The organism is Hymenobacter guriensis, from assembly GCF_015773195.1.
Taxonomy (GTDB): Bacteria; Bacteroidota; Bacteroidia; order Cytophagales; family Hymenobacteraceae; genus Hymenobacter; species Hymenobacter guriensis.
This window is the reverse complement of the sequence record NZ_JADWYK010000016.1, coordinates 1-57671: the sequence shown is the minus strand read 5'-3', so window position 1 is coordinate 57671 and position 57671 is coordinate 1. Positions and strand designations below refer to the sequence as shown.

The following is a 57671-nucleotide window of genomic DNA, read 5'->3' as shown; positions in this document are numbered from 1 at the left end:
AAAGCCCTGGCCCGGGTCGGGATAAAGTTTGTGTCCGCGGGCAAGGAAACGCCGAAGTACCTGCTCGACGAACAGCTGCCCGCCGACCACCCGCTGCTCACGACCCTGGAAGCCAAGCTCAATTGCTCCAGTTGCCACAACGCCAAGTTTGCCCCGCACTTCGGCCTGATGGGGAAAAACTGCGCGTCCTGCCACGGCACGGCTCAGTGGACCATCCCCAAGTTTCAGCACCCCTCGGTGCTTTCCATCAGCTGCAACCAGTGCCACAAGCCCCCGCCCAGCCACCTGATGATGCACTTCGAGATGGTGGACAAGGCCGTGGTGGAGCAAGGCACCGTCGAAGACCAGGTATGCTGCGGCGGCAACGTTCTGGTCGCGCAGTGCTACAAGTGCCACCAGACCACCTCGTGGAACGACATCAAGGGCGTGGGCTTCTACAAACACCATTAGTAGCCACCGGGCACAAAAAACTTGTCACGCCTGCCCGGGCGCCTTAACCCGACGGTCATCTGCTGTCATCTGCCGCCGGCAGCGGCCTTTCTATCATCCTTCAGTCATCATGTTATGGGCCTTCAATTCCTTTTTGCCACCGGCATCGAAAACAGCAACCCGACTATTGACCACGGCAAGCAGCGCGTGGATGAGCTGGAGAAGTGCGGGCATTACAAGCACTGGCAAAAGGATTTTGACCTGGTGCAGGAGCTTGGCATCCGCTTTCTGCGCTACGGCCCGCCGCTGCACACCACGTTTGTGGGGCCGGGCAAGTACGACTGGTCGTTTGCCGATGTCACGTTTCAGGACCTGCTCCGGCGCGACATTGCGCCCATGGTTGACCTGTGCCACTTCGGGGTGCCCGACTGGCTGGGCAACTTTCAAAACCCGGACTTTCCGGTGCTGTTCGCGCAGTACGCCAAGGCGTTTGCGCAGCGGTTTCCGTGGGTGCAGCTCTACACGCCCATCAACGAGATGTACGTCTGCGCCACGTTCTCGGGCCTGTACGGGTGGTGGAACGAACAATTAAGCAGCGACCAGGGCTTCGTGACGGCCCTAAAGCACATCGTCAAGGCCAACGTGCTGGCCATGCAGGCCATCCTGGAGGTGCGCCCCGATGCCATTTTCGTGCAGAGCGAATCATCGGAGTACTACCACGCCAAAAACCCCGCCGCCATCAAGCCGGCCGAAGAGATGAACGCCAAGCGGTTTTTGTCGCTGGACCTGAACTACGGGCAGCGCGTGAATTCCGAGATGTACGAATACCTGCTCGACAATGGCATGAGCCGGGACGAGTACCACTTCTTTATGCACAACAAGTTGAAGCACCATTGCATCATGGGCAACGACTACTACAAAACCAACGAGCACCGCGTGGACGCCAACGGCAGCACCCGCGCCTCGGGCGAAATATTCGGCTACCACGCCATCACCCACCAGTACTACGACCGCTACCATTTGCCGGTGATGCACACCGAAACCAACCTGTGGCAGGGCCCTAACGGCGACGAAGCCGTGAACTGGCTGCACAAGGAGTGGGCCAACGTGCTGCGCGTGCGCAATGACGGGGTGCCCGTCGTCGGTTTCACGTGGTACTCGCTCACCGACCAGGTGGATTGGGACTCGGCCCTGCGCGAAAACAACGGCCGCCTGAATCCCGTGGGCCTCTACGACCTGGACCGCAACATCCGGCCCGTGGGCGCGGCCTACAAGCAGCTTATTTCCGATTGGAATCAAGTATTGCCCACGCAAAGCATGTGCCTGCAGGTGCCCATTGTGATGCCGAGCGAGCACAATTGCGGGTGGGCCCAAAAACAGCGGGAAGACAGGAGCGAAAAGCTGGCTGCCCCTACCTGCTGCGCGGTGCCCCCGCTAGGCAACGAAAATGCGGCCTGCGCCTGAAGCCTAAGGGCGGGAAGCGCCTGCCCGAAATCGGTCCCCGACCGGGCCGCATGACAAAAATCAATCACCGGAGCCCATAGTATCATGGCTGCGGCAAGGCGCAACCCGGAATTTTGCCTTCTCCTTTATTCTCACTGCTGGCGCCTGCGCCTCATTTAAAATCGACCATGAAAAACGCCATCTGCTTCCTCTCCTTAGCGCTTTTAACCGGCCTGAGCAGCGCCACCTACGCCCAGAACAAGCCCCAAACCACCAGCGCCGCTAACGGCATGACCATGATTCATCAGGGCATGGACATGGTAAAATCAGGCAAAAGCATGATGGACAAGGCGGAAGCCGCCCAGGATAAGCCCGCCATGGCTCGCGGCATGAAGATGATGGACAAGGGCATGGACATGATGGACATGGGCCAGGCCATGACCAAAAAAGCCAAAGGCACGATGGCCCCGGCCGACATGGCGACGATGAATCAGGGCATGACCACCATGGGCAAGGGCAAAGCCATGACCAGCAAAGCCATGGACCCGGACCCGGCCATGCCCATGGAGCCAATGGACGACGACATGATGGACAAAGGGATGGACATGATGGACAAGGGCATGGGCATGATGGACATGTGCTGCGGGGATAAAATGAAAAAAGCCCCCATGCAGAAGGCACCCATGAAAAAAGCGCCCATGAAGAAGGCAGCTCCGATGGGCGGCCACATGTAAGCCAGCCTGCTGCCCCGGCCCAGTGCCTCGCACGGTCCACACGCCGCCAGCCACGCGCATGGGCCCAAGCCTCAGCTACTCATTCTCAGATTTAAAAGCCATGAACTCTTCCTCCTTCACCGTTTCCAGCCATCTCTTTTCGCCCCGCCAATTCCGATTGGCTGGCTTCTGCATTGCCGCTTTTATGACGTCACTAGTCGGGGGCTGCACTGACAAACGAGACGTGGACAACACCGGCCGTTCGGGCGCAGCCAATCAGACCAGCGACCAGTCCAATGAGCACGAAACGGAGGGCGATGGGGAGCACGAAGGGGAGGGCATGGGCATGAACGACGGCCGTGGCCATGCTACGGAAGGCATGGATACCATGCGCCGGGGCGGGCGCACCCATTCCGGTGGCATGGGGATGATGGATAAAGAAAAGCGGCGCTAACCCAACCAGCCGCAGGGCCGGAGCCCCACCGTGCTGCTACACCTTGAATCACTTATTACCTACCTAATGGACAATCTATTACAGGGCAAGACGGCGCTCGTAACCGGGGCCGCTTCAGGTATCGGCAAGGCAGTAGCACTGCTTTATGGCCGGCACGGGGCGAACGTGATGCTCTCGGATGTGGACGAAGCCCAGGGCCGCCAGGTCATGGAACAGCTGCAAGCCGCTGGAGGCAACGCCCGTTTTTTCAAGGCCGATGTGGGAGACCCGATGCAGTGCCAGCAGCTGGTGCGGGAAACTGTCGCCGCTTTTGGGGCCCTCGACATTGCCTGCAACAACGCCGGTATTGGGGGCGAAATGAACCTGACGGCCGATTATAGCCTGGAAGGCTGGCAGCACATTATTAACGTGAACCTGAACAGCGTCTTCTTTTGCCTGAAGTACGAGCTGGAAGTGATGTTGAAACAGGGGTCAGGGGCGGTGGTCAACATGGCTTCGATTCTGGGCCGGGTTGGAACGCCTAACTCGCCGGGCTACGTCGCCGCCAAGCACGGCGTGGTGGGCCTCACCCAAACGGCCGCCTTGGAATACGCGGCCAGTGGCATTCGCATCAATTCTGTCGGGCCGGCCTACATCGACACCCCGCTGCTGGCGCAATTGTCCCAGGAAACCAAGCAGCAGCTGGTGGGTCTGCACCCCATTGGCCGCCTGGGCAAATCCGAGGAAGTGGCCGAGCTGGTACTCTGGCTCAGCTCCGATAAAGCCTCCTTCGTCACCGGGGCCTACTACCCGGTAGATGGCGGCTACCTGGCCAGGTAGCGAAGCCGGAGGGCTGGAAATAACCCACGACTCAGACGTCTGCCGGGGGCTGGAAGGCGGCACATAAACCACCGCCTTTCAACGCATTCTTTTTTTATCACTCTTCACTTTTTCCATCCATCGCCCATGAAAAACCTTGCCCGCCTCCTCTCTCTGCTGCTGCTTGCCGGTATTGGCAGTACCTCCTACGTCTCGGCCGCCCCGCAAGAACCGATGAAACCCGGGATGTCGATGAAGAAAGGGGCCCCGATGAAATCCAGTACGCCCCCCAAGAAAAGCACGGCGGCAAGGAAGGGCCCCGTGAAAAAGGCGCCCGTGAAAAAATCCATGCCACCCATGAAAAAGGGCGCTCCGATGAAAGGCGACAGGTAATCCTAGCGGTTGCTGATGAGCTCTCAGGGGCTGCGGCGGCGCAGGACCGCCCCCTGTTTATATCCCAATCCCCTTATCCACTGCATCATGGCGCACGAACACGAGCCGGCTACGGCCCATTCACCTCTCCCTACCGTCCCCACCGGCAAATCACCGGCCGGGCAGCAGGCGTTGCAACACCTTGGCCACGACGAGCCCGGGGGGCCCGCTGCCGTTCCGGCCCGGCCGGCAACGACGGACTCCGCCCCCCAGCCACTGGACCACGGCAGCATGGACCATAGCAAGATGGACCACAGTAAAATGGGTGGGCACGACCACGGGGCCATGATTGCTGACTTCCTGCGCCGGTTCTGGATATGTCTGGCCCTGTCGGTGCCCGTAGTTGCCGGGTCCATGATGTTTCAGGACCTGGTGGGGTACCGCCTCGCCCTTCCCTACGGCACTCCGGTGCTATTGGGGCTGGCGTCGGTCATTTACCTCTACGGGGGCTGGCCGTTTCTCAGCGGCACGGTGGGTGAGCTGCGCAGCTGGAAGCCGGGCATGATGACCCTGGTGGCCGTGGCCATCTCCGTGGCCTACGGCTACAGCGTGGCCGTAACCCTGGGCTGGCTGCAAGGGATGGACCTGTTTCTGGAGCTGGCCACCCTGATTGACATCATGCTGCTCGGGCACTACCTCGAGATGCGCTCCGTGGCCGGGGCTTCCAAGGCGCTGGAGCTGCTGGTGCAGTTGCTGCCCGCCGACGCCCATAAGAAAGAGGGCACTGCCATTCTTGAGGTAAAAGTCACGGCCCTGGTGGTCGGCGACGTGGTGCTGGTGCGGCCCGGCGAGCGTATTCCCACCGACGGCGAGGTCGTAGACGGCAGCAGCGCCGTGAACGAGAGCATGCTCACGGGCGAAAGTGTGCCCGTGCAGAAGGCCGCCGGCGGCAAGGTCATCGCCGGGGCCGTAAACGGCGAAGGGGCGCTCAGCGTCCGCGTCACGCACCAGGGCGCCGACAGCTACCTGAGCAAGGTGGTGAAGATGGTGAGTGAGGCCCAGAACACCAAGTCGCACACCCAGACCCTGGCCGACCGCGCCGCCGGCTGGCTCACGCTCGTGTCGCTCGCGGGCGGCCTCGGCACGCTGGCCGTATGGCTGTGGATGGGCAAGGGCGCGGCCTTTGCCATCGAGCGCATGGTCACGGTCATGGTCACGGCCTGTCCCCACGCGCTGGGTGTGGCCATTCCGCTGGTGGTGGCCATCTCTACGGCCATTTCGGCCCGCAAGGGCTTGCTCATTCGCAATCGCACGGCGTTCGAGGAAGCGCGCAAAATCACGGCCATGGTGTTCGACAAAACCGGCACCCTCACCGAAGGGGCGTTCGGCGTGACCCGCGTCAGTGTGCTGGCCCCCGGCCTCGACGAGGCCACCCTCCTGGCCCTGACGGCGGCCCTGGAACAGCAGTCGCAGCACCCCATTGCCCAGGGCATCGTGCGCGAGGCCCTCCAGCGGAAACTGGCCCTGCCTGCCATCCAGGACTTCCAATCCATTACGGGAAAAGGCGTTTCCGCCACCGTCGACGGCCGGCCCGTGGTCGTGGCCAGCCCCGGCTACCTGAACGAGCAGCACATTGTCCTGCCTGCGGAGGCCACCAGCAACGGGACCGAAACCGTGGTCTTCGTACTGCGCGATGGCCAGCTGGCGGGCTATGTGGCCCTGGCCGACCGTATCCGGGCCGACTCCAAAGAGGCCGTCCACCGTTTGCAGGCCCAGGGCATCAAGGTGTACATGGCCACCGGCGACAACCAGCAAGTGGCCGACGCCGTGGCCAAAGAGCTGGGCTTGGACGGCGTGTACGCCCAGGTGCTGCCCGACCAAAAAGTAAAAATTGTGCAGGACTTGCAGGCCCAGGGCCAGTTCGTGGCCATGACGGGCGATGGGGTGAACGACGCGCCCGCCCTGGCCCAGGCCAACGTGGGCATCGCCGTGGGCTCGGGCACCGACATCGCGGCCGAAACCGCCGATATCATTCTCGTCAACAGCAAGCCCACCGACATCACCAACCTGGTGGAGTTCGGCCAAGCTACGTACCGCAAAATGATACAGAACCTGTTCTGGGCCACGGGCTACAACATTATCGCCCTTCCGCTGGCGGCCGGGGTGCTGTACCCGCACTTCGTGCTCAGCCCGGCCATGGGCGCGGTGCTTATGAGCGCCAGCACGGTCATCGTGGCCCTGAACGCGCAGCTGCTGCGCCGCTCACTGAAGTAGAACCTGTTTTCCCAACCAAATTTCCAGAACCCCCATCATGCCCATTCAAACCATCAATCCGAACACCAACCAGACGGTCAAATCTTTCGAGGAAATGACGGACCAGGCCGTGGATGCGGCCGTGGCTCAGGCCGTCACCGCTTTTGCCAGCTGGAAAAAAACCACATACCCGGAGCGGGCTGCCCTGCTGCACCGCGTGGCGGACCTGATGCGGGCACAAAAAGCAGCGCTGGCCACCACCATCACGCTGGAAATGGGCAAGCTCATCGCGCAGGCGGAAGGCGAAATCGAGCTGAGCGCGGACATCCTGGATTACTACGCCGACCACGGGGCGCAGTTCCTGGCCGACAAGCCTTTGGAGCCCGAATACGGCGAGGCGTTCGTGCGCCACAGCCCGGTGGGCGTGTTGCTGGGAATCGAGCCCTGGAACTTCCCCTTCTACCAGGTAGCCCGGTTTGCGGCGCCCAACCTCATGGTGGGCAATACCGTGTTAATCAAGCACGCTTCCAACGTCCCGCAGTGCGCCCAGGCCCTGGAAGCATTGTTTGCGGAAGCTGGAGCGCCCGCCGGCCTCTACACCAACCTGCTGCTCTCCGGCAAACGCGCCTCGGCCCTGGTTGCGGACAAACGCATCAAAGGCGTCTCGCTGACCGGCAGCGAAGACGCCGGGGCCAGCGTGGCGGCTGAAGCCGGCAAGTACCTGAAAAAGTCGGTGCTCGAACTAGGGGGCAGCGACGCCTTTATCATCCTGGAAGATGCCGACCTGGACAAAACGGTGGAATGGGCCGTGGTGGGCCGCATGAATAACAACGGCCAGTGCTGCGTGGCCTCGAAGCGCTTCATTGCCGTCGAAAGCATTGCCGATGCGTTCCTGGCTAAGTTCAAGGACAAGCTGGCGCACCTCAAAGTAGGCGACCCCATGGACCGGACCATGGAGCTGGGCCCGCTGAGCAGCGAGGCGGCGGCCGTACAGCTGGCCGACCAGGTACAGCGCTCCGTGGTGGCCGGCGCTACCGTGGTGCTAGGCGGCCAGCGGCTCGACCGGCCGGGCGCTTTTATGGCGCCCACCATTCTCACGGACCTGAAGCCCGGCATTCCGGCCTACCACGAGGAGCTGTTTGGCCCGGTAGCGTCCTTTTACCGGGTTAAGGATGAGCAGGCGGCCATTGATTTGGCCAACGACTCCACGTTTGGCTTGGGTGGGTCGGTGTTCACGCAGGACGAGGCGCGGGGCCAGCGGGTAGCCGACCAACTGGACACGGGCATGGTGTTCATCAATCACCCCACCTGGACCCAGGCGGATTTGCCCTTTGGCGGCACCAAACGCTCGGGCTACGGCCGGGAGCTGTCGGAGCTGGGCATCAGCGAGTTTGTGAACAAGAAGCTGATTCGGGTCAGTGCGCTCACCGACCCGTTCTAGCCCCACTCCACTCAACCAGATGGACCATGATAGCAGGGCCACTCCAGTTAGTGGATTCACCCTACTGGTCCATTTAGGCATTCAATCAGCCTCTAGTTGCCTAGTATGAATTTAGTAGCAAAACGCAGGAAACGCCCCAGAAACTGGCTCCTCGCGGTATTGGTAAGCCCTTCGGCGCTTCAGGCGCAAACGCCGGCCCCGGCCGCCCCACCGGAATATTTCTTTAACGCCGGCGTGTTTTTCTCGCCCGCCATGAAAACCGGCTACTTCAATCCGGCATTGGATGTAGAAGCAGGTTTCTGGAAAATGAATCGGAAGAACTTCTTCGCCTGGGGAGCTTCCGCAGAAGTGTGGGAATTCGCCAGCGTGGAGTACATGAATGGCAACCCACTGATTAAGAATAACACGGACGGGTTTATCAACCTTAATTCCATGTTCTTTTTTCACAACCCGATTATTACCCCCTACGTGGCCCCGTCCGTTTCCTTTGCTACCGATTTTGAAAACAGTGGGGTGGCGGGTGGGGTGGCTTTTGGCTTAAACCACCAGACGAGCGACCGATTGCAAACCTTCGTGCAAGTCAAGTACGCCAAGTTTACTTCTAAGCTTGACTATTTAGACATGCGCTTTTACATGGTGGGGCTGTCTTTGAAATTAGCTGATTATACCAAGTGACCCAGTCTATGCTGGTCTGGGTAAGGGGGCCCCGCTCGTGAACTGCTGGAGCGCCAGTGCAACGGGCAAAACGGTATTAGGCCAAAGAGCTGCTGCGCGCAACGGCCTTTTGGCCTAACCCCGTTGTGGCCCTCCTGCATGGCGAATTGGTTTTAGGACAACCTTTCGCCTTAATCTCTCATGAGATAGTGGAAATTATGTAATCAGGCCACCTAATAGCAGCAAACATTAGGGGTAGCACTTGGCGTAAAGAAACGATGGGGGCTGGTTAGCCTTGTCCCATTACAGGGCGGTGCTTGTAAGGAGCATGAAAGGCCACCATCGGCCCCTAAAATCCGCCCATACTGGTCACTCTATGTTTGAAGATTTTCCCAACCTGCACCCGCTGGTGGTGCACCTACCCATCGTTCTGATTTTGCTGGCCGCCGCGCTGCAGGCAGTGCTGGTATTTAAGGATTGGCCGCAGGTGCGCTGGATTGCGCTGGTGGTGATGACCGGCGGCTTTGCCGGGGCGGTGGCCGCCAGCACCGTATTCCACGCCATGCCCATGGGCTTACCGCCCAAAGCCGCGGCCGTTTTCGCGGAGCATGAGCAGTTTGCGAGCTATACTACCTGGCTCTCGGGCATCACGCTGCTGCTGGCCGGCATCGGGTTTTACTTTAAGGTGCAGCGCCGGGCCTACGAAGTGCTGGTGCTCGTGGCGGCGGTGGCGGCGGCGGGCGCGCTGTCGGTGGCCGGGCACCGCGGGGCGCAGCTGGTGTACGTGGAAGGCGTCGGTCCCAAGGGCAACCTGCTCGACGAAAGCCACGGCCACGGCGACAGTGAGGCAATGCAGAACATGGACATGAACATGGACGCCCCCGATGCCGGCGCGCACGACGAAGCAGCAGGGCAAACCGAGCAGGGGCACGGCCAAAAGCCCGGGCACAATGACGATGGCCACGACAAGGCGGCTAAGCCGGCCGGCGGCCAAGCACCCGGCATGAAAGGTATGGACATGAGCGGTTCCGCCCCTAAAAAAGGCAATACCGCCACTCCCTCCGGCGCCATGGGCGACATGCAAATGCCAGCTTCCCAGCGAGGCAACTCCAACAAGCCGTCCGGGCAGGCAGGCACCATGCAGGACATGCCCGGTATGAACATGCCCGCCGAGAAGACCCGGCCGTCAATGCCCGCAGGAATGGACATGCGCCGGCCGGCCGGCAAAAAGCAGATGGAGGCAATGTCGGGCATGGAAGGCATGGATAATATGCCTGGTATGGACCGGCAACCAGCCAGGGCTAAAAAACCTGCAAAAGCCCCGGCTTCGATGGAGGGGATGGAAGGCATGGGCAACATGGCAGATATGCCCGGCATGAACATGAATAAGAAATCCTCGGGCGCCCGGAAGCCGGCCTCAAACAAGGCCGGGATGAATAACATGAGCGACATGCCGGGCATGAAGAAAGGTCAGGACCCATCCGGCATGGGCGATATGAAGGGCATGGATAGGAAGGGTGGCGCCGATATGAAAGGCATGGAGGGCATGAAGGGCATGAAGGGAATGGGCGACAGCAAGGCCATGCCCGGCATGGCGATGCCCAGCCCGATGGACAAGTTCCGCTTCCAGGACAACAACCCCGCCTTGAACCAACCCAAGAAGGACAACTAGCAACTGATGAGACTATCGATAATATTCCCTCTGCTGCTACTGGCGGTGCAGGCTTGGGCACAAACTCCGCAGCACTCGGCCATGCCCAAGCGCAAGGACGCCAACGGTACGGTTTCCATTCCGCCCGCCAAGGAATTGACGGGGCACGTGGTAGAGCCCCGCGCGAACTACGCGGGCAAACGCGTGGAGTACGACCTGTACGTAGACGAGCGCCAGGTCAACTACACCGGCAAAACGCGGGTCGGCATTGCCATCAACGGTCAGATTCCGGCGCCTACGCTGCGCTTTAACGAGGGCGACACGGCCGTCATTCGGGTGCACAACCAGATGCACATGGAAACCTCAATTCACTGGCACGGCCTGCTGCTGCCCAACGAGCAGGACGGCGTGCCCTACCTCAACACGGCCCCCGTTGAGCCGGGCGGTACGCACACGTTCGTGTTTCCGCTGCGGCAGAGCGGCACCTACTGGTACCACTCCCACACCATGCTGCAGGAGCAAAACGGCCTGTACGGCTCCATTGTCATTCAGCCCCGGCAGATTCAGTACCAGCTCAAGGAGTACGTGCTGGTGCTCTCCGACTGGACCGACCACAACCCCAAGGAGGTGCTGCGCTACCTCAAGCGCACCGGCGAGTGGTTTGCCGTGCAGAAAGGAGCCACCCAAAGCTACGGGGAGGCCCTGGCCGCCGGCTACTTCAAGGACAAGGTGAAGCAGGAGTGGGGCCGCATGCCGGCCATGGACCTGACGGACATCTACTATAACAAATTCCTCACCAACGGCCAAGAGAAGGGCTACTTCAAGGATGCCAAGCCCGGGGAAGTGGTGCGCCTGCGCGTCATCAACGGCAGCGCCTCCTCGTACTTTTTCCTGCAGTACGCCGGCGGCCCCATGCAAGTCATCGCCGCCGACGGCATCAACGTGGAGCCCTTTCCGATTAACAAGCTCGAAATAGCCACGGCCGAAACCTACGACCTGCTGGTCACGGTGCCCGAGATGGGCGCCGCCGAGTTCCGGGCCACGGCCAACGACATCACGGGCTATACCTCAACGTTCATCGGTGATGGCGAGGCGATGAAAGCCCCGGACCTGCCCCGCATCAACTACTTTCAGATGATGCGCGAGATGGGCAGCATGGGCAACATGAGCGGCATGGACATGGGCGGCAGCGGCATGACCAAGCAGCAAGGCGGCGGCATGGAAGGCATGGACATGAAGGGCGGTTCCGATATGAAGGGCATGGACATGAAGGGGAATTCCAACATGAAGGGAATGGATATGAAAGGCGCCCCGGCCGAAAAGGGTCAGCAGGGCGGCACGGATGGGAAGGGCATGAACATGCAAAACGGCACCGCGCCCGCCAGCACGGCCCCCTCGCCCGAGAACCGGCCCATGAACATGCAGGAAAAAGCCGGCAAAAGCATGGGCAGCATGCAGGACATGGGCGGCATGAGTGGGATGAGCGGCATGTCGGGCATGGGCGGTATGAGCGGCGACTTTAACTACAACCAGCTGCGGGCGCTGAACCCGACGACCCTGGATTCCACGAAGCAATGGCGCGAAATCAAGCTCACCCTGACGGGCAACATGCTGCGCTACGTCTGGTCGTTCGACAACAAGACCCTCTCCGAGGCCGACAAAATCCCCATCCGCAAGGGGGAAAACGTGCGCATGACCTTCGTGAACACCACCATGATGCGCCACCCGCTGCACCTGCACGGGCACTTTTTCCGACTCGTGAACGCCCAGGGTGCTTACTCCCCCATGAAGCACACCTTCGATATCCAGTCCATGGGCACCGTGACCATCGAGTTCGACGCCAACGAAGACCAGGACTGGTTTTTCCACTGCCACATCCTCTACCACATGATGGCCGGCATGGCCCGCGTCATCAGCTACGAGGCCAGCCCGCAGAACGAGTACGGCAAGACCGACTACAAAGTGCTTAAAAAGGAAGACAACGCCATCTACCCGTGGGCTGACTTGTCCGTGCACTCCCAGGGAGCTTTTCTGGAAGCCAACCTGTCTAACAATCGCAACGCGCTGGAATTTGAGGGCCGGGTGAACTACAAGGGCAACTACGAAACCGAAACCCACCTGCTGCGCTACCTCGACAATCGACAGTTCCTGTCGGTGTTCGTCGGCTACGACTTCCGCGACAACAAAACCCTGCGCGGGGAGGAGAGCACCAGCGGGAATAACCGAACGCCGCGCAACAACGTCAACTTCCGCCGGCAAGCCGAAATCGGAGCTTACTACCTGCTGCCCCTGCTGGTCCGGGCCGAATTGCGCACCGACCTGACTGGGCAGGTGCGCCTGCGCCTCGAACGCCGGGACCTGCCCCTGAGCAACAACGTGTTCATGGACATCAGTGGCAATACCGATAAGGAATTCACCATCGGCTTCCGCTACATGGTCAACAAGTACGCCTCGCTCAGCACCAATTACGACAACCAATACGGCTGGGGCGCGGGCCTCACGTTCCACTACTAGGACCCGGCGCAACTAGGAATAGCACCGCTTATCCGGCGCACCAGCCGAGGGGCAAGCACCGTTGCGGTTGAGCCGCGGGGGCCGCAAGCTTGTGTCTTTGGGCGTGGAATAGGGTCGACCACGCAAAGCCGCCGCGCCACTGGCCCGACCATTATTTCCTTCGCATGTACGTTCGCAAGCACATTCACTGGCGCGTCATCTGGGCCTATTCCTGGAAAGACGTGCTGATTTTCCTAGTTTATGATACGGCCGTAGCGGTGCTGTACGGCCCGCTGCACTGGCACTGGCTCGACGTGCCCTGGCAACTGGTCAGCATCGTGGGCGTGGCCGTGTCGTTTTACGTAGGCTTCAAAAACAGCAGCTCCTACAACCGCTTCACGGAGGCCCGGCAGCTGTGGGGCGGCATCGTTAACCGCAGCCGCAGCTGGACCATGCTGGTGCTGGGCCATACGCAACCGCCCGCGCGGGTTGCATCGACCCCGGAGCGGGTCGCGTTTCAGCGCCAGCTGGTGTACCGGCAGCTCGCCTGGACCAACGCCCTGCGCCTGCACCCGCGCCGCCAGCCGGACTTATGGGCCGCGGAGGTCGCCCCGCTGCTGGCCCCGGATGAAGCCGCCCGGCTTCAGGCCACGGCCAATCCGCCCGCGCAGCTGTTGCTGCTGCAAACCCTGGCGCTTCGCGATGCGGATGGCCTGTTCAGCGAGCTGCAACTTCGCACACTTTTCGAAGAACTGCGGGAGCTGACCAACCTGCAGGGCGGCTGCGAGCGGATAAAGAATACGCCTTTCCCCCGGCAGTATGCCTTTTCCAGCGTGGTGTTTGTGTGGCTCTTCATTGCCTTGCTGCCGCTGGGCCTGGTAGGGGAGTTTGAGAAGCTCGGCCACGGCCACTATTGGCTTACGATACCCTTTTCGGTGCTCGTCTCCTGGGTGTTTGCCACCATCGAGCTGGTGGGGCACATCAGCGAGGACCCATTTGAGCACCAGATGAACGACGTACCCATGTCGGCGCTGTGCCGCTCGATTGAAATCGACCTACGCCAGATGTTAGGCGAAACGAACCTGCCCACCAAGCTGGAGCCGGTGCGGGGCGTGCTTTACTAAGCACGGCACTACGGACGGGAGCTGAGGGCTACCGCAGAGTTGGGCTATTAACTAACGAAGCAGTGGCGCTTACACAATAGGGCGCTACCCTTGCATAGTTTCCTGACGGGCAACTGTTTGCCCCTTCTAATTCGAGTGAAATAGTAACCCTGCTTACCGTTGTTACGCGCCAAATCGCCCATGCTTGGCGGTTGACAAGGCGCGAACGTCATCATACCGCCGGAGTCATATTAATTCGCTTCCTTAATGCACAGCCACGATATTGACCGCCTCCTGCAGCAACTCGCCGAAAAATACGCCAAATCCCCCGAATTGGAGATAGAAGCGGGCTGGCAGAAGTTGGCCGCCCGCCTCGACCAAACGACCGAGCAAAGTGATACCGCAATAGCTAAACGGCACTGCGTGGACCGACCCGGCCCCCACGGCGGCCTGGCGGCTGTTCGTTCTACCCTCTCTCTGTCCGGCTCACCAACGGAAGCGGCGGTTTAAACGCACGTAAGTGCAAAATAACCTCAGCCTTACTGGCAGGCCTGCACCAGGGCTTGTACGCTCAGCGTGGCCGTGGCGTCGGTGGTATAGTTGTCGTTGTTCACGCACACGTACAGGCGGCGGATGCCGGCCGGCAAGGCAATGGGCCGGGTTTCCTGGGGCGTGTTCAGCGCCGCCCGCAGACAGGTATTCTCGTTGCTGATGGTGCCCTTGGTGTCCAAAAACTGCTGGGCCGAGGCGGCATCGGGCGTGATGTACCAGTGGCACTTCGTGCTGACCGTGGGGGGAGCGTTGTTGCCTTGCTTGTTCAGGGCTGTGGCCGCCGTGCCTAGCAGCGCCGGGGCCGCGGCGCCTCCGCTACCGGCCACCGCGGCTACGGCCAGCGCCGTTGACCAGGAGATTGGGGGCTGGCCTTCGTCGCGAACATCCAGCTTATAGACGATGCCGACCGTGCCCGCCGGAATGTCCACCGTAAACACCTTCCGGCTGGTGTGTAGGCAGTTGCTGCAGTGAAGAGTGGCGGTGCTCAAGGGCAGCGCCTCCTGCAAGAGGGACGTGCACTTGATTTCGCGGCCGTCGTCGCGCCAGCTCCGAAAGTCCGCTTGCTGCACGCCGTTTACATAGGTGCCGCGAAAGCTCACCTGGCCGTTCTCGTGCCAGCCGCAGCATAGCCCGTTGGGCTTGTCGGGAGCTTCGCTGGCCAATTTGCCCTCCCACTGCTTCTTCCACGACGGGTAAAAATAGTCCCGGACGGTGCCCACCGTTTTGCCTGCGGCATCGTGGCGGGCAACCCGTGCGTAGTTGACCTCCTCCAGCGTTTCGGTGCGCTCCCAGTCGCGGTCGAAATACACGGTGTCGGCCGGCGGGAGGCTGACGGCCGCTGGCTTTGGCCGCTGGGCCAGCGCGGGAAGGGAGGTAAGCAGCAGCAAGATATACAGCGTGTAGCGTTTGGCCATAAAAGCAGAGTGTAGGGTAGAGGGGGAATTGCGCAGGGTAAAGGTAAAGCCTTGCCAGCAGCCACCAAACCCAGCTGATTGGCTCCACGATTTGCCAAACAATTACATATAGCTTGAATGCTTATTTAGAACCCTTACAAAAAAAATTCGCCCTTATTTGGAATAATTACAAATAAGCTCAATACCTTTGGGGCATCAATCCACTGTCTCTCGTTAACCCTGTTCCCATGACGTTTAAGTACGTTCCCGCCGCGCTGCTGGCCTTGACTGTTGCCTTGAGCTCCTGCGACAAAAATGACACGGAGTCTACGCCGGCCCTGCGCACCAAGATGGATGCCAGCACGCTGACCGCTACTTCCAAGTACACGGAATCATTCAAAGATGCCAGCGGCCAGTCGACGGTGGATTTGACCACGTCGAACCAGCGCCTGGACATGTTCTCGGAGCTGAATTCTTACATGGCCTTGGTAGCCGTGGCGGCCCCCGCCACACCTGCTACGCTTGATGTAGCTAAGTTGAATGGTCTATATGCCAACACTGGTGGCTTCTTCACAGGGGCCGGATTGAACGCTTCCGGCCTATCGTTGCGCGCAACAACTGCCGTCTCGTTTAGCGGCACTAACGCCGAACTGGAGCGTCGTTACATTGACCAAAAGCTTGCTCAGTTGGCTACGGCCAGCCAGTCGGTAAACAACGTGGCTACGCCCGGCTCGGCCGGCCGCCTGGGCCGCTTCCTGGTGGATGGCAACGGCATCGAGGTGAACCAGGTCATTGCCAAAGCCCTGATTGGCGCCCTGCTGCTCGACCAGATTGACAACGTGCTGCTGACCGACAACGCCCTGAAAGCCAACAACAGCAAAGTGGTAGAAGGCAAAGCCTACTCTGAGCTGGAGCACAACTGGGATTTGGCCTACGGTTTCCTGACCAGCAACGCCATCATGACCACGGACATCAACCTGACGCCCCGCGAGCGGTTCCTGGCCAGCTACCTGAACGAGAAAAACCCCACGGCTTCGCCGGCTGTCTACATGGCCTTTCTGAAGGGCCGCGCGGCCATCGTGAACAACGACGCGGCAGGCGTGAAAACCCAGGCCGACCTCATCCGCACCGAGCTGGAGAAAACTATTGCCCTGGCTGCGGTGTCTTACCTGAGCAACTGGAAGTCGGCTTCGACGCTGGACGTGAAAGCCCACGCGTTGGGGGAAGGCCTCGGCTTCGTGTACTCGCTGCGCTTCTGCACCAAATACGGCGCCGACGCCACGTTCTCCGACAACCTGCTCACGGGCCTGACGTCGGGCACCAACGGCACCTGGAGCCTGACCAACGCCCGGGCCGACGTGGCCATCAACGCCATCAAGGCCAAGTTTAGCATTTAACCCCTTTTGGCCCGCGCCCTCCGCGGACCCCAGGCCAACGAATCAGGCAGCTCCGGCTGCGTGGTTTGTTGGCCTTCGCCACGAAAAATTGCCCCGATGAAAAAGACCGTTTTGTTTGCTTTGCTGCTGCTTTTCACGGCGGTCGGCATCTTCAGCTGCCAAAAGAACACGGGGGAGGACACGCCCGCCCCGGACACGTCGCTGGACCGCAAAGCCCTGCTCACGCAGTGGGCCGACAGTCTGGTGAAGCCCGGCTACCAGCGCTTCAACGACAAGCTGGTGGTGCTGAAAGCCAAGACCACGGCCTTCACGGCGGCGCCCACCACGGCCACGCTGCTGGACGCGCGCCAGGCCTGGCAGGCCGCCTACCTGGAGTGGCAGAAAGTGGAGCTGTTTGAATTCGGCCCGGCCGAGTCGGTGAGTTTGCGCAACCACTTCAACATCTACCCGGCCGACGTAACGGGCATCAACCGCAATATCACCACCGGCACTTATGACTTCGAGGTGGCCACGGCCATTCCCCAGCAGGGCTTCCCCACGCTGGACTACTTGCTCAACGGCGTGGCCAGCAGTGACGCGGCCATTGTGCAGCAGTACGTAACCTCGGCTGGCCATCGCCGCTACCTCACCGACGTGGTGGCCAAGATGGACCAGACCTTCGGCACAGTGTACAGTCAGTGGAACGGCTCCTACCGCGACACATTCATCAACAACGCCGGCACCGACGCCAGCTCGTCGCTCTCGCGGGTCATCAACGCTTACTCCCTCTACTTTGAGCGCTACCTGCGCGCCGGCAAGGTGGGCATCCCGGCCGGCACCATGACTGGCGTAGCCCGTCCCGAGAAGATTGAAGCCTATTACCTGAAAGGCGCGCTGCCGCTGCAGCTGGCCACCACAGCCCACGCCACGGTGCAGCAGTTCTTCAACGGCCGCCCGGGCCGGCCTTCGCTGAAAAGCTACCTGGATGCGCTGGGCGCCAAGGACAGCCGCTCGGGCCAGAGCCTGACCAGCATCGTCAACACCCAGTTCGGCGTGTCCGCCCAACAGCTCAGCTCCCTGGGCCCGGACCTGTACACGACCATCACGGCCCGCAACGCCGACGCCGTCGCATCTTACAACGAGATGCAAAAGGCCGTGCGCCTGATTAAGGTGGACATGACCTCGGCGCTGGGCATCACGGTGACCTACGTCGATAACGACGGCGACTAATGGGGCAGGGGCTCCGGCGCTACTTGCAGGCTACAACTTCTGCCGCACCATTGGCCACGTTCCGCGTGGCCTTTGGCGTTTTGGTACTGGCCAGCGTGGTGCGCTTCTGGGCCAAGGGCTGGATTGCGGAGTTGTATTTGAAGCCAAAGTTTTTCTTCTCGTATTACGGGTTTGAATGGGTGAAGCCCCTGGGGCCCTACACCTACGGGCTGTTCGTGCTGTGCGGGCTGTGCGCCTTGCTGCTGGCTTTGGGCTGGTGGTACCGCACGGCCGCCGCGGGCTTGTTTGTGAGCTTCACTTACATCGAGCTCATGGACAAAAGCACTTACCTCAACCACTACTACTTTGTGAGTCTGGCGGCTTTTCTGCTGGTGCTGCTTCCCGCCGGGCGCTATTTCTCCATAGATGCCTGGCTGAACCCGGCCCGTTGGTGCAACGAGGTGCCACGCTGGACGGTAGACGCGCTGCGCCTGCTCATGGGCATCGTGTACTGCTACGCGGGCCTGGCCAAGCTCAACTCCGACTGGCTCCTGCACGCCATGCCGCTGCGCATCTGGCTGCCGGCCAAAAACGACTTGCCCCTCATCGGCCCGCTGCTGAGCCAGGTGTGGGTGGCTTACGCCTTCAGCTGGTTCGGGGCCTTTTACGACCTGACGGTGCCTTTCTTCCTGTTGAACCACCGCACCCGGGCCTGGGCCTACGCCACCGTGGTAGTGTTTCACGTGCTGACGGCCGTACTCTTTCCCATCGGCATGTTCCCCTACGTGATGATGGTGGCCGCCCTGATTTTCTTCCCCGCAGAGGCTCATGAGCGGTTTCTTGACCGGCTGCGCGGCTGGTGGAGTACGACTCAGGCGGCCAGACCGTCACAGCCGCTGGTGTACGCCCCGCGCGCCCGACAGGCCTTGCTGCTCGTGCTGGGCGTGTTTTTCGTGGTGCAGCTGGTGCTGCCCTTTCGCTACCTGCTCTACCCGCACGAGCTGTTCTGGACCGAAGAGGGCTACCGCTTTTCCTGGCGGGTGATGCTGATGGAAAAGATGGGCCAGGTGCAGTTCAAGGTCGTGGACTCGGCTACCGGCCGGGCCCGGCTCGTGAACAACTATGAGCACCTGAGCGTGCTGCAGGAAAAGATGATGAGCACCCAGCCCGACATGCTGGTGCAGTTTGCCCATTACCTGCGCAATTACTACGCCCAGCGTGGCGTGTACAACCCGAAAGTTTACGCCGATGCCTACGTGAGCCTGAACGGGCGCCTGGGCAAAAGCTTCATTGACCCCACCGTGGATTTGGCCCGCGTTTCCGATGACCTGCGGCCCAAGGCCTGGATTTTACCCTTTGACGATGAGATTTCCGGTTTATAGCGTTGCCCTGGCAGTGAGTGTGCTGTCTTCGTTCACGGCCGTGGCCCAACAGACCCGCCTGCAGGGCCGGGTGCGCGAAACCGATACCGGCCAGCCCGTGGTGGGCTGTGAGGTGTACGTGCGCGGCTCCCGCCAGATTGCCCGCACCGACTCGGCCGGTCTGTTTACCATTGCGAAACTCCCCGCCGGACGCCAGCAGCTGCAGTTTTCCTCCATCGGGCACGAACCGCTGAAGACCGAAGTGGACGTGCCGGCGGACGGCAGCCTCGTAGACTTTACGCTGGCGCGCCGGGAGCGGCAGCTCAAGGAAGTGGTGGTGGCCGCCCCGCAGGGCCGCTTTGGGCCGCAGCGCCTGCGCGAGGTGGAAGGCACGGCCATCTTCGCGGCCAAGAAGTCCGATGTCATCGTGCCCGACAACCTGGTGGCCAACCTGGCCACCAACAACGCTCGGCAGGTGTACGCACGGGTGGCGGGGCTCAACATCTGGGAAAGCGACCAGGGCGGCCTGCAGCTGAGCATCGGCGGCCGGGGCCTCGACCCCAACCGCACCAGCAACTTCAACGTGCGGCAGAACAACTACGACATCTCGGCCGATGCGCTGGGCTACCCGGAGAGCTACTATACGCCGCCCGTGGAGGCCATCAAGCGCATTCAGCTCGTGCGCGGGGCAGCCTCACTGCAGTACGGCACGCAGTTCGGCGGTTTGCTCAACTTCGAGCTGCGCGCCCCGGAGCCCGACAAAACCGTGTCGGTGGTATCGCGGCAGACGGTGGGCTCCTACGGCTTTTTCAACTCCTTTAACAGCGTCAGCGGCACTATTAAGAAGCTCAGCTATTATGCTTTCGCCCAGTACAAGCAGGGCGACGGCTGGCGTCCCAACTCCCACTTCGATTCCAAGACGGCCTACGCCGACGTACGCTACCAGTTCACGGAGAATTTCAAAGTCGGCGCCCAGGTCACCCACATGGACTACCTGGCCCAGCAGCCCGGCGGCCTCAGCGACGCGCAGTTTGCCCAGAATGCCCGTCAGAGCAACCGCGAACGGAACTGGTTTGCCGTGGACTGGAACCTGTTCAACGTCTCGGCCGACTGGAAGCTCAGCCCCCAATCCAACCTCAACGTGCTGGCCTTCGGGCTGCGGGCCACCCGCAAGTCTCTGGGCTTTCGGCCCAACCAAGTGGAGCTGCCCGACAAAGACTTCTACCTGCGCGACCTCATCACCGGGGAGTTTCGCAACTATGGCGTGGAGGCCCGCTACTTGAACCGCTACCAGCTGGGCCGCAAAAGCGGCGTGCTGCTGCTGGGCACTCGCTACTACAACGGCTACAACCACAGCGTGCAGGGCTTTGGCCCCACGGGCCGGGGGGCCGACTTCCGCTTCGTGGGCCCGGAAGGGGTGACATTTGCCGACGGCTTCTCGGACTTTAAGTTTCCCAACCAAAACATGGCGGTGTTCGCCGAAAACATCTTCTACCTGAGCGATAAGGTGTCGGTAACGCCCGGCCTGCGCTACGAGTACATCCGCACCACCTCGCAGGGCACCTACGGCACCGTGATTCGTGATAATGCTGGCAATATTGACGCCATCACGCAGTCTAGTGAGCAGCGCCTGAGCCCGCGCGGCTTTGTGATTGGCGGCCTTGGCGTGAGCTATAAGCCAGTGGAAACGCGGGAGCTCTACGGCAACATCTCGCAGAACTACCGCTCCATCACGTTCTCGGACATGCGCATTGCCAACCCCTCGGCCGTCATCGACCCCAATTTGCAGGACGAGCGCGGCTACTCGGCTGACCTGGGCCTGCGCGGCGAGCAGGGGCAGTGGCTGACCTACGACGTGAGCTTGTTTGCCCTGCAGTACGGCAACCGCATCGGCGAAGTGCAGACCTACAACGCCGCCGACCGGGTGCTGCGCCGCCGCAGCAACGTGGGCCGGGCCCTGATTCTGGGCGTGGAGTCCTACGCCGAAGTGGACCTGCTGCGGGCCCTGCACCCCACGGCCGAGCCCGGCCGCTGGTCGCTGGCCACCTTCGGCAACCTGGCCCTGATTCGGGGGCGCTACACGCAAAGCGACATTGCGGGCGTAAAAGGCAACCCGGTCGAGTTCGTGCCCGATGTCAACCTCAAGGCTGGCACCCGCGTGGGTTTTGGCCCGTTCAAAGGGTCGGTGCAGGCCACCTACCTGTCGAAGCAGTATACCGACGCCACCAAAGCCGAGCTGGGCGGCGTATCGGCGGTTGTGGGCCGCATTCCCGCCTATACGGTGCTTGATGCCTCGGTTTCCTGGGAGCGGCGCTGGCTCAAGCTCGAAGGCAGCGTCAACAACCTCGCCAACGCCGTCTACTTCACCCGCCGCGCCACCGGCTACCCCGGCCCCGGCATCCTGCCCTCCGACGGCCGCAGCTTCTTTCTGACCGTGGCCGTGAAGTGGTAAACGGTATCTTCGAGGGGGCAATCAGCCCCAACGCGCATGAAACCAGCAACCACCCAGCTAGACCGGGTGCTGCGGGCGTGGCCCCAGCTGCGCGGCCACTTCCGCAGCCGTCAGCAAATTTCCGAAGCGGAGTTGCTGGCCTTTTTTCAGGCGTCGGTGCCCGAAGTAACGGCCGATGCCTGGCCGATGGTCCGGCAGGGACTGCTGCGCAGCCAGCTGCTGCACGAGGTAGCACCCGGCCTGCTCTCGTTTGAGCCGCCCCGCACCGGAAGCTCCCTAAAACCAGTTTTGCAGCCCGAATGGCTGGCCGTGTGGCAGCAGCTGCAGGCCGCGCTGGCCTTGCCCCTGGGTTGCCTGTGGTCCACCCGGTGGCTGCAGCCTTTCCTGCCGGACCTGCCATCCCTACTGGTCGTGGAAGTGCGCTGGGCGGAGCTTAATCAAGCCGGACGCGTGTTGGCTGTTTCCTCCCCGCCCTCGGGCCCGGTGGTGGTGCGGGCCTGGCAGGCGCTATCCCCCGTCCGGCAGGTGCGGGGAGTGCCCACGGCGCGCCTGGAAAAAATGCTCGTCGACGCCGCCCTGATGCCGGAACTAGCCCCGGCTATTTCGGATGCCGCCCTGGCGGCAGCATTATCGGTACTGCTCACCCGGCAAGGCCTCAGTAAGCCGGTGCTACTTCAGTACGCGGCCCGCTGCGGTGCCGAAGCCCGCTGGGCCGCGTTGCTACACGCGGCCACTGCTCCTGACTAACGGAGCCGCTGGCTCATCGCGGCGTAGCGGAAAGTCGCAGCGCCCGCTGGAAGGCCCGTTCACTCGGCCACCTCCCGGCCCAGTAGCTTGCGCACCCAGTTGCGCAAGGCATAAATACGGGAACGGAGGTAGCACTCGTGGCAGTGACTGAAGTTCCAAAAGCAGTCCACCGTATCCGTGAACAGGTGAAAAAGCAGGCCCACGGCGACCGGTTGCATTGCCGGCACCAGGAGCAGCAGCGCATACACCGGGATGGCATAAAAAGAGTGCAGCGGGTGGTACCCGATACTACAGCGCAGCGGGTCGAAGAGGGGTTTAGCCAGCAGGTGGTCCACGTCCATGAGCATCGTGGCCAGCATCAGCAGGTAGGCAGCTGGCCACATCCCGGGGAAAAACACCAGCGCCAGCACGGCCGGGAACAGAAAGTGCAGGCTGTAATGCACCAGCGTTTGGGCGCTGAACAGCTTGGTCGGGAATTGCCGGCGTAGCCCGCGCGGAGGCGTCGGCTGGGTAGCACTGCGTACGGTATCCCCGGGCACTGCGTGGGCATATTTCCCGCTTGGCTCGCCCGTTGGCTCGTTTATCTCCCGGGGCGCGTGGTCCGACGCACCTACGACGGGAGGCGGCACATCCGCTTTAATGCGCTGCGGCGGGGTGGTGGGGTGCTCGGGGGCGGTGACGGCCGTCGCCGTGTCTGCGCGCGGGGCCCGCAGCGGGTGGTGGTACCCGGCAGAAGTAGGAAAAGCAGGGACAATAGCGGAGGACCGGCAACCGGCCAGTACCAATACCACGCCGGCGGCGAGGGCTAGGATGAGGCGGAAAACGGGCAATGGGAGCATGGGGGTTCTTATTGCAACGGGGCGAAAAGCCAAGCCTCGGCAGGTAAATATTATTATCTCTATCGCTAGAAGAACGACTAATTTTCCGTCGAAACCAGCTTTTTCAGAAATGCAAATCTATACGGGCATATCAAGCGCTCAAACAAAAAAGGCAGCTCGTTGGGAGCTGCCTTTTGTCATAAGCGAGACACGTATTACTTGTTGCGCGTCAGCCAATTTTGCAGCGCCGCAATCTCCTGACGCTGGTCGGTGATGATGGCTTGGGCTAGGGCGCGGGTGGTGGCGTTGCGGCCGGCCTGTAACAGAGCCTCGGAGTTGTCGATGGCCGCCTGGTGGTGGTCGACCATGAGCTGGGCGAAGTCATAGTCGGGCCGAGCCGTGATGGTGCGTGCATCCATGGCCGTCATCATCTTGTCCATGTTAGTCTTCTGCACGGTGTTGAACTGCGGCACCAAGGGCTGCATGGGCTGGTGGCCACTGGTGAAAGCGTTGAACTGCCCGATTTCGGCCCGCTGCTTGGTAATGATGTCCTGAGCGGTGGTCTTCATCTCCTGGTTGCTGCCGGTGCGCAACTCTTCTTCGGCCATCTTAATGGCGGCATCATGGTGCATGACCATCTGGGTAGCGTAGTCATGGTCGGGGTCCTGGGTCTTGGCCTGCATGTCCATTTCCATCATCATGGCGTCCATGATTTTCATGTAAGGACTTTCGTGCTTCATATCGTCCATGTCATGGTCCATTTTACAGGCCGTGAATAGCAGGCTGACTAAGAAAAGCGAGAGCAGCGGCAAACGAAATAAACGGTTCATGAGTCGTGGTTTGGGAAGATGAGATACTAGTGTCTGATAAACGCCCAGGGGTAGCCAGCGGTTTTAACACGTTTCAGCCTATTTGCTTGCATAATTTCCCGTCTTGCAAGCAGATAAGTGGTTGTAAGTAGCAGATAGGCAGGAATGAAAGGTTCAATCCGGAACCTCGTAGAACCTCTCATCACCTCTTCAGGCCTAAACCAAGTCCGTCCCTCCGCACTGAGCTAGGGCTCAGGCAGGTTAGCAGCAGGGCGTGGGAGGCGCGCAAGTGCTGGTTCTTGACCATTTCTGAAGCCACAGCACCTTCCCACACCCAATTAGCCCGCGCACTTAGTTGAGCACGAACTCCTTTTGCAGGTTGACAAAGAAGTTGTTCTCGCCCGCGCTGTTGCGGGACAGGTTCAGGCGCACGGTGGTGTTGAGCAAGGTCACCACGTCCAGGCCCACCCCCGCGCTGGCCAGCGCCTGGTTGGCCAGGGAACTGCCGATTTCCCGGCCCGAGTACGGGTTGCGAACGTAGCCGGCATCGGCAAAGACCGTCGGATAGATAGACAGGGGCAGAGTATTGAACTGCTTGACCGGGATAAATCGCAGCGGCACGATGCCCTTCCACAGCTGGAAGCGCAGGGTTGATTTGGCCAGCCCGAAGGCGGTGCCGTTGATGACGTACAGGTCGAAGCCCCGCAGGAACTCCTCCTCGTAGCCCAGCCCCCGCAGCTGGTTGAACGACTGCTGCCGGGCCATGCTCACCCGCAGGCTGCTGACTAGGCCCAGCGACCAGCGCGGCGCCAGGGGGCAGTAGTATCCGCCGCCGGCCCGCAGCTCCAGAATGCGCACGTCGTCAGTGGGCAGCACGCCCCGTTGGCGCACGCCCCCGGTTAGGACCAGGCCCTGCCACGGGTAGTTCACGTTGTCGCGCGTGTCGTGGCTGAACTGGTAGGCGAGCTCGACGTAGCGCTGCAGCCGGGTCCCGCCCTGGTAGTACTCGGCGTTCAGCTGAACCAGGGTATCGGCAATGCGGCCGTGGGTGTAACCGAGTTCCAGCCGGTGCACATCGTAGAAGCCGCGCCGGCGGCGCACCTGCACCAAGCCTTGCCACTCCCGTTTCAGGGCTATTTCCTGCGTGCCGGTATACAGCAACTTGTCAGTGGCGGTGTTGAAAGCCAGGTCCTTGTAGACGAGGTAGCGGGCCAGTACGTTGATGCCCGTCTGCCGTTGCTGGTCGATATAGGGCACTTCGTAGCTAACCTGGAACCGGTCCGAAAAGCCGGTTTGAATTCCTACCCGCAGCTTTTCTTTGCGGCCACGGAAATTGGCGTGGTACAGAAAGCCGCCGTAGGTGGTGCGGCGCAGGTCCCCGTCGCGCTCGTTCCACCACTCGTTGAAATTGCGGTCGGCGAGCTTGAACACGGGCCCGGCCCAAATGTACCAGTTCTCCTTGACCTCAATCAGGATGTTGACCTGGCCGGCGGTCCGCACCGGGGTTAGCTTGACGGTCACAAACAGTGTGGTGTTAAAGACCCGCTGCCGGTTGCGCTCCAGCCGGGCCGCCAAGTTGCGGCTGTGCAGCGTGTCGCCCGCCTGCAGGTCCAGTTCCCGGGTGATGATGAAGGGCTGGGTGCGGCGGTTGCCCGTTATTTCGACGGTGCCGATGCGGTAGACGCTGTCGGGAGCCTGGGCAAGGGCTGGTAAGTTAAGCCCCCCAGCTAGCAGCAATACCGCACCTAAACTCCTCCGGGGTGTTGTCATGGCTACACGTACGAAAGCGCACCGCCTTTGGTAAAAGCCGTATGCTGGGCCTGCTCTCGTCACCCGCCCTTTGCCAGTCCGGCTAGGCGCTTCTTTCGATAGGCTGAAAAGCCCAGGAGCTGGATGACCAGCACGGGCAGGACAAGAGCGGCCAGTAGCAGCGGATACGGCAGCTTGCGGCTTTCGAGGACCTGGTAGGAAACCCCGTGCACGACTACGAGTCCATAGAACAGGTAGTTCCAGCGCTGCCAGTACTTCCAGCGCGGGGCTTTAAGCTTGCGCAGGGAAAGGTCGTTGGACAAAGCCAGCAGCATCACTAGAATCAGCCCGCCAGCCAGCCCTGCGTAGTTGGCAAAGCCAAACAGGTCGGCCCGTAGCGACAGGGCCTTGGTGAGCTTGTCCTCCTCGAAGAAGTAGAGCAACATGTTGCCCATGTGCACCTGCCAGCCAATGGCCACGTGCGCCAGGCCCACAAGGCCGCTCCAGATGCCAATGTCACGGCGCAGGTCGGTGGAGAAGGGGTTGCGCTGCCGGCGCAGCACGTTGAGCGGACCGGTCAGCAAAGTGCCGCCGAGCAACAAGAGCGAAACGTAAGCCGTGCTCATGCTCCACTTGTACTTGACGTCGGGCGATTCCACGGCGTAGTACAGCCCCACGAGCAGAATGGCGCTGAGCAGCCCCAGCGCTAGGTGGTGATAGAGTCGGCGCGAAGAACGAAAGTCTAGCATTGGCTGAGGTCTGACTTTACCCAAGGTAAGTACAGGTGGAAGTGCTTAAGGATGGAAGGTACTTGGTTCTGCGAGTTGCTGACTCCTGCATTTAATAGATAGGGCTCTTTCCGCTCTTACTTGGTCGCCGATTTTTCTGGCATAATAGGTATCGATTGGCAAGTCTTAACACTACCTATGTTTTTCAAATAAGGTATGATAAGTCTTCATTATCATACCTTATTTACTACTTTTGGGAAACGCTCCGTTTTCGTGTTTTCACACCTTATATATAGGCTGCCGTGAGCTCCGTCCCCGTCATTCCCTCATTGCCCGCTTCCGCCGGTCTGGCGCACCTGACCGAACACACGACTCGGTATGTCGAAGCCGGCCTGCAAGGAGCACCAAACACGGCCCGGGCTTATGCTGGTGACTGGCGCCGCTTCACCGAGTGGTGCACCGCCCATGGGCAGGTGGCGCTGCCGGCGTCGGTGGATACGCTCGCGGGTTTTGTGACCCACTTGGCCGAAGCCGGCAAAAAGGTGTCGACCATTCAGCGCAGCTGCGCGGCCATCAGCAAAGCCCACGCACTGCGCGACCTGGCCTCGCCCACGGACGACAAGAAATTCAAGGTGCTCATGGACGGCATCAGCCGGGTGAAAGGCGTTCGGCAAAAGCAAGCCCCCGCGTTTTCGCTGGCCAGCTTCAAGCGCACCCTCAAGCACCTCGATGCCACAACGCCGGCGGGGCTGCGCGACAAGGTGATTCTGCTCTTGGGCTTTACTGGGGCGTTTCGGCGGTCAGAGCTGTCGTCGCTGGACCTAGACGACTTGACGTTCTCCGAAGACGGGCTCACCATCAACCTGAAGCGTAGCAAGACCAACCAGTTGGGCGAAGCGGAGGAAAAAGCCATTTTCTACTCGCCGGACCCTGCCCTCTGCCCCATTCGCACCCTGCAGGCGTGGTTACGGCTTTTGGAACGAACTTCAGGGCCAATTCTGGTATCCTTCCGTAAAGGAGGACGACTCACGGACCGCCGACTCACCGACGTCCATCTTAACAAAATCGTGCAGCGGCACCTGGGCCCGAAGTTTACGGCGCACTCACTGCGGGCCTCGTTCGTAACGGTAGCCAAGCTTAACGGGGCTGATGATAGTGAGGTCATGAACCAGACCAAGCACAAGACTTCGGAGATGATTAGGCGCTACACCCGACTTGATAATGTGCGCCAGCATAATGCGGCCCAGAAGCTTGGACTATAAACCGTTGATTTATAGCCATCTATTTCGCCATTATGAGAAAGCTAACCTTGTACACTACAGAACATGGTTACAGATGGCGTCAATGGAACATGTCCAACATCAGCACTGGGGCGGACCATAAGCTGCTTTTTGCAATTTACAGCGCTGAGACTACCGTTTCAGCTTTTAAGCCATAGAAGAGTTACAGACACGCATTGATTGCAAATTGTTATGGTGGCCTTTCTGTACGCCCCCCTAGGGATTTGACTAGGAAGTAGATTTTTCTGGTTAAGATTGCACAAAATGTGGTTGTCTTTCAAGTTACTCGATGTCAATAAAAGACGAGGTGTTCTCAATTCTGCCTAGGGAAAAGGGAGGTTCCACTGCTTCCAATAGATTTGACTATCAGAAGAACTGGGCTATATGCAAGATTTTGGAACTGCATGCCAAGCCAGATGATTATCTGGTGAGCTTTGAGTACCATGACGATATAATCATATTCGATTCCAGTTTAGACCCCCAGAAAATTTCATTTTTTCAGGTTAAGACCCAGACTGAGAAAGTCACGCACTGGAAAATCGGTGACCTGCTTAAGCGCAGCAAAAATAAAGCTGGTCAACTGAAAAATTCCTATTTAGGAAAAATGTATGATAATATTATAAAATACAAGGGGCAAGTTGAGTCACTATGTTTTGTAACCAATGCAAAAATAAAAGGAAGTCTTTCCAATAATGTTAATTGTGATGACGTGCTTGGTTTTAAATGCGGGGAGTTGTGTGATGTGGATTTAAATAAAATTCTCGATGGGCTAAAAATTGAATATTCACTATCAGACTTAGGCAACTTTAAGGACATTATGTTTTTCAAAGTTGGACAGTTGAGTATTGCAAAACACGACCAGCTAGCTAAAGCAGAACTCGCAGATTTTATAGAAGCCAAGTTTCCTGGGAAAAAATATCAAGTTGTTACTCTTTACAAGAACATATTTGAAGAGGTTAGGCGAAAAAGCAACGTTGAAGAAACCATTACAGACTTTCAAACCCTGAAAGAGAAGAAGTCTATAAGTCGGGATGACTTTGAAAAGTACCTCGCGATGGTTACAAGTGACGACAAACTTGAGTTAACTATCTCTCGTGTAGAGGGCCGTCTTAATGCTGAGCAGATTGATTTTGACTTTGTCAGAACCTTCAAACGTTATGCAAAGCTCTACGATGTTGAGAGAAGTAATCACTCAAATCAAATGCTTAAAACATTGATTGCAAAATCAAAAAATATTGTTGATAAAAGCTCTTGCCGTGGGGCAACATTGTGGGTTACTCTTGATTGTTTATTTGTAGAGGCAAAACAAAACATCACAACTGCAAGCTTCATTGACGACGATTACCTAAGGACAATTTTACTTTTTCACCTGTATGAATAATGGAAAAAGGCAATTTTAACCAACTCGTCCGCACGCTTAGAAATTGGTCACATGAAGGAGTTTTACTTAAAAGAGATTCTGTTACTATCCCAAAAGGAAAAAGGCGCCCTAAGCCTAACCTTCGACAAAAGAAGGACAGTGATAGCGGGGATGAATAGTACAGGCAAATCTTGCCTAATGAAGTCTATTTATTACACGTTTGGTGCTCAGCCTCATCAACTGCACCCAACTTGGCAGGCGGCAGAGGTTATCTCTATCGTTCGTTTTACGGTTGACCGGGTTCCGTACTCCATGATGAAACAGGGTGGCTTTTACACCTTATTTAATCACAATGGGGAAATTGAATTTCAATCTACCAAAGTATCCGAGCTAAGTACTATCCTAGCTGTGCTGTTTGATTTCAAACTTAAACTGGTCAATCAAAAAACAGAAATAATCACACCACCGCCTGCGTATCTATTCTTACCATATTATATTGACCAAGACCTTGGTTGGGCTAAAAACTGGGCCTCATTCGACCGCTTGTATTTGCCAAATGCCAAGGGTGATTTGATAAGCTATCACACCGGCTTAAAGCCAAATGAATACTTTGAAGCTAAAGGCGAGATAAAGTTGATTGATGACAAGGTTAAGACGCTATCTACTGAAGAGAAGATAGTAAAGGGACTTCTTGCTAACCTAAAAGAGAAAATCGCTAAAAACGAATTCATAGTCAATATTGAAGAGTTCCAGAAAGAAATTTCAGAACTTTTACTTGTTTGTGAACAGGTAAATTCAGACCAAAACAAGATAAAACACAAATTAGCACACGATTATAACACGAAGGCTAGTATTGAATCACAGCTTCAAATCACTAGACGGGCACTTGAAGAAACACAAGATGATTATAATTATGCCACAGATGTGTTAGAAGATTTTGTAGAATGCCCAAGTTGTGGTGCTGAATACAAAAATTCATTTGCTGAGCGCTTTGAGATGGCCCAGGACGAAAAGAAGTGTATAGACTTAATAACGGAGCTTAAAGAGGAATTAGAAACGGTTGATGCTAGCATTAAGGAAACGTCCACACTATTTTCCTCTAACAATTTTCTTATTGTAGATATTGAGAAACGACTTGGTGCTAAAAAAGAGGAGGTAAAGCTTAGAGACCTTATTGCTAGCGAGGGTAAGCGTGAAATTAAGAATATGCTTATAGAAGAGGTTGAGCAGTATACTAAGCGTCTCAAAAACGTACTGGTTGAAAAGAAGCGCTATGAGGATACAATAAAGGAATTGGATGACAAGGAACGCAAGGAGGCGATTAATGAAAAGTACCTCCGGTATATGTCCACCTTCCTAAAAGGTTTGAACGTGCGCTCGCTTCAAGAAAAATTCTACAAATCAATGTCTTCTACTATTAAGGAATCCGGCAGTGCTAAGCCAAGGGCGCTAATGGCTTACTACTACAGCATTCTTCATTTAGTCCGCGAGTATGGCTCATCAGCATTTTGCCCAATTGTCATTGACGCCCCTAACCAACAAGGCCAAGACAAAGAAAACCTGCCACTAATGTTGAAATTCATTATCGACAATCAGCCTAAAAATACTCAACTCATTTTAGCTATTGAAGAAACACATGATATTGATTTTGGGGCTCAAATGGTTACTCTTACTCATAAGAGTCGCTTACTTGACCCTGAACAGTTTGACACAGTATCCGAAAGGATGCATCCTTTTCTTATAAGGGCAGCTCAGTATTCTCAAGCGCAATAAGTCACTTGCATACTAATAGACAAACTAATATTCTTTTTGGAATATCATGCCGCAGGCCGTTCTATTAGAAGACGAAGAACAATTACTTTACTGGTACAACACCCCCTATCGAGCTTCTGCTACTATCGCTGGTTCCTAGTACCCACGCTTACTTAAGCCTTCGGTACTGTGAGGAAATGGAGCTGCGCCTGAAAGGAAGCCAGTGCCTCGGCATCCGGCAACACAAACCATGTGGTCTGACCTGTAAGGGGAAAGTGCAGCTGCTGCGCGGATAAGCCCAAGCTACTGAGCACGCGCTGCACGAGGCGCGGCTCCTCGCGCTTTAGCTTGCCATTTTTCAGGTTGACAATGTTGGTGTAGGTGAGTTGGTGCGTCTCACAAAAAGGCTTCAATTCCCCACTGCCCAGCATTTTTAACCTTCCCTGGGCATAGAGCAGCGCATCGGCGTAGGAAACGGTCAAATTCAAGTCTGGGAATGGCAGAGGGGTAACGTCGGTCTGGCCGGTTACTTCTTCAATCATATGTGGTGTATCTTTTTCCTGGCTACGCCATGCTGGGCTCAGGAGTGATTATTAAGATTAGCCAGGACAGTAACAGAATGGGGCTTTAGGCGCGAAGGAAACAAGTCAAAGCGTTTTCACCTACGTCCCAATGCCCGTCAGGGGTACATAGAAGCCATTTTATAAGTCCTGAGGAGCTTACCGTCGCTCCGTTACAGACAAGGAAACAGGTCAATGTCTCGCTGAGCTCTCCTGTGGCATTACATAACCTGATACCTGATGCCGCTACCATGCATTTTGGCTTATAAAACCTATTAGTTCACTTACCTGCTCAGCTGAACTGTAGCCCCCAAGCCTGCTAAAAAATAGGTTTTATAAGCCCAGAGGCCGCTATTTGCACTGCAACCATGCTTAGGTGCTCCTCTCTGCCCTGTTTCGGGTGTTGCTGGAGAAGCTACAGAGAGCTTCATACCAGACTTATAAAATCTATTAATGAGCCATCTGTGAGCTATCAGCGTAGTTTTTAAGTTACCTTTGAAGCATACAGGGATGTTCTAAATGGTAGAAAAAGGTAAAAAAATCTTTAAAAAGTGCAATCCCATTTTGTGCTTGTTTAGACTCCTCTTTTTGTTGTTTTCGTTCGGGTATCGGCCTAAACCACCACTTTATAAGCTTTTGTACTCCAGCTTCAACAAGCTTGTGAGTATTTTAAGTATTTAAGGTATTTGCAGGGCTCGCAACTTTTTGTACCTCAGCGTCTTAAGCGGCTTTAGTAATAGGTTTTATAAGTCAACTAATAGGTTTGATAAGCGAGGTAATAGCTTTCATAAGCTGACTAATAGGTTTCATAAGCCAAACTAATAGGTTTGATAAGCTAACTAATAGAGCCAAATTTTCGGGCTATCATAAGGCCTGCTCCCCGCGAACTAATAGATTTTATAAGTCACGCGTAGTTAGTGGTTTTCGAGACTCCCTGCTGGCGGGCTTCCAACTAATAGCTTTTATAAGTCTAACTAATAGCTTTTATAAGCCTCGGCAAAAACTCGCGGCGGGCTAACTAATAGGTTTCATAAGTCTAACTAATAGCTTTTATAAGCCAGTGAAGCTACCAGCTTTCCGCTTACTCATAGATTCAGGATTTGGCTCTATTAGTTTCCGATTTAAGCCGTATGTTTGCTTTGTTTCACCACAGTAGCTGCGTATGGCCGCGCCCGAATCCACCGTCCCGATAGAAATTCGGCAGCATAACGCGCTGACGACGGCCCGCTACGAGATGAGTGCCTGCGAGATGGACATCGTCTTCTCGCTGCTCTCCAAGCTCACCAAGCAGGACAAGGCCGGCACCATCTACGAAATCCGGGTGCAGGAGCTGATGGAGATGACAGGCCGGACCTGGAACTACAAGCAGCTGCTCGAATCCACCGAGAACCTCAACAGCCGGGTCTACCACATCGAGACGGGCAAAACCCTGCTGCAGGTAAGCCTGCTGGCTTCGGCCCTGTACCGCAAGGGTGAGGGCACCATTGAGCTGGAGATATCCGAGCGCATGCGCCCCTTCCTCATAGACTTGAAGAGCAACTTCACGTCCTACCGCTTGCAGGCCGCTTTTAGCCTCAGCAGCAAGTACGCCAAGCGCATCTACCAGCTGGCTTCGCAGTGGAAGGACATCGGGGAAACCAAGACCTACTCCCTAGATGAGTTCAAGGGCATGCTCAAGCTCAAGGACCCCGCGGGCAAGGAGCCCGAGCAGTACGCTCAAATTTCTTCGCTGCAGAAGTACGTGCTCGACGTGGCCACGACGCAGATAAACGAGCACACCGACCTGCGCATCAAGTACGAGCTGCTCAAGAAAGGACGCTCCTTCCAGAGCATCAAATTTTACGTCAACACCCAGGTGCCCCAGCAGCTGCCCATCCCCTTCGAGCTGGAGGCCGATGATGCCAAGGTGCAGCTGGCCCGCAAGCACCTCGAAACCCTGGGCGTGCAAGAGCCCAAGCTGGTGCAGGACATTCTGCAGTCTCCCAAGCACGTGGATGCCTTGTTTGCCTTCATTTACAAGCTGAAGACCGATAAAATCAAGGCTACCAAAAACCCGGGCGGTCTGTTCCTGAAAATGCAAGGGTTACGCTAAGAGCTCAACTGCAAGCTTAGAAGGAATGGCTAGAGAAACTAACAGCTACTTGCTGGTAAACAAGGCCTTTACACTTTCGGGGGAGTTAAAATGTAGCGTGTGGCTTTAGCTGGCTGGCTAGCGTACTTGTGGTATACCCACACTCTATGGCACTACTCATTATTCTCTTGCTGATGAAGTCCAACGGCGTGTTTTCCATGTCGGAAATTGCCCTCATTTCTTCGCGCAAGTCCAAGCCCGAAGCCTAGGCCAAACAGGGCAGCGGCACGGCCCAGGCGGCCACCGACCTGGCCGGCGGCTCGCGCTACGGCTACACGCTGCTGTCCGTGATTTTGATTTCCAACCTGTTCGCCATGCTGCTGCAGCACTTGGCGGCCAAGCTGGGCATCGTGACGGGTCGCGACCTGGCCCAGGCCTGCCGCGACCACTACTCCAAGCCGGTGGCCATGGTACTGTGGGTACTATGCGAAGTGGCCATTGCCGCCTGCGACCTGGCCGAAGTCATCGGCTCGGCCATTGCCCTGAACCTGCTCTTCGGCCTGCCCCTGAGCTGGGGCGTGGTGCTCACGGTGCTCGACGTGCTGGTGGTGCTCTACTTCCAGAACAAAGGCTTCCGCGTGATTGAGAGCATCGTGGCCGGCCTCATCGTCATCATCTTCGGCTGCTTCGTGTACGAAATCATCGTCTCGAACCCGGACTACTACGCTATGCTCGGCGGCCTCGTGCCCCGGCCCGAAGTGGTAACCAACCCCCAGATGCTCTACATCGCCATCGGCATTCTGGGCGCCACCGTGATGCCGCACAACCTGTACCTGCACTCCAGCATCGTGCAGACCCGCCAGATTGAGCAGACCGAGCCCGGCAAGCGCATGGCCATCAAGTTCGCCACCATCGACTCCACAGTGGCCTTGTTTCTGGCCTTTTTCGTGAACGCGGCCATCCTGGTCACGGCCGCCGCGACCTTCCACAAAACGGGCATGTACAACGTGGCCGACATCAACGACGCCCACCAGCTGCTCACGCCGGTGCTGGGCGCGGGCGCGGCCAGCATGCTCTTCGCCGTGGCCCTGCTGGCCGCCGGCCAGAACTCCACGCTCACCGGCACGCTGGCCGGGCAGATTGTGATGGAAGGCTTTCTCAACATCCGGCTAAAGCCCTGGCTGCGCCGCTTGGTCACCCGCAGCATTGCCGTGGTACCGGCCCTGATTGTAACCCTCATCTACGGCGAGAAGGGCACTGGCCAGCTGCTGGTGCTCAGCCAGGTCATTCTCTCGCTGCAGCTCAGCTTCGCGGTGGTGCCGCTGGTGCTCTTTACCAGCAGCCGCGCCAAGATGGGCGTGTTTACCAACGGCCCCGTGGTGCAGATTTTGGCCTGGACGGTATCGGGCATCATCATCGCGCTGAACGCCTACCTGCTGTTTCAGACCTTTTTCAGCTAAGCAAACGGCTCCTCCCAAATTGAATTTCCCCAGCCTCATGGCCTGGATTGCCCCCGCCTTGCTTCTTAATTCCTCTCGTTCTATGCGCGCACACTGCCTCCTCTCCGTCCTCATTGCCTTGGGCAGTGCCGCGCCCGCGCTGTCCCAGGTGCCTACCGGCTTGCCGGCTCCCGCCCCCGGGGGAGTGGATACCCTACGGGCTCGCAAGCACGTCTACACCCTATTCAAGCCGGTACCCACCGCGCTGATGCGGCCCCTGAGCACCGACCGTCCTGACGCTACGGAAAGCGCCTATTCCGTCGACGCGGGTCACTTCCAAATCGAAACCGACCTGCTGCGCCTGGGCCGCTCGCGCCTGGACGAGCAGACCGCCGCGGAAGAATTGGGCCTCAATCACGCCAACCTGAAAATGGGCCTCACCCATAATGTGGACCTGCAGGTGGTGGTGGAATCCTACACCATTCAGACCGAGGGGGTCGGCGAGACGAGCACGCGGCGCGCAGGCTTTGGCGACGTCACCGTGCGCCTTAAGCGCAACCTGTGGGGCAACGACGGCGGGCCTACGGGCTTTGCCCTGATGCCCTTTGTGAAGCTGCCTACGGGCCGCAGCTGCGGCAACGGGGCCTGGGAGGGCGGCATTGTTACGCCTTTCTCCGTCCAATTGCCCCACGACTTTACCTTGGGCACCCAGCTGCAGGCCACGCTCAACCGCGACAGCGAAGTCAAAGAGCATTACCTGGAGCTGGCCCCCACCCTCACCGTGGGCCACGACCTGTATAAAACCCTGGGCGGCTTTGTGGAGCTTGCCACCGCCTGGGACACCCGGAATCCGGGCTGGACGGCCACGCTCAACGGCGGCCCCACCCTGCGGCTGGGCGACAACCTGCAACTGGATACGGGCATCAACCTGGCCCTGACCAAGGACACCCAAACCACTTATTTTCTGGGTTTGAGCTTCCGGCGCTAGCAACTTCAAAACAGCCTCTGTTAAGCTCCCTGCCATGGAATTTTACCACCCCCGCGTGAGTGAGGCCCAACAGATACTGGCAGCGCTGGCGCTGCCGGGGCCGCTAACCACCAAACTGGCCGGGCTGACCCTGCTGGCCCTGGCTGGGGTAGGGCCAGATACGCCCTGGGTCCAGGCCACCAATGAGCGCAAGGGCATGGCGCGGGGCATCCGCAGTTTCATGCGCTCCGTCTACGGCTGGGCTGACGCGTCGACGGAGCGCACGTTTCTGCTTATGCGGGACCAGGTGCTGCTGCCGCTGGTAGCAGCGGGCCTGGTGCTGCGCAACCCCGACAACCCCGCGCTCTGCCCAACCAGTCCCCTGCTGCATTTTGCCCTGACGGCCGACCTGCTGCCCGTGCTGCGGGCCCACGGCACCCCGGACTGGGCCACGGCCGTGAGTGCCTTTCGGCAAGGGTGGGAAGCTTCGCATAAGCGAAAGGCTCAGGAGGCACTACCTGCCGGCTTGTCCAGCAGTGCCTCAATCAGGCGCAGCAGGATGTGAATGACTTTCACGTGCATTTCCTGGATGCGGTCGGCATAACCGGAGTGGGGCACCCGGATTTCCACGTGGGCCAGCGCCGCCAAGGGTCCGCCGTCTTTGCCCGTCAGGGCCACGACCTGCATTCCGGCTTCGCGGGCGGCCTCGGCCGCGCGCAGCACGTTGGGTGAGTGGCCGCTGGTGCTGATGGCCAGTAGCACGTCGCCGGGGCGGCCCAGGGCCTGCACGTAGCGGCTGAACACCTGCTCGTAGCCGTAGTCGTTGGCCACGCAGCTCAGGTGGGCGGCTTCGGTGAGGGCAATGGCCGCCAGGGCGGGGCGGTCCTGGCGGTAGCGACCAGTGAGTTCCTCGGCAAAATGCTGGGCATCGCACAGGGAGCCGCCGTTGCCGCAGCTCAGGATTTTCCCCCGGCCTGCCAGGCAAGTGCTCATCAGGCGGGCAGCCTGCTCGATGCGGACAAGATTTTCGGCGTCGGCCAGAAACCGGTCAAGCACGGCACGGGCTTCCGTAAGTTCAGCGTGGATGAGGGCAGCAAGCATGGCAAATAGGTATAGCGTCGGGTTTGGCCCAGCTAACGGGATGCTCCTCCCATGGTTGCTGGACCGCTGTTTACCTCCCCTTACGTCAACCCAATGACCTTTTCGACGTGTAAGGAAAATATCTACCTGCATTTTCGATGCGTCCACTCTCACTTGCTGGGTACTTGCTCCTGGCATCCTCGCTGCTGTCGTTTACTTCCGCCGGGTTGCCCGGCGGGGTAGGGCACGCCGCCGGTCTCAGCCGGCGCGATGCCCCCACGGAAGCGGCAATTTTACTGACCATGCGCACGTTTCGCCACGCCGTTGCCGTCGGAGATTCCGCCGCCGCCGTGGCGCTCTTTACCCGTGCGGCCTGGCTCCTGGACCAAACGGAGCCTTTACCGAAGCACCGTTTCGTTCACCTGGCCGGCTGCCGCGGCTGGTGCCGCCCCGCTTCCCCGCTAAGGCAGTACCGGGTGAGCCTCCTGCCGGGGCCTGACACGGCAGTCGTCGTGGAAACTTATTACCGGGATACTCCTGTTTCCACCCGTAGGCGCCGTTTGCCTGGTCAGGGCTACACGGCTATTTCGGTCGTTGTTCGCCAGCACGACCAGTGGCTTATCAGCAGCCATACCCTGTGTCGGGCGCCGGCAGAATAGGCCCACTTTGCCCAAGGGTGTATCCTTATCGGCGCGAAATCCGTAGGTTTGCACCATCCTACCCCCTGGAATGCGTTTATTCTCCGTCTTCTTTGCTTGTTACCTGGCCCTGCTCGCCTGTCTGCCCTGCGTAGACCGGGAGCCGGTGCGCGCGAACAGCACGCAGACGTTTGTCAGCGCAACTTCCCACGAGGCGGCTTCCCATCTGGCGGGTGATTGGTGCACGCCGCTATGCCAGTGCCACTGCTGCGCCGGCACGTCGCTGCCCACGGCGCTGCGCTTGGCGTTGACGGCGCCCCCCAAGGTATTTTACGCCTCGGGCCGGTACTCGCGCCTGCAGCCCCCGGCCGCCCGGCAGATGCCGGGCAGCATCTGGCAGCCCCCCCAAGCCTAGTTTCCTGTTTTTCGGGTCCCCTACGGGACCGGGCCCCGGTGCGGGGTCCGGTCCCGTTGACGCATGCGCACGTTCCGTGGCCTCGCCCGGACCCCGCCGCCGTCGAGCCCCGCTGGGCTCCGGCCGCCCCCTTCCCAGGATTTCTAGTCTTACCCCCCAGTCATCATGCTGAATAAGCTGATCTATTTTTCCATACACAACAAGCTCATCATCGGGCTGCTGACCCTGGCGCTCATTGCCTGGGGCGGCTACTCGCTCTACCGCCTCCCCATCGACGCGGTGCCCGATATCACCAACAACCAGGTCGTAGTGTACACCGTGGCCCCTTCGCTGGCCGCCAACGACATCGAGCGGCTGGTGTCCTTTCCCATCGAGCAGAGCGTGGCCACCATTCCGGGCGAGGAAGAGGTGCGCTCGTTTTCGCGCTTCGGCCTCTCGGTGGTCACCATCATTTTCGAGGACGGCATCGACATTTACTGGGCCCGCCAGCAGGTAGCCGAGCGGCTCCGCGAAGCCGAAAGCCAGATACCAGACGGCGTGGGCCGGCCGGAAATGTCGCCGGTGTCCACCGGACTGGGCGAAATCTACCAGTACCTGGTGCGCGCCAAGCCCGGCTACGAGAAGAAGTACGATGCCCGCGAGCTGCGCACGATTCAGGACTGGATAGTACGCCGGCAGCTGCTGGGCACGCCCGGCGTGGCCGACGTTTCATCCTTCGGTGGCCTGCTCAAGCAATACGAAGTGTCGCTGGACCCCGAGCGGCTGCGCTCCCTCAACATCACCGTGGACGAGGTCTACCAGGCCGTCTCGCGCAATAACCAGAACACCGGCGGGGCCTACCTCGATAAAAACCCCACGGCCTACGCCATCCGTACCGAGGGCCTGGTGACCAACCCGCAGGACATCGGCAACATCGTAGTGCGCAGCACCGAAAGCGGCCTGCCCATCCTGGTGCGCGACGTGGCCAACATCCGCCTGGGCTCGGCCGTGCGCTACGGGGCCATGACCCGCAACAACGAGGGCGAAGTGACCGGCGGCATCGTGCTCATGCTCAAAGGGGCCAACGCCAACGAAGTCATCAAGGCCGTGAAGGAGCGCATGAAGACGGTGGAAAAATCCCTGCCCGAAGGCGTGGCCGTGGACGTGTACCTGGACCGCTCCGACCTCGTGGGCCGGGCCATTCACACCGTTACCAAGAACCTGATTGAGGGCGCGCTGATTGTGATTTTCGTGCTGGTGCTGTTTTTGGGCAACCTGCGCGCGGGCCTCGTGGTGGCCTCGGTCATTCCGCTGGCCATGCTCTTCGCCATTGCCATGATGCAGCTCTTTGGCGTGTCGGGCAACCTGCTCTCGCTCGGGGCCATTGACTTCGGCCTGGTCGTGGACGGGGCCGTGATTATCGTCGAGGGCATCATTCACCGCATCCATTCCGGCCACACCAAGGCCCACGGCAAGAACGGCCTGCTCACGCAGCGGCAGATGGACGACGAAACTTACCACGCCGCCGCCGGCATCCGCGACTCGGCCGGCTTCCCCGAAGTCATCATCCTGATTGTGTACCTGCCGCTGCTGGCCCTGGCCGGCATTGAGGGCAAGATGTTCAAGCCCATGGCCCAGACCGTGGCCTTCGCCATCATCGGGGCCCTGATACTGTCGCTGACTTACGTGCCGATGATGGCCGCCCTGGGGCTGAGCCGCAACACCACCCCCAAGCGCACCTTCTCCGATAAGATGATGAGCTGGCTCGAAGCCCGCTACCGGCCCATGATTAGCTGGGCGCTGCGCCGCAAGGCCGTGGTGCTAACCACCTCGGTGGCCCTGCTGGTGGGTACGGTGCTTTTGTTCCGCACCCTGGGCGGGGAGTTCATCCCGCAGTTGTCGGAAGGCGACTTTGCCATTGAGATGCGCACGCTGACGGGCTCGTCGCTGAGCTACACCATCGAAAAAACCGGGCAGGTGGGTGAAATTCTCAAAAAGCAATTCCCCGAAGTAAAGGAAGTGGTGGCCAAGATTGGCTCGGCCGAGATTCCCACCGACCCCATGCCCGTGGAAGCGGCCGACGTGATGGTGACCCTGAAAGACCCCAAGGAGTGGACGTCGGCCAAGACGCAGCCGGAGCTGGCCGAGAAGATGGCCGAAGCCCTGAGCGTGATTCCCGGCGTCACGTTCGGTTTTCAGCAGCCCATTCAGATGCGCTTCAACGAGCTCATCTCCGGGGCCAAACAAGATGTGGTGCTCAAGATTTACGGCGAAGACCTCGACCAGCTGGCCGACTACGCCGCCCGCACCGCTGCGCTCGTGCGGCAGGTGCAGGGCGCTGAGGACATCTACGTGGAGCAGGTGACCGGCCTGCCGCAGATTGTGGTCAAGATTGACCGCAACAAACTGGCCCAGTTTGGCCTGAACGTGGAGGACGTGAACCGCACCGTGCAAACGGCCTTTGCCGGCCAGGCCGCCGGACAGGTGTTCGAGCAGGAGCGCCGCTTCGACCTCGTGCTGCGCCTGCCCCCGGCCCTGCGCAAGGACATCACCAGCGTGCGCCAACTCTTCATTGCCACCCCGCGCGGCGAGCAGATTCCCCTGGAGCAGCTCGCGGATGTGAGCCTCGTGGAAGGCCCTAACCAGATTCAGCGCGACGACGCCAAGCGCCGCATCACCGTGGCCTTTAACGTGCGCGGCCGCGACGTGGAAAGCGTAGTAGAGGAATTGCAGGGCAAAGTGGACCAGCAGCTTAAGCTGGCTCCCGGCTACTACACCACCTACGGCGGGCAGTTCGAGAACCTGCGCGAGGCCTCGCAGCGCCTGAGCATCGCCGTGCCGGTGGCCCTGCTGCTGATTTTCGCCCTGCTTTTCTTCACTTTCCGCTCCCTGCTGCAGGCCACGATGATTTTCACGGCCATCCCGCTCTCGGCCATCGGCGGGGTGCTCTCGCTCTGGCTGCGCGACATGCCCTTCAGCATCTCGGCCGGGGTGGGCTTCATTGCCCTGTTTGGCGTGGCCGTGCTCAACGGCGTGGTGCTCATCGGCTATTTCAACCAACTCAAAAAAGAAGGCGTGACGGACTTAACAGAACGGATTCTGCAGGGCACGGCCACCCGGCTACGCCCCGTGCTGATGACGGCCACGGTGGCCTCGCTCGGCTTTTTGCCCATGGCCCTGGCCACCTCGGCGGGCGCCGAAGTGCAGCGCCCCCTGGCCACCGTCGTCATCGGCGGCCTGGTGACGGCCACGCTGCTGACCCTGCTGGTGCTGCCCATCCTCTACGCCCTGGTGGAAAGCCGGGCGAAGAAGCCGGCCGATGACGAGGAGGAAATGCACGATGACGTCCCCACGGGCGTACCGGGCACGACGCCAACTTCCCCCGTGGTTGCGGGAGCCCTTGCCCTGTTGCTGCTAGCCCTACCTTTCACGGGCCGGGCCCAGCAGCCGCAGCTTTCCGTGGGCGGGGCGCCGTTCACGGCCCAGCAGGCCGTCACGCAGGCGCTGCAAGCCAACGGCACGGTGCAGGTGGCCCAACGCTCGCTCGAAGCCCAGCAGGCACTGCGCCGCACGGCCACCGACGTGGGCCGCACCACCATTGGCGTGACTTACGGGCAGTACAACACCTACCGCAAGGACAACCAGTTCAACATCAGCCAGACCTTCTCGCTGCCGGGCGTGTACCGCAGCCAGGCCCGGCTGCTGGATGCGCAGATAGGCGGCCAGCAGTTCCAGCTGGCCCAGGTGCAGGCCGACCTGCGCCGGCAGGTGCGCCTGAACTACGAGCAGGCCGTGTACGCCCGGCACCGCCTCAAGGTGCTGCGCGGGCAGGACAGCCTCTACACCGAGTTTCTGCGGGCCGCCAACCTGCGCTTTAAAACCGGGGAAGTGGCCCGGCTCGAACCGGCCACGGCCCTGGTGCAGCAGGGCGAAACCCAGGCCCTGATTCGGCAGGCCCGCACGGGCTACCAGGTGGCCCAGCGCCAGCTACAGGCCCTGCTGCAACAGGCGCAGGTAGTGGACGTGGCCGACAGTCTGCTGCGTCCCCTGGAGCCCGTGGTGCTACCCGCCCTGGGCGACACGGCCCGCCTGGCGCAAAACCCGGATGCCCAGGTCCTGCGCCAGCTCATTGCCCAGCGCCAGGCCGCTACCCGCGCCGAACAGGCCCAGGGTTTGCCTAACGTTACGCTCGGCTATTTCAACCAGTCGCTGATTGGCCCGCAGACCATCGGCGGGGTGGGCGGCGATGACCGCTACTACTCGGGCAGCGACCGGTTCCAGGGCGTGCAGGGCTCGGTGGGCATTCCCATCCTGCGCGGCCCGCAGAAAAGCCGGGTGCAGGCTGCCCGCCTCCAGGAGCAGGTGGCCACGGCCTCGTACCGGCGGCAGCTGGCCGAGCTGGCCGGCCGGCAGGACGAGTTGGTGGCCCGCCACGCCGAGCAGCAGCAGCGGCTCACCTTCTACCAGCAAACGGCCCTGCCGCAGGCCGACGTGATTGTGCGCCTGAGCACCCGGGCCTTCAAGGCCGGCGAAACCGGCTACAGCGAGTACCTGCTCAACCTGGAGCGGGCCCTGAACCTGCGCACGGCTTACCTGGAAGTACTACTGGACCATAACCAGACCGTCATCGAGCTGGACTACCTGCTCAACAGCACGGCCCAGTAACTCTCTTATTTTCTTGATTTCCTGAATTTTCTCCATGAAGAATATTGCAATTTTGGCGCTGTTTGGCCTGGCCCTAGCCGGCTGCGGCACCGATAAAAAAGAAGGCGCTTCCGCCGAGGCCACCACCGGAACGCCTGCCGTTGCCACCGCGGCCGGTCAGCCCGCGGCCGAAGGGGCAAAAGAGGCCGCCGAAGCGGAACCCACCGAAACCACCCTTTCGCCCGAGGAGCAGCGCACGGCCGGCATTCGCCTGGGCAAGGTGCAGGACCGGGTGCTCAGCGGGGGCCTCAAGGTGAACGGCACGCTGGACGCGCCGCCCGAAAACGCGGTGACCGTCAGCGCCCTGCTCGGCGGCATCGTGGAGCGCACCACCCTGCTGCAGGGCTCGCAGGTGCGGGCCGGTCAGGTGCTGGCCACCATCCGCAACCCCGAGTTCCTTGACTTGCAGCAGAAGTACCTGGAAACGAGCAGCCAGCTCGAATACGCCCGCTCCGAGTACGCCCGGCAGGAAGAGCTCTACCGGCAGGAAGTAGCTCCGCAGAAAAACTTCCAGCGGGCCCGGGCCGAGTACCGGGCCCTGCAGGCCCAGGTGGCGGCCCAGGCCGCCCGCCTGCGCCTGGCCGGCCTGCCGGTGGGCGGCAAGCTCACGACCACGGCCCCGGTGAAGGCCCCGCGCGGCGGCTTCCTGAAAACGGTGAACGCCAGCGCCGGCCAGAGCGTGACGGCAACCGACGTGCTGTTTGAAATCATCGACCCCGGCCACCTGGACGTGGTGTTGAACGTGTTCGAGAAGGACGCGCCGCAGCTGCGCAACGGCCAGACCGTGCGCTACACCCTGGCCAATGACTCGGCCGGGGCCGACCACCAGGCTAAAATATACCTCATCGGCCGCACGGTGGGCGAAGACCGCACCGTGCGCGTGTACGCCCACCTGCGCCACGAGGACGCCAGCCGCCTGCCCGGCACCTACGTGCGGGCCGTTATCGAAACCAACTCGGCCACCGTGCCGGCCCTGCCCGACAAGGCCCTGGTGCAGTTTGGGGGCAAGGACTACATTTTTGTGGCCGACGACAAGGCCACGGCCAAGGGCGAAAGCAGCTACCGCATGGTGGCCGTGGAAACCGGCGTGAGCGAAAACGGCTACACCCAGGTTACGCTGCCGGCAGGGCTGACAGCGGCAAATGCCGCCATTGTTACCGAAGGCGCGTATTCCCTGCTGGCGAAGCTCAAAAACGCCGAAGAGGAAGAATAGCCACCGTATGGGCTTCTGCCACGTTAACCCCATCCATATGCCTTTGATTAAACCGCTTGCCGTATTTTTTCTGGCCGGCCTCTGCGAAATCGGAGGCGGCTACCTGATGTGGCAGTGGCTCAAGTCCGGGCGACCGGCGTGGACGGGACTGATTGGAGCGCTGCTGCTGGTTCTCTACGGCTGGGTGGCCACCTGGCAGCCCACTTCGTTTGGCAAAACCTACGCCGTGTACGGGGCCGTTTTCATTGTCATGTCCATTGCCTGGGCCGCCTACTTTGACGGCTTCCGGCCCGACCGGTTTGACATGTTCGGTGGGGCCATTATCCTGTTGGGCATTGCCGTGGTTCTTTTCTGGCCCCGCCCGTAATCTCTGCCCATGCTTCAGTTACTCACCGGTGCCCTGCTGCTCAGTCTGCTCCACGCCGCGATTCCCAACCACTGGGCGCCGGTGCTGGCCGTGGCCCGGGCCGAGCGCTGGCCCTTGCGGCGGGCGGTGGGCGTAACGCTGGTGGCCGGCCTGGCCCACGTGCTGAGCACGGTGCTGCTGGGCCTGGGGCTGGGGCTGCTGGGCTGGCGCCTGTCGGCGGCCTTCTCGCAGTTTGCCGGCGTCGCGGCCCCGGCCCTACTGGTAGTCATCGGCCTGCTCTACGCCTTTTCCGGGCCGGGCCATACCCACCCCGACCCGGAGCCCGTGCCCGTGCGGCCGCGGGGCCGGGTGGTGCTGGGCCTGGCGGCGACGATGTTTCTGGCCCCCTGCCTGGAAATTCAAACGTTTTTTCTGTCCGCCGGCACGCGCGGTCCGCTGGCACTGGCCCTGGTCATGGCCACCTACCTGGTGGTGTCGGTGGGGGCCATGAGCGTGCTGGTCGCCGGGGCGTACACCGGCCTGCGCCGCCTGAACCTGACGGGCCTGGCCCGCTACGAGCGCCGCTTTACCGGGGCGGTGCTCGTACTGGTGGGCGTGGCCGGCTTTTTCGTAGACTGGTAGCCCTGAGTTGCCCCTGCTTTCTTCATTCACCGCTGCTATTTTTTTCCTATGCCTGACCCAACCTCCCCCAACACCGACGAAGAGCTCAACACGGCCAAGCAGGTCAAGCTCGAAAACGTGGGTGCGCTCAGCCGCGACCAGCTCACGCCCGAAGCCGCCGCCGCGCCAGAAGGCCACGACGTGCCCGGCCACGACCACGCCGAACACGACCACACGGGCCACAACCACCCGGCGGGCAAAAAGGTGGTAAACCTGGGCCAGAAGGCGAAAGACGAGCACGCCGGCCACGACCACGGCTCCGGCGACGACCACGACCACGGACCGGCCGGTGCCAACCCCTACCTCTGGCCCGGCGTCAGCTTCGTGCTACTACTGGTCGGCATCGCGCTGGACTACTATAACGTGGCCTGGTTCACCGGCTACGTTCGCCTGGGCTGGTACAGCGTCGCCTACCTGCTGGTGGGCTGGAAGGTGGTGAAAGCGGCCGTGCTCAGCATTCCCAGCGGCAACATATTCAACGAGTTTCTGCTCATGAGCATCGCCACCATCGGCGCGTTTGCCATTGAGCAATACCCGGAGGGCGTGGCCGTGATGCTGTTCTACACCGTGGGCGAGCTGTTTCAGGACGCGGCCGTGAACCGGGCCAAGCGCAGCATCCGGGCCCTGCTCGAAATTCAGGCCACCGAAGTCACCGTTATCCGCAACGGGCAGACCGTGGTGCTGGACCCTAAGGAAGTCGTCGTGGGCGACACCATCGAGGTGAAGCCCGGCGAGAAGGTGGCCCTTGACGGCACCCTGACCAAGGGTCCGGCCTCCTTCAACACGGCCGCCCTTACCGGCGAGTCGGTGCCCCAGACCAAGCAATCCGGCGAGGTCGTGCTGGCCGGCATGGTCAACCTGGAATCGCTGATTCAGGTGGCCGTGACGGCGAACTACAAGGACACCAAGCTGGCCAAAATCCTGACCATGGTGCAGGACGCGGTGGGCCGCAAGGCCAAGACCCAGCAGTTCATCACCAAGTTCGCCAAAATCTACACGCCGATTGTGGTATTGCTGGCCGTGCTGCTCGTGGTGGTGCCCTACTTTGTGGTGGATGACTACGTGTTTCGCACCTGGCTCTACCGGGCGCTGGTGTTCCTGGTCATCTCCTGCCCCTGCGCGCTGGTCATCAGCATCCCGCTGGGCTACTTCGGCGGCATCGGGGCGGCGTCCAAGGCCGGCATCCTGTTTAAGGGCTCCAACTTCCTGGATTTGATGCGCGAGCTCGACACGGTGGTCATGGACAAAACCGGCACGCTCACCCAGGGCATCTTCGCCGTGCAGCAGGTGCAGCCCGCCGCGGGTTTCGATGCCCCACAGCTGCTGCGGCTGGTGGGCGCGCTGGAAACCAAGTCCACCCACCCCATCGCCAAGGCCGTCGTGCTGCACGCAGACGCAGCCGCGCAGGGCGTTTCGGTGGATAATGTGGAAGAAATCAGCGGCCACGGCCTGCGCGGCAAAGTAGACGGCCGCGACGTGCTGGCCGGCAACACCAAGCTGCTCACCAAGTTCAACGTGGCCTACCCCGCCGAAGTCGACCAGGTGTTCGACAGCATCGTCGTAGCCGCCGTGGACGGTAAATACGCCGGCTACCTAACCGTGGCCGACTCGCCCAAGGAGGACGCGGCCCGCACCGTGCAGGAGCTGCGCGCCGACGGCATCACCAAAATCGTGATGCTCTCCGGCGACAAGGACAGCATCGTCCAGCGGGTAGCGAAGGAGCTGGGCCTTGACGAGGCCTACGGCGGGCTGCTGCCCGAAGACAAGGTGCGCCACGTGCAGGAGTACAAGGACGCGGGCCGCAAGCTGGCCTTCGTGGGCGATGGGGTGAACGACGCCCCGGTAGTGGCCCTGGCCGACGTAGGCATCGCCATGGGCGGGCTGGGCTCGGACGCCACCATCGAAACCGCCGACGTGGTGATTCAGACCGACCACCCCAGCAAGATTGCCACCGCCCGGCGCATTGCCCGCGCCACCCACCGCGTGGTGTGGCAGAACATCTGGCTGGCCTTCGTGGTGAAGGGCGTCGTGCTGGCCCTCGGCGCCGGCGGCCTGGCCACCATGTGGGAGGCCGTGTTTGCCGACGTGGGCGTGGCCCTGCTGGCCATCCTCAACGCCGTGCGCATTCAGCGCATGGACTACGCCACGCCCGGCACGGGCGGCACGCCGCCCCCCGCTCCCATTGTACCGCCGAAAGCAGAAAACCTGTCGGTTGTCGAGCCCATGCCCCGCGAACTGCGCGAAGGCCCCCACCACCACAACGGTCAATCAGCATGAGCGGCGCCCACGGCATGAGCGGCAGCGCCGCCTCGCGCAACAAGCGCGCCCTGACCATCGTCTTTTTCACGACGCTTACTTACCTGGTGGCCGAGGTTATCGGCGGCTGGTGGACCGGCAGCCTGGCCCTGCTGGCCGACGCGGGCCATATGCTCACCGACGTAGCCGGCGTCGGGCTGGCGCTGCTGGCCATCCGCTTCGGCGAGAAGCCCGCCACGCCCGAGCGCACCTTCGGCTACTACCGCTTCGAGATTCTGGCCGCCCTCACCAACGCGGTGGTGCTGATTCTGATTTCGATTTACATCCTCTACGAGGCGTATTTCCGCTTTCTCAACCCGCCCAAGGTGGAGAGCACCACCATGATGTGGGTGGCCGGCGTGGGCATGCTGGTCAACTTATACGGCGTGTACCTGCTGCGCAAAAGCTCGGGCGAGAGCCTGAACATGAAGGGCGCCTATTTCGAGGTCTTGTCTGACCTTCTCACATCGGTGGGCGTGCTCATTGCCGGGGCTATCATGCTCACCACGAAGTGGTACTACGCCGACCCGCTGCTCTCGGCCGGCATTGGGCTGTTCATCCTGCCCCGCACCTGGGCCCTGCTCAAGGAGTCGGTGAACGTGCTGCTGGAGGGCACCCCGGCCGACGTGAACCTGGAAGCCATGCGCCAGGGGCTGCTGCAGGTGCCCGGCGTGGCGGCCGTGCACGACCTGCACGCCTGGGTGCTCACCTCGGGCGTCAACGCGCTGAGCCTCCACGTGGTGCTGACCGACGAAGCCCGCCACGAGGACGTGCTCACCCGCACCCACGACTACCTCACGACCAAGCACCCCATTCAGCACGCCACCATCCAGGTGGAACGCGGCGACTTCGCCCAGCACGAAACGCACCTGTAAGCGCACGACACGCAACCCCCGCAAATTGCTAAGGCTTGATACTCTTACCATCGTTCATGGAGTCAGTTAACTCCCCTACGAATCGCCAGCGGGCCGAGCGTGGCCAGGCCTCTACCCTGTGGGGCATCGGGGCCAACGTGGCCTTGGTGCTGGGCAAGGGCACGGCCGGGGTGCTGGGCAACTCCTACGCCCTGATTGCCGATGCCATTGAGTCGGCCACCGACATCGTCAGTTCTGGCATTGTGTGGCTGGGGCTGCGCACCGCCGCCCGGGAACCGGACGATAATCACCCATACGGCCACGGCAAGGCCGAACCGCTGGCGGCCATGCTGGTGGCGGGGGCGCTGCTGGCGGCTGCGGCCTACATCGCCTACGAGAGCATCCTGCGTATCCAGACGCCCCACCAGCTGCCCGCCCGTTTCACGCTGGCGGTGCTGGCTGTCATTATTGCCATCAAGGAAACGCTCTACCGCCGGGTGCTGCGCGTGGGCCAGGAAGTGGAAAGCGCGGCGGTGAAAGCCGATGCCTGGCACCACCGCGCCGACGCCATTACTTCGGCTACGGCGTTTGTGGGCATCGGCATTGCCCTGCTGGGGGGCCCCGGCTACGAAAGTGCCGACGACTGGGCAGCGCTCGTGGCCTGCGCCTTTATCGTGTACAACGCGTACCACATTTTCCGGCCGGCCTTCGGCGAAATCATGGACGAGGCCCCGGCGGGCACCTGGGTAGCGGATGTGCGCGCCCTGGCCGAAGCCGTGCCCGGCGTGGTAGCCACCGAGAAATGCTTTGTGCGCAAGATGGGCCTGGAATTTTTTGTCGACCTGCACGTGCTGGTCGATGGAGGCATTAGCGTGCGCGAGGGCCATGCCATTGCCGGCGCCGTGAAAGCGGCCATCAAGCGCGCCCGGCCGGCGGTGTACAACGTGCTGGTGCACGTCGAGCCCAACCTCGCATAGCTTGGCCTTTTACTATCCTGCCTCACCTCACCCTTTCATTTTCTTCTCCGTCTTTCATGAATAAATACGATGTTATCATTATCGGCTCCGGCCCCGGCGGCTACATCGCCGCCGTGCGCTGCGGGCAGCTGGGCCTGAAAACGGCCATCATCGAAAAGTACCCCACCCTGGGCGGCACCTGCCTCAACGTGGGCTGCATCCCCAGCAAGGCCGTACTTGAATCCACCGAGCTCTACCAAAAAGCCACCCACCAGTTTGCCGAGCACGGCATCGCGGCCGACAACCTGCGCGCCGACCTGCCCCGCATGATGGACCGCAAAGACCAGGTGGTGAAAAAGGTGTGCGACGGGGTGGTGTTCCTGATGAAGAAAAACAAGGTGGACGTTCTCCACGGCGTGGCTTCTTTCGTGGATGCCACCACCGTGCGGGTGCAGCCCGGCGACGGGGGCAGTGGGGAAGAGCAGCAGCTGACGGCCAAAAACATCATCATCGCCACCGGCTCCAAGCCCAGCACCCTGCCCTTCATCACCCTGGACAAGGAGCGCGTCATCACCAGCACCGAGGCGCTGGCCCTCCGCGAGCGGCCCAAGCACCTCATTATTGTGGGCGGCGGCGTCATCGGCCTGGAGCTGGGCTCGGTGTACGCCCGTCTGGGCAGCAAGGTGTCGGTGGTGGAATACACCGACGCCATCATCCCGACCATGGACCGTACCCTGGGCAAGGAGCTGCTGCGCTCGCTCAAGAAGCAGGGCCTGGAGTTCTACCTCTCCCACAAAGTGACGGCCGTGGAGCGCACCGGCGACACGGTCAAGCTCACTGCCCAGGGCGGGCCGTCGGCCGAGCTGCAGCTGGAGGGCGACTACTGCCTGGTGTCGGTGGGCCGCCGGCCCTATATCGATGGGCTGAACCTGGCCGCGGCCGGCGTGGAGCTCGACGAAAAGGGGCGGGTGAAGGTGAACGAGGACCTGCAAACCACCGCGCCGGGCATCTGGGCCCTGGGCGACGTGGTGCGCGGGGCCATGCTGGCCCACAAGGCCTCCGACGAGGGCGTGTACGTGGCCGAGCTCATTGCCGGCAAGCACCCGGAAGTCAATTACCTGCTCATTCCCAATGTGGTATACACCTGGCCCGAAGTAGCGGGCGTGGGCTACACCGAAGAGCAACTCAAAGAGCAGGGCAAGGCCTACAAGGTGGGCTCCTTTCCCTACTCCGCCTCCGGCCGGGCCCTGGCCGGCGCCGACACCGAAGGGCTGGTAAAGGTGCTCACCGACGCGCAAACCGACGAGATTCTGGGCGTGCACATGATTGGCGCGCGCATTGCCGACATCATCGCCGAAGCCGTGGGCATCATGCACTTCCGCGGTGCGGCCGAAGACGTGGGCCTGATGTCGCACGCCCACCCTACCTACGCCGAAGCCTTCAAGGAAGCTTGCCTGAACGCGGCCGGCATCGGGGCGCTGAACATGTAATGAGTATGCTACCAGCCCTATTACTAGCCGTTACGCCGGACGTAACCCCCTCTTGGACGCAAGTGCTGCTGTATTCCCTGGTGCCCGCTGCCATCATGGTGGTGGGAGCCGTAATAGCCGTGCTACGCCCGCCGGGCGCCGCCATTCGCAGCGCCATTCTGCACTTCGCGGCCGGCGTGGTGTTTTCCGTGGTGGCCGTCGAGCTGCTGCCCGATATCGTGGCCCGGCACCGGCCCCTGGAAGTAGGACTGGGCTTTGCCTTCGGCGTAGGGGTCATGCTGGCCCTGCGCTCGCTGACCCGCAAGGCCGCGGACAAGGAGAAGGCCAACCCGATTCCCTACTTCGCCTCGGACGTTATGTGGACGTCGGAATCCGAGAAAGCTGCCGACCAGCGCCGGGCTCCCCTGCCCATGGGCCTGCTCACGGGCGTGGCCATTGACATTCTCATCGACGGACTGCTGCTGGGCATCGGCTTCGCGGCGGGTGCCGAGGAAGGGATGCTGCTGGCCATTGCCCTTACCATCGAGGTGCTGTCGCTGGGCCTGGCCACGGCCGTCGAGCTGCAGCAGGAAGGCCAGACCAAGGCCCGGACCGTGGGCGTGGTGGTAGCACTATCGGCTTTGCTGGTAGTGGGAGCCGGCGTCGGCATCACGGTGCTGCAGGGCGCTTCCGATAACGTCATGGAGCTGGTGCTTTCCTTCGGGCTGGCAGCCCTGCTCTTTCTGGTGACCGAGGAATTGCTCACCGAGGCCCACGAGGAGCCGGAATCGCCCTGGCTGACCTCGACGTTCTTCCTGGGCTTCTTGGTATTTCTTATCCTGGGCATGCTCGTGTAGAGCGGCTTTACTTCATCGTTTACTATGAATTCCCACAAACTCCTGATTGAACTCACGCTGGTGCCGGCGGGCCGGCACATTGCCTTTTCCAAGGAAATGCTGGAAAAGGTGCACGTCTACCGCCGGGTAGGGACGGAAGGGGACACCTGGCAGCAGGTGGCGACCAACGCCCGCTCCCCTTTCATCGATACGGAAGCCTTTCCGGCCGGCACCACGCTCGAATACCAGGTGCAGCACTTCACCCAGCAAGACGATTTGGAAGGGCACAGCAACATCGTGCGCACCACCCTGATTGACCCCGCTAATGCTCACTAGCAACGCCATGCGCTTCACCGATAAAATATGTCTGGTGACCGGGGGCGGCTCCGGCATCGGGCGGGCCGCCTGCCAGCAGCTTGCCGCCGAGGGCGGCACCGTGGCGGTCCTGGACCGGGACGCCGCCACGGCCGCCGAGACCGTGGCCCTGATTGAACAAGCCGGTGGGCGGGCCCTGGCCGTGCGGGCCGATTTGGGCTTGGTGGCCGAGATTGAGGCCGCGGTGCAAACGGTGGTGGCCGCCTACGGGCGGGTGGACGTGCTGGTAAACAACGCGGCCGTGATGACTTTTAAGCCCATCACCGAGCTGACGGTGGCGGAATGGGACCTGGTGCTGGCCGTCAACCTGCGGGCCGTGTTTCTGCTCAGCCGGCTCTGCCTGGCGCACATGCAGGGCGGGGCCATTGTAAACATCAGCTCCGTGCACGGCCAGCAAACTACCGCCAACGTGATTCCCTACGCGGCCAGCAAAGGGGCCCTGGAAGCCTTCACGCGCGGCATGAGCCAGGAGTACCCCGCCACCTTGGTGCGCACCAACTGCGTGGCCCCCGGCGCCGTGGACACGCCCATGCTCTGGAACAACCCGAACGTGAAGAGCGGCAAGGAGAAGATTGAGGGCGAGGTGGGCCACCCCGAAGACATTGCCGGCGCCATCTGCTACCTGGCCTCGGCCGACGCGCACTACATCAACGGCACCACGCTGGTCGTGGACGGCGGACGGCTCAGCATCCTGTAGCGGGCCGCGCTTTCTTCTTGATTTTCTCCTTAATCCTTCGCGTATGAGTGCGTTCATGTTTGCCACCGGCATCGAAAACAGCTACCCGACCATCAAACTGCCCGACGGCACTACCCACCGGGTGGACGAGCTGGCCAAGACCGGGCACTACGAGCGCTGGCGCGAAGATTTCGCCCTGGTCAAGGAGATGGGCATCGAGTTTCTGCGCTACGGCCCGCAGTACTACCGCGTACACCTGGGACCGAATCAGTACGACTGGGCCTTTACCGACGAGACGTTTGCCCATCTGAAAGAGCTGGGCATCACGCCGCTCGTGGATTTGCTGCACTTCGGCCTGCCCGACTGGCTGGGCAATTTTCAGAACCCCGCGTTTCCCGAGCACTTCGCCGCCTACGCCGGGGCCTTCGCCGCGCGCTTCCCGGACCTGCAGTTCTACACCCCCATCAACGAAATCTTCGTCACGGTCATGTTTTCGGCCCAGTACGGCTGGTGGAACGAGTGCCTGACCAGCGACCTGGCGTTCGTCACGGCCCTCAAGCACGTGTGCCGGGCGGGCGTACTGGCCATGCAGGCCATCCTGGCCGTGCAGCCGGGTGCCATTTTCATTCAGAGCGAGTCGGCCGAGTACTTCCACCCCGAAACGCCGGCCGCGCGGCCCCTGGCCAACTTCCTCAACCAAAAGCGCTTTTTGAGCCTGGACCTGACCTACGGCTACCCGGTAAGCGTGGTCATGCACGAGTACCTGCTCAAAAACGGCATGACCGACGAAGAATACCACTGGTTCGATGACCAGAACATCAAGGCCAAGTGCATCATGGGCACGGACTACTACCGCACCAACGAGCGCATGGTACGCGCCGACGGCAGCACCTACCCGGCCGGCGACGTGTTCGGCTACTACGTCATCGCCAAGCAGTACTACGACCGCTACCGCATGCCGCTGATGCACACGGAAACCAACATGTGGGAGCCCGACTCGGTGGGCTGGCTCTGGCGGCAGTGGGCCAACGCCTACCGCCTCAAGCAAGACGGCATTCCCCTGGTGGGCTTTACCTGGTACTCCCTGCTCGACCAGGTGGACTGGGACACCGCCCTGCGCGAAAACAACGGCCGCGTTAACCCGCTGGGCCTCTACGACCTCGACCGTAAGATGCGCCCCGTGGGCCGGGCCTACCAGCGCCTGATTGCCCAGTGGAAGGACGTGCTGGTGGACGAGAGCTACGGCGTGCACATCAACTACTAAGTTTTCTTTTCAAGTGCCCGGCTTCCCGGTCGGCAATTCCCTGGCTTATGCCGCTTGCCCATCTCCTGTCGCACCGCCACCTGCTGCTGCACCTGCTCAACCTCTCGGCCCGCCAACGCCTGCTGGCGGCGGCGGCCGTCGCCGGGGCGGGGTGGGCGCTGCTGCCCGGCAGCCTGCTGCCGGCCACGCGGCTGGTAGCGGCCTGGGACCTGTTCTGCTTGGGTATCCTGGCCCTGCTATGGGCCGGCACCCACCGGGCCGACGCGGCCCACATCCGCCGGATGGCCAACCGCCAGGACCCGGGCCGGACGTGGGCCTTCGTGGCCGTGCTGGTGGGCAGCGCCGCTTCACTGGGGGCCGTGGTGCTGCTGCTGAGCAACCTGCCCAACCTGAGCCGGCGTGAGGTGGCCGTCCACGTGCTGCTCGCGGCCGGGGCCGTGGTGGGGGCCTGGCTGCTGGTGCACACGGTGTTTGCCCTACGCTACGCCCACGTGTACTTCAGCGAGGACACCACTACCGAACCACCCGATAACCTGGGTGGGCTGGACTTTCCGGGCGCGCCCCCGGCCTCGTACTGGGACTTTGCCTACTTCGCCTTCGTGGTGGGCTCCACCGCCCAGACCGCCGACGTGGCCGTGTCCTCCACCCGCATGCGGCGCTTGGTGATGCTGCACGGCCTGCTGGCTTTTGCCTTCAACACCAGCATCGTGGCCCTGACCATCAACCTGCTGGCTGGGCTCTTGTAGCGCGCCGGTTTCTTCATCCCTAACCTGTTTGCATGTACGTTCAAAAACACATTCACTGGCGCGTCATCTGGGACTACTCCTGGAAAGACCTGCTGATTTTTATCGTGTACGATTTGACGCTGGCGATTCTGCACGGCCCGCTGGGCATGACCTGGCTGGACATCCCCTGGCAGCTGGTGAGTATCCTGGGCGTGGCCGTCTCGTTTTACGTGGGCTTCAAAAACAGCAGCTCCTACAACCGCTTCAACGAGGCCCGCCAGCTGTGGGGCGGCATCGTCAACCGCAGCCGCAACTGGACCATGCTGGTGCTGGCCAACACGCAGCCCGCGCGCACGGACCTCACGCCCGAGCAAGTGAGCTACCAGCGCCAGCTGGTGTACCGGCAGCTGGCCTGGGTCAACGCCCTGTGCCTGCACCTGCGCCGCCAAACCAAGGAGCAGTGGAACCAGGCCGTGGCCCCGTTTCTGGACCCGGCCGAATCCGACTACCTGCGCATCACGGTGAACCCGCCCGCCCAGCTGCTGCTGCGCCAAAGCCAAGCCCTGCAGGAAGCCGACGGCCTGTTCGACGACCTGCAGCGCCACGCCCTGGTCGAGGACCTGCGCGAGCTGACCAACCTGCAGGGCGGCAGCGAGCGCATCAAAAACACGCCCTTTCCGCGGCAGTACGCCTTTTCCAGCGTGGTGTTCGTCTGGATTTTTATCGCCCTACTGCCCCTGGGCCTGCTAGCCGAGTTTGAGAAAATGGGGCACGGACACTACTGGTTCACGGTGCCTTTTTCGGTGCTCGTCTCCTGGGTGTTCGTCACCATCGAGCTGGTGGGTCACATCAGCGAAGACCCGTTTGAAAACCGGATGAACGACGTGCCCATGACGACGCTCTGCCGCAGCATCGAAATCGACCTGCGCCAGATGCTGGGCGAAACCGCCCTGCCCCAGCCCATCCAGCCCGTCAACGGGGTGCTGTACTAACGGCCCGGCGAACGGCAGGTAACGGCCGCCGTTTATCCTGGTCGGCTTTATTACCTTCAGTTCTGTCCCTTTCTCTAGCTGGTTCCGCTTAGTATGCTTGCAGCAGCCCGTATTGTTAAGCGGCAAGGTCGCAAAATTCTTCTGCCCTGAGTTTTATGAAAAATCGCTGCTTATTTTCCGCGCTGCTGATTGCTGTCGTGCAGTGCCTAACCGGCTGTAATTCCGAGTCCCCCGATTCGGCGGCCCACGAAGCCGATATCCACGACCAGCCCAAGGCCGCGCCAGCGCCGGCCGCCGCGCCCCCGAACCCGGCCGACTCCCTGCAGCTCCTGGTGCGTGAGCTGGACGCGGTGCGCCGCATCGGCTGCTGGGACGATGACTTTGCCAGCCTGATGGCCGTGCACCACGCCGGGGCCCAGCGCCTGGCGGCCGTGCAACTCTCGCAGGGCAAGGACTCCACCCTGCGTGCCATGGCCCAGCACGTGGTCAAGAGCCACGAAAAGGACACCCACGTGCTCACCCTGGCGCTGCGGCGCGAGCCGCCCGCCGGGCAGGAGTACCGGCCGGGCAACGCCCGGGACCCGTTTGTGCGCCGCATTGCGGCGGCCCTGGCGCCCCTGCGGCAGGTGCCGGCCCTGCCCGGCAGCCCCGACGCCGACTTTGCCACCCTCATGGAGCTACACCACCGCAGCGGCGTGGCCCTGGCCCAGGCCGAGCTGGCGTTTGGCCGCAACGCCGAGCTGCGGGATGCGGCCCGGCGCATCGTGCGCGACCAGCAGCAGGAAATCAAGCAGTTCCAGCGCTGGCTGAAAGCCAACTCCACCGGGGCGGCCAACTAAACCCGTCCCCAACCGCCCTTCCCTTATTTCGGGCCGCTGCCCAACTTATCTTCCGGCCATGGTTGCCCCCGCTTTGTCTGTTTTCAAATTCGCCGCGGCCCTATTGTTCCTCGGTCTGCTGCTGAGTGGCTGCGGCCGTAAAACCGATGACGGGCAGGACGCGCACATGGCGCAGGTCCCTTCTACCATGATGCAGGCCCTGCACACCATGGATGCGCACTCCCAGGCCCTGCCGCGCACCGACAACCTGGACGTGTACTTTGCCCGGCTCATGCGGGAAAACCACCAGGCCGCGGTGTCCATGTCGGCCCTGGAACTGCAGCACGGGCGGGATGCCACGCTGCGCGCCCTGGCCCGCGACATTCACCAAGCGCACCAGCGGCTGATTCCCGGCCTGGACTCGGCCATTGAGCGCATGCTCAGCCAGCCGCCCACCTACCCCGAGCATACCTCCCAGTCCCACCAGCTGGCCGAACTGCTCGAAGCCGCCACCAAGGGCCTGCACCCGGCCGCGCACCGCTCCATTGCCGGCGATACCGCCCGTGCGCCTGCCCAAGTCGAGGAGCAGCGCCAGGACGCCGGCACAGGCGACATCGACCGGGACTACGCGAGCTTGCTGATTCCGCACCACGAAAACTCCATCACCCTGGCCCGGGCGGAGCTGGAACTGGGCCGCGACGAGGCGCTCAGAAAAGTGGCTTACCTCATCCTGCTTGACCAGCAGCGGGAGATAAACCAGGTTCGGGCCTGGCTCAGGCAGCATCCGGGCAAGGCCCGGTAAGCTTCGGTTAGGGGATTAATAATCGGGAGGGGCTCAGGCATGCAACGGAATCCTGCGGCGCGGTGTTGAGCCGGCATGTGTGACCACCATAAGCCCGCCCTAAAGCTGCAACGCCTGGGCATTTACCTCTTTGTCGGCGTTCTGGTCCTGCTGGGCCAGTTCTACGGGCAATAGCCCGGGGCCAGTACAGTTATGCCGTAACCTGCCGCGCGGGTTACCCCCGGGTCAGGACGATGAATTTTTGTTTGGGCAGCAGCCCTAAGAAGCGGGCCATGACGGTTTTCGCGCCCGCGCCGGGCGAGGTGACCACCAAACGCGGCCACCACCCCAGCCACTTATTCTGCCAGCGGCTCGCGTAAGCGGGGCTGGCGGGCAGGGCCTGGGCGTGCTGCTTCATCTGGGCATAGGCCGCCGGCGTCAGGCGAGCCGTCACCTGGTAGAGCCGGAACGACGGCTTTTCAAACGTGGCCGTCAGCTGGCCACAAGGTCCCTGCATGATGTAGTAGGTGCGGCCCAGCTGTTCGGGAACCAGGCGCGCCGCCGTGAGAAAGGCTTGAAGCCGCCGGGCGACCACGGGCTGCGGCATGTCTTCGGTCAGCAGTAGTTCCAACAGCACATCAAAGAGC

General features: G+C 60.9%; 50 protein-coding genes and 1 pseudogene (1 of these 51 running past the window's edge). 43 read left to right on the top strand and 8 right to left on the bottom strand.

Annotation, left to right across the window (positions count from 1 at the left end; translation table 11 throughout):
- The 13 genes from I5L79_RS19655 to I5L79_RS19595 all read left to right on the top strand — a co-directional run.
- Positions 1 to 450 carry the 3' portion of a cytochrome c3 family protein gene (locus tag I5L79_RS19655; RefSeq protein ID WP_196956785.1) on the top strand. It extends 357 nt beyond the left edge of the window, so only the last 450 of its 807 coding nucleotides appear in the window; the start codon falls outside the window, past its left edge; it ends in the stop codon at positions 448 to 450.
- 114 nt (positions 451 to 564) lie between these two features.
- Complete coding sequence (locus tag I5L79_RS19650) at positions 565 to 1893, top strand: family 1 glycosylhydrolase (protein ID WP_196956784.1); 1329 nt, start codon at positions 565 to 567, stop codon at positions 1891 to 1893.
- Between the two features lie 167 nt (positions 1894 to 2060).
- Entirely contained in the window at positions 2061 to 2606 is a 546-nt protein-coding gene (locus tag I5L79_RS19645) for a hypothetical protein (RefSeq protein WP_196956783.1), read from the top strand.
- A 184-nt stretch (positions 2607 to 2790) separates the two neighbouring features.
- Complete coding sequence (locus I5L79_RS19640) at positions 2791 to 3039, top strand: hypothetical protein (protein WP_196956782.1); 249 nt, start codon at positions 2791 to 2793, stop codon at positions 3037 to 3039.
- Between the two features lie 66 nt (positions 3040 to 3105).
- Entirely contained in the window at positions 3106 to 3858 is a 753-nt protein-coding gene (locus I5L79_RS19635; RefSeq protein WP_196956781.1) for an SDR family NAD(P)-dependent oxidoreductase, read from the top strand.
- A 126-nt stretch (positions 3859 to 3984) separates the two neighbouring features.
- Positions 3985 to 4230, top strand: a complete 246-nt coding sequence (locus tag I5L79_RS19630; protein ID WP_196956780.1) for a hypothetical protein — start codon at positions 3985 to 3987, stop codon at positions 4228 to 4230.
- Between the two features lie 87 nt (positions 4231 to 4317).
- The gene (locus tag I5L79_RS19625; protein ID WP_196956779.1) at positions 4318 to 6483 is read left to right on the top strand and encodes a heavy metal translocating P-type ATPase; all 2166 of its coding nucleotides are present in this window, start codon (positions 4318 to 4320) and stop codon (positions 6481 to 6483) included.
- A gap of 37 nt (positions 6484 to 6520) precedes the next feature.
- A complete protein-coding gene (locus tag I5L79_RS19620; RefSeq protein ID WP_196956778.1) occupies positions 6521 to 7903 on the top strand; it encodes an NAD-dependent succinate-semialdehyde dehydrogenase in 1383 nt (460 codons plus the stop codon).
- 105 nt (positions 7904 to 8008) lie between these two features.
- Complete coding sequence (locus I5L79_RS19615) at positions 8009 to 8578, top strand: hypothetical protein (protein ID WP_196956777.1); 570 nt, start codon at positions 8009 to 8011, stop codon at positions 8576 to 8578.
- Between the two features lie 355 nt (positions 8579 to 8933).
- Positions 8934 to 10229 carry a DUF2231 domain-containing protein gene (locus I5L79_RS19610; protein WP_196956776.1) on the top strand — a complete coding sequence of 432 codons (1296 nt, stop codon included), beginning with the start codon at positions 8934 to 8936 and terminating at the stop codon, positions 10227 to 10229.
- A 6-nt stretch (positions 10230 to 10235) separates the two neighbouring features.
- Positions 10236 to 12722, top strand: a complete 2487-nt coding sequence (locus I5L79_RS19605) for a multicopper oxidase domain-containing protein (RefSeq protein ID WP_196956775.1) — start codon at positions 10236 to 10238, stop codon at positions 12720 to 12722.
- 164 nt (positions 12723 to 12886) lie between these two features.
- A complete protein-coding gene (locus I5L79_RS19600; protein ID WP_196956774.1) occupies positions 12887 to 13825 on the top strand; it encodes a bestrophin family protein in 939 nt (312 codons plus the stop codon).
- Between the two features lie 246 nt (positions 13826 to 14071).
- Positions 14072 to 14314, top strand: coding sequence for a hypothetical protein (locus tag I5L79_RS19595; protein WP_196956773.1), 243 nt, complete (start codon positions 14072 to 14074; stop codon positions 14312 to 14314).
- Positions 14315 to 14343: 29 nt separating this feature from the next.
- Here I5L79_RS19595 and I5L79_RS19590 read toward each other — a convergent pair whose 3' ends face one another.
- On the bottom strand, positions 14344 to 15270 hold the full coding sequence (locus tag I5L79_RS19590) for a toxin-antitoxin system YwqK family antitoxin (protein WP_196956772.1): 927 nt from the start codon (positions 15268 to 15270) through the stop codon (positions 14344 to 14346).
- 227 nt (positions 15271 to 15497) lie between these two features.
- Here I5L79_RS19590 and I5L79_RS19585 point away from each other — a divergent pair, with 227 nt between their 5' ends.
- The 5 genes from I5L79_RS19585 (at position 15498) to I5L79_RS19565 (ending at position 22394) form a co-directional block, all read left to right on the top strand.
- A complete protein-coding gene (locus I5L79_RS19585) occupies positions 15498 to 16646 on the top strand; it encodes a DUF4856 domain-containing protein (protein WP_196956771.1) in 1149 nt (382 codons plus the stop codon).
- A gap of 96 nt (positions 16647 to 16742) precedes the next feature.
- The gene (locus I5L79_RS19580; protein WP_196956770.1) at positions 16743 to 17855 is read left to right on the top strand and encodes an imelysin family protein; all 1113 of its coding nucleotides are present in this window, start codon (positions 16743 to 16745) and stop codon (positions 17853 to 17855) included.
- The gene (locus I5L79_RS19575; protein ID WP_196956769.1) at positions 17855 to 19216 is read left to right on the top strand and encodes an HTTM domain-containing protein; all 1362 of its coding nucleotides are present in this window, start codon (positions 17855 to 17857) and stop codon (positions 19214 to 19216) included. Before I5L79_RS19580 ends, I5L79_RS19575 begins: the two co-directional genes overlap by 1 nt.
- The gene (locus tag I5L79_RS19570) at positions 19197 to 21647 is read left to right on the top strand and encodes a TonB-dependent receptor (RefSeq protein WP_196956768.1); all 2451 of its coding nucleotides are present in this window, start codon (positions 19197 to 19199) and stop codon (positions 21645 to 21647) included. The genes I5L79_RS19575 and I5L79_RS19570 overlap by 20 nt, the downstream gene beginning before the upstream one ends.
- A 36-nt stretch (positions 21648 to 21683) precedes the next feature.
- Complete coding sequence (locus I5L79_RS19565; RefSeq protein WP_196956767.1) at positions 21684 to 22394, top strand: DUF6577 family protein; 711 nt, start codon at positions 21684 to 21686, stop codon at positions 22392 to 22394.
- 59 nt (positions 22395 to 22453) lie between these two features.
- Here I5L79_RS19565 and I5L79_RS19560 read toward each other — a convergent pair whose 3' ends face one another.
- The 4 genes from I5L79_RS19560 to I5L79_RS19545 all read right to left on the bottom strand — a co-directional run bounded on the left by I5L79_RS19560 (position 22454) and on the right by I5L79_RS19545 (position 26519).
- Positions 22454 to 23233, bottom strand: coding sequence for a DUF6122 family protein (locus tag I5L79_RS19560; protein ID WP_196956766.1), 780 nt, complete (start codon positions 23231 to 23233; stop codon positions 22454 to 22456).
- 194 nt (positions 23234 to 23427) lie between these two features.
- A complete protein-coding gene (locus tag I5L79_RS19555; protein ID WP_196956765.1) occupies positions 23428 to 24042 on the bottom strand; it encodes a DUF305 domain-containing protein in 615 nt (204 codons plus the stop codon).
- Between the two features lie 330 nt (positions 24043 to 24372).
- Positions 24373 to 25791: a BamA/TamA family outer membrane protein gene (locus I5L79_RS19550; protein WP_196956764.1), complete on the bottom strand. Its 1419-nt coding sequence runs from the start codon at positions 25789 to 25791 to the stop codon at positions 24373 to 24375.
- 59 nt (positions 25792 to 25850) lie between these two features.
- Complete coding sequence (locus I5L79_RS19545) at positions 25851 to 26519, bottom strand: ferric reductase-like transmembrane domain-containing protein (RefSeq protein WP_196956763.1); 669 nt, start codon at positions 26517 to 26519, stop codon at positions 25851 to 25853.
- Between the two features lie 281 nt (positions 26520 to 26800).
- On the opposite strand from I5L79_RS19545, the gene I5L79_RS19540 reads away from it, so the two are divergent.
- From I5L79_RS19540 to I5L79_RS19530, 3 genes are all read left to right on the top strand, one after another.
- Positions 26801 to 27760, top strand: coding sequence for a site-specific integrase (locus tag I5L79_RS19540; protein ID WP_317191399.1), 960 nt, complete (start codon positions 26801 to 26803; stop codon positions 27758 to 27760).
- A 307-nt stretch (positions 27761 to 28067) separates the two neighbouring features.
- The gene (locus I5L79_RS19535; RefSeq protein ID WP_196956762.1) at positions 28068 to 29159 is read left to right on the top strand and encodes a dsDNA nuclease domain-containing protein; all 1092 of its coding nucleotides are present in this window, start codon (positions 28068 to 28070) and stop codon (positions 29157 to 29159) included.
- Positions 29160 to 29210: 51 nt separating this feature from the next.
- A complete protein-coding gene (locus I5L79_RS19530) occupies positions 29211 to 30911 on the top strand; it encodes a coiled-coil domain-containing protein (protein ID WP_196956761.1) in 1701 nt (566 codons plus the stop codon).
- A 152-nt stretch (positions 30912 to 31063) separates the two neighbouring features.
- Here the strand turns inward: I5L79_RS19530 and I5L79_RS19525 are convergent, their stop codons facing one another.
- A complete protein-coding gene (locus I5L79_RS19525) occupies positions 31064 to 31378 on the bottom strand; it encodes a hypothetical protein (protein ID WP_196956760.1) in 315 nt (104 codons plus the stop codon).
- Between the two features lie 1234 nt (positions 31379 to 32612).
- Here I5L79_RS19525 and I5L79_RS19520 point away from each other — a divergent pair.
- The 4 genes and pseudogenes from I5L79_RS19520 (at position 32613) to I5L79_RS19505 (ending at position 36492) form a co-directional block, all read left to right on the top strand.
- A complete protein-coding gene (locus I5L79_RS19520) occupies positions 32613 to 33542 on the top strand; it encodes a replication initiation protein (protein ID WP_196956759.1) in 930 nt (309 codons plus the stop codon).
- A gap of 278 nt (positions 33543 to 33820) precedes the next feature.
- A pseudogene (locus I5L79_RS19515) lies at positions 33821 to 34981 on the top strand (Nramp family divalent metal transporter); the annotation flags it as partial.
- A gap of 82 nt (positions 34982 to 35063) precedes the next feature.
- Positions 35064 to 35948 carry a transporter gene (locus tag I5L79_RS19510; RefSeq protein WP_196956758.1) on the top strand — a complete coding sequence of 295 codons (885 nt, stop codon included), beginning with the start codon at positions 35064 to 35066 and terminating at the stop codon, positions 35946 to 35948.
- Positions 35949 to 35982: 34 nt separating this feature from the next.
- On the top strand, positions 35983 to 36492 hold the full coding sequence (locus I5L79_RS19505) for a hypothetical protein (protein ID WP_196956757.1): 510 nt from the start codon (positions 35983 to 35985) through the stop codon (positions 36490 to 36492).
- Here the strand turns inward: I5L79_RS19505 and lpcA are convergent.
- Positions 36432 to 37028, bottom strand: a complete 597-nt coding sequence (gene lpcA / locus I5L79_RS19500; protein WP_196956756.1) for a D-sedoheptulose 7-phosphate isomerase — start codon at positions 37026 to 37028, stop codon at positions 36432 to 36434. The genes I5L79_RS19505 and lpcA overlap by 61 nt on opposite strands.
- 137 nt (positions 37029 to 37165) lie before the next feature.
- On the opposite strand from lpcA, the gene I5L79_RS19495 reads away from it, so the two are divergent.
- The 18 genes from I5L79_RS19495 (at position 37166) to I5L79_RS19410 (ending at position 57045) form a co-directional block, all read left to right on the top strand.
- A complete protein-coding gene (locus I5L79_RS19495) occupies positions 37166 to 37666 on the top strand; it encodes a hypothetical protein (protein WP_196956755.1) in 501 nt (166 codons plus the stop codon).
- Positions 37667 to 37736: 70 nt separating this feature from the next.
- Positions 37737 to 38060, top strand: coding sequence for a DUF6660 family protein (locus tag I5L79_RS19490; RefSeq protein WP_196956754.1), 324 nt, complete (start codon positions 37737 to 37739; stop codon positions 38058 to 38060).
- A gap of 165 nt (positions 38061 to 38225) precedes the next feature.
- Entirely contained in the window at positions 38226 to 42704 is a 4479-nt protein-coding gene (locus I5L79_RS19485) for a CusA/CzcA family heavy metal efflux RND transporter (protein WP_196956753.1), read from the top strand.
- 34 nt (positions 42705 to 42738) lie between these two features.
- Positions 42739 to 43956: an efflux RND transporter periplasmic adaptor subunit gene (locus I5L79_RS19480; RefSeq protein ID WP_196956752.1), complete on the top strand. Its 1218-nt coding sequence runs from the start codon at positions 42739 to 42741 to the stop codon at positions 43954 to 43956.
- Between the two features lie 37 nt (positions 43957 to 43993).
- Positions 43994 to 44323: a YnfA family protein gene (locus tag I5L79_RS19475; protein WP_196956751.1), complete on the top strand. Its 330-nt coding sequence runs from the start codon at positions 43994 to 43996 to the stop codon at positions 44321 to 44323.
- Between the two features lie 9 nt (positions 44324 to 44332).
- Complete coding sequence (locus tag I5L79_RS19470) at positions 44333 to 44944, top strand: hypothetical protein (RefSeq protein ID WP_196956750.1); 612 nt, start codon at positions 44333 to 44335, stop codon at positions 44942 to 44944.
- 48 nt (positions 44945 to 44992) lie between these two features.
- Positions 44993 to 47260 (top strand): heavy metal translocating P-type ATPase, encoded by a 2268-nt coding sequence (locus I5L79_RS19465; RefSeq protein ID WP_196956749.1) that lies wholly within the window; start codon positions 44993 to 44995, stop codon positions 47258 to 47260.
- Positions 47257 to 48153: a cation diffusion facilitator family transporter gene (locus I5L79_RS19460; RefSeq protein ID WP_196956748.1), complete on the top strand. Its 897-nt coding sequence runs from the start codon at positions 47257 to 47259 to the stop codon at positions 48151 to 48153. Before I5L79_RS19465 ends, I5L79_RS19460 begins: the two co-directional genes overlap by 4 nt.
- Before the next feature lie 56 nt (positions 48154 to 48209).
- Positions 48210 to 49109, top strand: coding sequence for a cation diffusion facilitator family transporter (locus I5L79_RS19455; RefSeq protein ID WP_196956747.1), 900 nt, complete (start codon positions 48210 to 48212; stop codon positions 49107 to 49109).
- A 56-nt stretch (positions 49110 to 49165) separates the two neighbouring features.
- Complete coding sequence (lpdA, locus tag I5L79_RS19450; protein ID WP_196956746.1) at positions 49166 to 50578, top strand: dihydrolipoyl dehydrogenase; 1413 nt, start codon at positions 49166 to 49168, stop codon at positions 50576 to 50578.
- Between the two features lie 5 nt (positions 50579 to 50583).
- Entirely contained in the window at positions 50584 to 51414 is an 831-nt protein-coding gene (locus I5L79_RS19445; RefSeq protein ID WP_231403225.1) for a ZIP family metal transporter, read from the top strand.
- A 24-nt stretch (positions 51415 to 51438) separates the two neighbouring features.
- The gene (locus I5L79_RS19440) at positions 51439 to 51729 is read left to right on the top strand and encodes a hypothetical protein (protein ID WP_196956745.1); all 291 of its coding nucleotides are present in this window, start codon (positions 51439 to 51441) and stop codon (positions 51727 to 51729) included.
- Positions 51719 to 52465, top strand: coding sequence for an SDR family NAD(P)-dependent oxidoreductase (locus tag I5L79_RS19435; protein ID WP_231403224.1), 747 nt, complete (start codon positions 51719 to 51721; stop codon positions 52463 to 52465). The genes I5L79_RS19440 and I5L79_RS19435 overlap by 11 nt, the downstream gene beginning before the upstream one ends.
- A 43-nt stretch (positions 52466 to 52508) precedes the next feature.
- Positions 52509 to 53708, top strand: a complete 1200-nt coding sequence (locus I5L79_RS19430; protein ID WP_196956744.1) for a family 1 glycosylhydrolase — start codon at positions 52509 to 52511, stop codon at positions 53706 to 53708.
- Positions 53709 to 53755: 47 nt separating this feature from the next.
- Positions 53756 to 54454: a DUF1345 domain-containing protein gene (locus I5L79_RS19425; protein ID WP_196956743.1), complete on the top strand. Its 699-nt coding sequence runs from the start codon at positions 53756 to 53758 to the stop codon at positions 54452 to 54454.
- 32 nt (positions 54455 to 54486) lie between these two features.
- Positions 54487 to 55425: a bestrophin family protein gene (locus tag I5L79_RS19420; RefSeq protein ID WP_196956742.1), complete on the top strand. Its 939-nt coding sequence runs from the start codon at positions 54487 to 54489 to the stop codon at positions 55423 to 55425.
- 155 nt (positions 55426 to 55580) lie between these two features.
- Positions 55581 to 56264: a DUF305 domain-containing protein gene (locus I5L79_RS19415; RefSeq protein ID WP_135398292.1), complete on the top strand. Its 684-nt coding sequence runs from the start codon at positions 55581 to 55583 to the stop codon at positions 56262 to 56264.
- A gap of 73 nt (positions 56265 to 56337) precedes the next feature.
- Positions 56338 to 57045: a DUF305 domain-containing protein gene (locus I5L79_RS19410; protein ID WP_196956741.1), complete on the top strand. Its 708-nt coding sequence runs from the start codon at positions 56338 to 56340 to the stop codon at positions 57043 to 57045.
- Positions 57046 to 57259: 214 nt separating this feature from the next.
- On the opposite strand, the gene I5L79_RS19405 is transcribed toward I5L79_RS19410, so the two are convergent.
- A partial coding sequence (locus tag I5L79_RS19405; protein WP_196956740.1) for a hypothetical protein occupies positions 57260 to 57671 on the bottom strand: 412 nt, incomplete at its 5' end.

What these genes read in the sequence shown, in the direction of transcription:
- I5L79_RS19550 (WP_196956764.1), bottom strand. Translation starts at nt 25,791, where the DNA reads ATGACAACACCCCGGAGGAGTTTAGGTGCGGTATTGCTGCTAGCTGGG.
- I5L79_RS19620 (WP_196956778.1), top strand. Translation starts at nt 6,521, where the DNA reads ATGCCCATTCAAACCATCAATCCGAACACCAACCAGACGGTCAAATCT.
- I5L79_RS19630 (WP_196956780.1), top strand. Translation starts at nt 3,985, where the DNA reads ATGAAAAACCTTGCCCGCCTCCTCTCTCTGCTGCTGCTTGCCGGTATT.
- I5L79_RS19480 (WP_196956752.1), top strand. Translation starts at nt 42,739, where the DNA reads ATGAAGAATATTGCAATTTTGGCGCTGTTTGGCCTGGCCCTAGCCGGC.
- I5L79_RS19595 (WP_196956773.1), top strand. Translation starts at nt 14,072, where the DNA reads ATGCACAGCCACGATATTGACCGCCTCCTGCAGCAACTCGCCGAAAAA.
- I5L79_RS19435 (WP_231403224.1), top strand. Translation starts at nt 51,719, where the DNA reads ATGCTCACTAGCAACGCCATGCGCTTCACCGATAAAATATGTCTGGTG.
- I5L79_RS19415 (WP_135398292.1), top strand. Translation starts at nt 55,581, where the DNA reads ATGAAAAATCGCTGCTTATTTTCCGCGCTGCTGATTGCTGTCGTGCAG.
- I5L79_RS19645 (WP_196956783.1), top strand. Translation starts at nt 2,061, where the DNA reads ATGAAAAACGCCATCTGCTTCCTCTCCTTAGCGCTTTTAACCGGCCTG.
- I5L79_RS19565 (WP_196956767.1), top strand. Translation starts at nt 21,684, where the DNA reads ATGAAACCAGCAACCACCCAGCTAGACCGGGTGCTGCGGGCGTGGCCC.
- I5L79_RS19625 (WP_196956779.1), top strand. Translation starts at nt 4,318, where the DNA reads ATGGCGCACGAACACGAGCCGGCTACGGCCCATTCACCTCTCCCTACC.
- I5L79_RS19465 (WP_196956749.1), top strand. Translation starts at nt 44,993, where the DNA reads ATGCCTGACCCAACCTCCCCCAACACCGACGAAGAGCTCAACACGGCC.
- I5L79_RS19520 (WP_196956759.1), top strand. Translation starts at nt 32,613, where the DNA reads ATGGCCGCGCCCGAATCCACCGTCCCGATAGAAATTCGGCAGCATAAC.
- I5L79_RS19650 (WP_196956784.1), top strand. Translation starts at nt 565, where the DNA reads ATGGGCCTTCAATTCCTTTTTGCCACCGGCATCGAAAACAGCAACCCG.
- I5L79_RS19505 (WP_196956757.1), top strand. Translation starts at nt 35,983, where the DNA reads ATGGAATTTTACCACCCCCGCGTGAGTGAGGCCCAACAGATACTGGCA.
- I5L79_RS19580 (WP_196956770.1), top strand. Translation starts at nt 16,743, where the DNA reads ATGAAAAAGACCGTTTTGTTTGCTTTGCTGCTGCTTTTCACGGCGGTC.
- I5L79_RS19545 (WP_196956763.1), bottom strand. Translation starts at nt 26,519, where the DNA reads ATGCTAGACTTTCGTTCTTCGCGCCGACTCTATCACCACCTAGCGCTG.
- I5L79_RS19460 (WP_196956748.1), top strand. Translation starts at nt 47,257, where the DNA reads ATGAGCGGCGCCCACGGCATGAGCGGCAGCGCCGCCTCGCGCAACAAG.
- I5L79_RS19455 (WP_196956747.1), top strand. Translation starts at nt 48,210, where the DNA reads ATGGAGTCAGTTAACTCCCCTACGAATCGCCAGCGGGCCGAGCGTGGC.
- lpcA (WP_196956756.1), bottom strand. Translation starts at nt 37,028, where the DNA reads ATGCTTGCTGCCCTCATCCACGCTGAACTTACGGAAGCCCGTGCCGTG.
- I5L79_RS19430 (WP_196956744.1), top strand. Translation starts at nt 52,509, where the DNA reads ATGAGTGCGTTCATGTTTGCCACCGGCATCGAAAACAGCTACCCGACC.
- I5L79_RS19425 (WP_196956743.1), top strand. Translation starts at nt 53,756, where the DNA reads ATGCCGCTTGCCCATCTCCTGTCGCACCGCCACCTGCTGCTGCACCTG.
- I5L79_RS19560 (WP_196956766.1), bottom strand. Translation starts at nt 23,233, where the DNA reads ATGCTCCCATTGCCCGTTTTCCGCCTCATCCTAGCCCTCGCCGCCGGC.
- I5L79_RS19605 (WP_196956775.1), top strand. Translation starts at nt 10,236, where the DNA reads ATGAGACTATCGATAATATTCCCTCTGCTGCTACTGGCGGTGCAGGCT.
- I5L79_RS19570 (WP_196956768.1), top strand. Translation starts at nt 19,197, where the DNA reads ATGAGATTTCCGGTTTATAGCGTTGCCCTGGCAGTGAGTGTGCTGTCT.
- I5L79_RS19530 (WP_196956761.1), top strand. Translation starts at nt 29,211, where the DNA reads ATGAAGGAGTTTTACTTAAAAGAGATTCTGTTACTATCCCAAAAGGAA.
- I5L79_RS19445 (WP_231403225.1), top strand. Translation starts at nt 50,584, where the DNA reads ATGCTACCAGCCCTATTACTAGCCGTTACGCCGGACGTAACCCCCTCT.
- I5L79_RS19475 (WP_196956751.1), top strand. Translation starts at nt 43,994, where the DNA reads ATGCCTTTGATTAAACCGCTTGCCGTATTTTTTCTGGCCGGCCTCTGC.
- I5L79_RS19485 (WP_196956753.1), top strand. Translation starts at nt 38,226, where the DNA reads ATGCTGAATAAGCTGATCTATTTTTCCATACACAACAAGCTCATCATC.
- I5L79_RS19640 (WP_196956782.1), top strand. Translation starts at nt 2,791, where the DNA reads ATGACGTCACTAGTCGGGGGCTGCACTGACAAACGAGACGTGGACAAC.
- I5L79_RS19470 (WP_196956750.1), top strand. Translation starts at nt 44,333, where the DNA reads ATGCTTCAGTTACTCACCGGTGCCCTGCTGCTCAGTCTGCTCCACGCC.
- I5L79_RS19615 (WP_196956777.1), top strand. Translation starts at nt 8,009, where the DNA reads ATGAATTTAGTAGCAAAACGCAGGAAACGCCCCAGAAACTGGCTCCTC.
- I5L79_RS19420 (WP_196956742.1), top strand. Translation starts at nt 54,487, where the DNA reads ATGTACGTTCAAAAACACATTCACTGGCGCGTCATCTGGGACTACTCC.
- I5L79_RS19590 (WP_196956772.1), bottom strand. Translation starts at nt 15,270, where the DNA reads ATGGCCAAACGCTACACGCTGTATATCTTGCTGCTGCTTACCTCCCTT.
- I5L79_RS19495 (WP_196956755.1), top strand. Translation starts at nt 37,166, where the DNA reads ATGCGTCCACTCTCACTTGCTGGGTACTTGCTCCTGGCATCCTCGCTG.
- I5L79_RS19600 (WP_196956774.1), top strand. Translation starts at nt 12,887, where the DNA reads ATGTACGTTCGCAAGCACATTCACTGGCGCGTCATCTGGGCCTATTCC.
- I5L79_RS19610 (WP_196956776.1), top strand. Translation starts at nt 8,934, where the DNA reads ATGTTTGAAGATTTTCCCAACCTGCACCCGCTGGTGGTGCACCTACCC.
- lpdA (WP_196956746.1), top strand. Translation starts at nt 49,166, where the DNA reads ATGAATAAATACGATGTTATCATTATCGGCTCCGGCCCCGGCGGCTAC.
- I5L79_RS19440 (WP_196956745.1), top strand. Translation starts at nt 51,439, where the DNA reads ATGAATTCCCACAAACTCCTGATTGAACTCACGCTGGTGCCGGCGGGC.
- I5L79_RS19635 (WP_196956781.1), top strand. Translation starts at nt 3,106, where the DNA reads ATGGACAATCTATTACAGGGCAAGACGGCGCTCGTAACCGGGGCCGCT.
- I5L79_RS19555 (WP_196956765.1), bottom strand. Translation starts at nt 24,042, where the DNA reads ATGAACCGTTTATTTCGTTTGCCGCTGCTCTCGCTTTTCTTAGTCAGC.
- I5L79_RS19535 (WP_196956762.1), top strand. Translation starts at nt 28,068, where the DNA reads ATGTCAATAAAAGACGAGGTGTTCTCAATTCTGCCTAGGGAAAAGGGA.
- I5L79_RS19490 (WP_196956754.1), top strand. Translation starts at nt 37,737, where the DNA reads ATGCGTTTATTCTCCGTCTTCTTTGCTTGTTACCTGGCCCTGCTCGCC.
- I5L79_RS19585 (WP_196956771.1), top strand. Translation starts at nt 15,498, where the DNA reads ATGACGTTTAAGTACGTTCCCGCCGCGCTGCTGGCCTTGACTGTTGCC.
- I5L79_RS19510 (WP_196956758.1), top strand. Translation starts at nt 35,064, where the DNA reads ATGCGCGCACACTGCCTCCTCTCCGTCCTCATTGCCTTGGGCAGTGCC.
- I5L79_RS19575 (WP_196956769.1), top strand. Translation starts at nt 17,855, where the DNA reads ATGGGGCAGGGGCTCCGGCGCTACTTGCAGGCTACAACTTCTGCCGCA.